Origin of the sequence: Massilia sp. TWR1-2-2, assembly GCF_049897565.1 — a bacterium.
Classification (GTDB): Bacteria; Pseudomonadota; Gammaproteobacteria; order Burkholderiales; family Burkholderiaceae_D; genus JAFCUW01.
Genome location: NZ_JAFCWM010000017.1, coordinates 1 through 57,671 on the forward strand (window position 1 = coordinate 1; position 57,671 = coordinate 57,671).

Annotated in this window: 45 protein-coding genes, 2 tRNA genes and 4 pseudogenes (1 of these 51 running past the window's edge); 21 read left to right on the plus strand and 30 right to left on the minus strand. The window is 57.9% G+C overall.

From position 1 onward, the window contains the following. The 5 genes and pseudogenes from ACP7DD_RS16865 to ACP7DD_RS16885 form a co-directional block, all read left to right on the plus strand. Positions 1-124: pseudogene (locus tag ACP7DD_RS16865) on the plus strand (IS481 family transposase); the annotation flags it as partial. A 155-nt stretch (positions 125-279) separates the two neighbouring features. Next, positions 280-573: a hypothetical protein gene (locus ACP7DD_RS16870; RefSeq protein ID WP_426175961.1), complete on the plus strand. Its 294-nt coding sequence runs from the start codon at positions 280-282 to the stop codon at positions 571-573. Between the two features lie 427 nt (positions 574-1,000). Further along, entirely contained in the window at positions 1,001-1,432 is a 432-nt protein-coding gene (locus ACP7DD_RS16875) for a very short patch repair endonuclease (protein WP_426175962.1), read from the plus strand. Next, complete coding sequence (locus ACP7DD_RS16880; protein ID WP_426175963.1) at positions 1,419-2,639, plus strand: DNA cytosine methyltransferase; 1,221 nt, start codon at positions 1,419-1,421, stop codon at positions 2,637-2,639. The genes ACP7DD_RS16875 and ACP7DD_RS16880 overlap by 14 nt, the downstream gene beginning before the upstream one ends. Further along, on the plus strand, positions 2,636-3,292 hold the full coding sequence (locus ACP7DD_RS16885; protein WP_426175964.1) for an Eco29kI family restriction endonuclease: 657 nt from the start codon (positions 2,636-2,638) through the stop codon (positions 3,290-3,292). The genes ACP7DD_RS16880 and ACP7DD_RS16885 overlap by 4 nt, the downstream gene beginning before the upstream one ends. A 118-nt stretch (positions 3,293-3,410) precedes the next feature. Here the strand turns inward: ACP7DD_RS16885 and ACP7DD_RS16890 are convergent, their stop codons facing one another. Together ACP7DD_RS16890 and ACP7DD_RS16895 are read right to left on the minus strand one after the other, a co-directional pair. Further along, entirely contained in the window at positions 3,411-7,274 is a 3,864-nt protein-coding gene (locus ACP7DD_RS16890) for a hypothetical protein (RefSeq protein ID WP_426175965.1), read from the minus strand. Then, positions 7,271-10,420 carry a hypothetical protein gene (locus ACP7DD_RS16895; protein ID WP_426175966.1) on the minus strand — a complete coding sequence of 1,050 codons (3,150 nt, stop codon included), beginning with the start codon at positions 10,418-10,420 and terminating at the stop codon, positions 7,271-7,273. Before ACP7DD_RS16895 ends, ACP7DD_RS16890 begins: the two co-directional genes overlap by 4 nt. A 366-nt stretch (positions 10,421-10,786) precedes the next feature. Between ACP7DD_RS16895 and ACP7DD_RS16900 the strand changes: the two genes are divergently transcribed. After that, entirely contained in the window at positions 10,787-12,523 is a 1,737-nt protein-coding gene (locus ACP7DD_RS16900) for an ATP-binding protein (protein ID WP_426175967.1), read from the plus strand. 34 nt (positions 12,524-12,557) lie between these two features. Here ACP7DD_RS16900 and ACP7DD_RS16905 read toward each other — a convergent pair whose 3' ends face one another. Then, positions 12,558-13,649: a hypothetical protein gene (locus ACP7DD_RS16905; protein ID WP_426175968.1), complete on the minus strand. Its 1,092-nt coding sequence runs from the start codon at positions 13,647-13,649 to the stop codon at positions 12,558-12,560. A gap of 292 nt (positions 13,650-13,941) precedes the next feature. On the opposite strand from ACP7DD_RS16905, the gene ACP7DD_RS16910 reads away from it, so the two are divergent. Further along, the gene (locus ACP7DD_RS16910) at positions 13,942-14,169 is read left to right on the plus strand and encodes a hypothetical protein (RefSeq protein ID WP_426175969.1); all 228 of its coding nucleotides are present in this window, start codon (positions 13,942-13,944) and stop codon (positions 14,167-14,169) included. A gap of 524 nt (positions 14,170-14,693) precedes the next feature. Here the strand turns inward: ACP7DD_RS16910 and ACP7DD_RS16915 are convergent. The 4 genes from ACP7DD_RS16915 to ACP7DD_RS16930 form a co-directional block, all read right to left on the minus strand. Then, on the minus strand, positions 14,694-14,897 hold the full coding sequence (locus ACP7DD_RS16915; RefSeq protein WP_426175970.1) for a cold-shock protein: 204 nt from the start codon (positions 14,895-14,897) through the stop codon (positions 14,694-14,696). A gap of 160 nt (positions 14,898-15,057) precedes the next feature. Next, entirely contained in the window at positions 15,058-15,279 is a 222-nt protein-coding gene (locus ACP7DD_RS16920; protein ID WP_426175971.1) for a hypothetical protein, read from the minus strand. Continuing rightward, positions 15,279-15,734 carry a hypothetical protein gene (locus ACP7DD_RS16925; protein ID WP_426175972.1) on the minus strand — a complete coding sequence of 152 codons (456 nt, stop codon included), beginning with the start codon at positions 15,732-15,734 and terminating at the stop codon, positions 15,279-15,281. Before ACP7DD_RS16925 ends, ACP7DD_RS16920 begins: the two co-directional genes overlap by 1 nt. 54 nt (positions 15,735-15,788) lie before the next feature. Then, positions 15,789-16,253 (minus strand): integration host factor subunit alpha, encoded by a 465-nt coding sequence (locus ACP7DD_RS16930; RefSeq protein ID WP_426176042.1) that lies wholly within the window; start codon positions 16,251-16,253, stop codon positions 15,789-15,791. Positions 16,254-16,631: 378 nt separating this feature from the next. On the opposite strand from ACP7DD_RS16930, the gene ACP7DD_RS16935 reads away from it, so the two are divergent. Further along, a complete protein-coding gene (locus tag ACP7DD_RS16935; protein ID WP_426175973.1) occupies positions 16,632-16,859 on the plus strand; it encodes a hypothetical protein in 228 nt (75 codons plus the stop codon). 599 nt (positions 16,860-17,458) lie between these two features. Here the strand turns inward: ACP7DD_RS16935 and ACP7DD_RS16940 are convergent. From ACP7DD_RS16940 to ACP7DD_RS16950, 3 genes are all read right to left on the minus strand, one after another. Beyond that, positions 17,459-18,556, minus strand: coding sequence for an alpha/beta hydrolase (locus ACP7DD_RS16940; RefSeq protein WP_426175974.1), 1,098 nt, complete (start codon positions 18,554-18,556; stop codon positions 17,459-17,461). A gap of 193 nt (positions 18,557-18,749) precedes the next feature. Further along, positions 18,750-19,727 (minus strand): trypsin-like serine protease, encoded by a 978-nt coding sequence (locus ACP7DD_RS16945; protein WP_426175975.1) that lies wholly within the window; start codon positions 19,725-19,727, stop codon positions 18,750-18,752. Next, the gene (locus tag ACP7DD_RS16950; RefSeq protein ID WP_426175976.1) at positions 19,724-21,103 is read right to left on the minus strand and encodes a hypothetical protein; all 1,380 of its coding nucleotides are present in this window, start codon (positions 21,101-21,103) and stop codon (positions 19,724-19,726) included. Before ACP7DD_RS16950 ends, ACP7DD_RS16945 begins: the two co-directional genes overlap by 4 nt. 839 nt (positions 21,104-21,942) lie before the next feature. Between ACP7DD_RS16950 and ACP7DD_RS16955 the strand changes: the two genes are divergently transcribed. Next, on the plus strand, positions 21,943-22,293 hold the full coding sequence (locus ACP7DD_RS16955; protein WP_426175977.1) for a hypothetical protein: 351 nt from the start codon (positions 21,943-21,945) through the stop codon (positions 22,291-22,293). A gap of 696 nt (positions 22,294-22,989) precedes the next feature. On the opposite strand, the gene ACP7DD_RS16960 is transcribed toward ACP7DD_RS16955, so the two are convergent. After that, on the minus strand, positions 22,990-23,412 hold the full coding sequence (locus ACP7DD_RS16960) for an H-NS family nucleoid-associated regulatory protein (protein WP_426175978.1): 423 nt from the start codon (positions 23,410-23,412) through the stop codon (positions 22,990-22,992). Positions 23,413-23,664: 252 nt separating this feature from the next. On the opposite strand from ACP7DD_RS16960, the gene ACP7DD_RS16965 reads away from it, so the two are divergent. Together ACP7DD_RS16965 and ACP7DD_RS16970 are read left to right on the plus strand one after the other, a co-directional pair. Further along, positions 23,665-25,275, plus strand: a complete 1,611-nt coding sequence (locus tag ACP7DD_RS16965; protein WP_426175979.1) for an ATP-dependent nuclease — start codon at positions 23,665-23,667, stop codon at positions 25,273-25,275. Positions 25,276-25,459: 184 nt separating this feature from the next. Further along, positions 25,460-26,329 carry a hypothetical protein gene (locus ACP7DD_RS16970; RefSeq protein ID WP_426175980.1) on the plus strand — a complete coding sequence of 290 codons (870 nt, stop codon included), beginning with the start codon at positions 25,460-25,462 and terminating at the stop codon, positions 26,327-26,329. 558 nt (positions 26,330-26,887) lie between these two features. Here the strand turns inward: ACP7DD_RS16970 and ACP7DD_RS16975 are convergent. From ACP7DD_RS16975 to ACP7DD_RS16995, 5 genes are all read right to left on the minus strand, one after another. Beyond that, positions 26,888-28,618 (minus strand): DUF6538 domain-containing protein, encoded by a 1,731-nt coding sequence (locus ACP7DD_RS16975; RefSeq protein WP_426175981.1) that lies wholly within the window; start codon positions 28,616-28,618, stop codon positions 26,888-26,890. 105 nt (positions 28,619-28,723) lie between these two features. After that, positions 28,724-28,799: transfer RNA gene (locus ACP7DD_RS16980), tRNA-His, on the minus strand. An 83-nt stretch (positions 28,800-28,882) separates the two neighbouring features. Further along, the gene (gene murI, locus ACP7DD_RS16985) at positions 28,883-29,731 is read right to left on the minus strand and encodes a glutamate racemase (protein WP_426175982.1); all 849 of its coding nucleotides are present in this window, start codon (positions 29,729-29,731) and stop codon (positions 28,883-28,885) included. Positions 29,732-29,734: 3 nt separating this feature from the next. Then, entirely contained in the window at positions 29,735-31,276 is a 1,542-nt protein-coding gene (locus tag ACP7DD_RS16990; protein ID WP_426175983.1) for a fumarate hydratase, read from the minus strand. Positions 31,277-31,295: 19 nt separating this feature from the next. Continuing rightward, positions 31,296-31,907 carry a YqhA family protein gene (locus ACP7DD_RS16995; RefSeq protein WP_426175984.1) on the minus strand — a complete coding sequence of 204 codons (612 nt, stop codon included), beginning with the start codon at positions 31,905-31,907 and terminating at the stop codon, positions 31,296-31,298. A 203-nt stretch (positions 31,908-32,110) separates the two neighbouring features. Here ACP7DD_RS16995 and acs point away from each other — a divergent pair, with 203 nt between their 5' ends. Together acs and ACP7DD_RS17005 are read left to right on the plus strand one after the other, a co-directional pair. Further along, positions 32,111-34,111: an acetate--CoA ligase gene (gene acs, locus ACP7DD_RS17000; RefSeq protein WP_426175985.1), complete on the plus strand. Its 2,001-nt coding sequence runs from the start codon at positions 32,111-32,113 to the stop codon at positions 34,109-34,111. An 87-nt stretch (positions 34,112-34,198) separates the two neighbouring features. Next, positions 34,199-34,289: transfer RNA gene (locus ACP7DD_RS17005), tRNA-Ser, on the plus strand. Between the two features lie 893 nt (positions 34,290-35,182). On the opposite strand, the gene ACP7DD_RS17010 is transcribed toward ACP7DD_RS17005, so the two are convergent. Then, positions 35,183-36,112 (minus strand): Bug family tripartite tricarboxylate transporter substrate binding protein, encoded by a 930-nt coding sequence (locus ACP7DD_RS17010; protein ID WP_426176043.1) that lies wholly within the window; start codon positions 36,110-36,112, stop codon positions 35,183-35,185. Positions 36,113-36,330: 218 nt separating this feature from the next. Here ACP7DD_RS17010 and ACP7DD_RS17015 point away from each other — a divergent pair, with 218 nt between their 5' ends. Then, positions 36,331-38,661, plus strand: coding sequence for a cytochrome P450/oxidoreductase (locus tag ACP7DD_RS17015; RefSeq protein WP_426175986.1), 2,331 nt, complete (start codon positions 36,331-36,333; stop codon positions 38,659-38,661). Positions 38,662-38,945: 284 nt separating this feature from the next. Here the strand turns inward: ACP7DD_RS17015 and ACP7DD_RS17020 are convergent, their stop codons facing one another. The 4 genes from ACP7DD_RS17020 to ACP7DD_RS17035 all read right to left on the minus strand — a co-directional run bounded on the left by ACP7DD_RS17020 (position 38,946) and on the right by ACP7DD_RS17035 (position 44,972). Continuing rightward, entirely contained in the window at positions 38,946-39,737 is a 792-nt protein-coding gene (locus tag ACP7DD_RS17020) for a hypothetical protein (protein WP_426175987.1), read from the minus strand. Further along, positions 39,734-41,041: a hypothetical protein gene (locus ACP7DD_RS17025; RefSeq protein ID WP_426175988.1), complete on the minus strand. Its 1,308-nt coding sequence runs from the start codon at positions 41,039-41,041 to the stop codon at positions 39,734-39,736. The genes ACP7DD_RS17020 and ACP7DD_RS17025 overlap by 4 nt, the downstream gene beginning before the upstream one ends. Before the next feature lie 105 nt (positions 41,042-41,146). After that, positions 41,147-44,038 (minus strand): type VI secretion system Vgr family protein, encoded by a 2,892-nt coding sequence (locus ACP7DD_RS17030; RefSeq protein ID WP_426175989.1) that lies wholly within the window; start codon positions 44,036-44,038, stop codon positions 41,147-41,149. 94 nt (positions 44,039-44,132) lie between these two features. Continuing rightward, a complete protein-coding gene (locus ACP7DD_RS17035) occupies positions 44,133-44,972 on the minus strand; it encodes an alpha/beta hydrolase (protein WP_426175990.1) in 840 nt (279 codons plus the stop codon). 222 nt (positions 44,973-45,194) lie between these two features. Between ACP7DD_RS17035 and ACP7DD_RS17040 the strand changes: the two genes are divergently transcribed. Beyond that, the gene (locus tag ACP7DD_RS17040; protein ID WP_426175991.1) at positions 45,195-45,974 is read left to right on the plus strand and encodes a hypothetical protein; all 780 of its coding nucleotides are present in this window, start codon (positions 45,195-45,197) and stop codon (positions 45,972-45,974) included. A 94-nt stretch (positions 45,975-46,068) separates the two neighbouring features. On the opposite strand, the gene ACP7DD_RS17045 is transcribed toward ACP7DD_RS17040, so the two are convergent. Both ACP7DD_RS17045 and ACP7DD_RS17050 read right to left on the minus strand, forming a co-directional pair. Then, positions 46,069-47,091 carry an asparaginase gene (locus ACP7DD_RS17045; protein WP_426175992.1) on the minus strand — a complete coding sequence of 341 codons (1,023 nt, stop codon included), beginning with the start codon at positions 47,089-47,091 and terminating at the stop codon, positions 46,069-46,071. Positions 47,092-47,182: 91 nt separating this feature from the next. Then, a complete protein-coding gene (locus ACP7DD_RS17050) occupies positions 47,183-47,869 on the minus strand; it encodes a hypothetical protein (RefSeq protein WP_426175993.1) in 687 nt (228 codons plus the stop codon). A gap of 383 nt (positions 47,870-48,252) precedes the next feature. Here ACP7DD_RS17050 and ACP7DD_RS17055 point away from each other — a divergent pair, with 383 nt between their 5' ends. After that, positions 48,253-48,504, plus strand: a complete 252-nt coding sequence (locus ACP7DD_RS17055) for a hypothetical protein (RefSeq protein WP_426175994.1) — start codon at positions 48,253-48,255, stop codon at positions 48,502-48,504. A 74-nt stretch (positions 48,505-48,578) separates the two neighbouring features. On the opposite strand, the gene ACP7DD_RS17060 is transcribed toward ACP7DD_RS17055, so the two are convergent. The 4 genes and pseudogenes from ACP7DD_RS17060 to ACP7DD_RS17075 form a co-directional block, all read right to left on the minus strand. Beyond that, positions 48,579-49,103 carry a hypothetical protein gene (locus ACP7DD_RS17060; RefSeq protein ID WP_426176044.1) on the minus strand — a complete coding sequence of 175 codons (525 nt, stop codon included), beginning with the start codon at positions 49,101-49,103 and terminating at the stop codon, positions 48,579-48,581. Next, positions 49,093-49,772 (minus strand): annotated as a pseudogene (locus tag ACP7DD_RS17065) (C39 family peptidase). The gene ACP7DD_RS17060 and the pseudogene ACP7DD_RS17065 overlap by 11 nt, the downstream one beginning before the upstream one ends. 2 nt (positions 49,773-49,774) lie before the next feature. Next, a complete protein-coding gene (locus ACP7DD_RS17070; protein ID WP_426175995.1) occupies positions 49,775-50,128 on the minus strand; it encodes a hypothetical protein in 354 nt (117 codons plus the stop codon). A gap of 390 nt (positions 50,129-50,518) precedes the next feature. Continuing rightward, positions 50,519-50,833: a hypothetical protein gene (locus ACP7DD_RS17075; protein ID WP_426175996.1), complete on the minus strand. Its 315-nt coding sequence runs from the start codon at positions 50,831-50,833 to the stop codon at positions 50,519-50,521. Between ACP7DD_RS17075 and ACP7DD_RS17080 the strand changes: the two genes are divergently transcribed. Further along, complete coding sequence (locus tag ACP7DD_RS17080; RefSeq protein WP_426175997.1) at positions 50,832-51,131, plus strand: hypothetical protein; 300 nt, start codon at positions 50,832-50,834, stop codon at positions 51,129-51,131. The two genes, ACP7DD_RS17075 and ACP7DD_RS17080, sit on opposite strands and share 2 nt — an antisense overlap. Positions 51,132-51,193: 62 nt before the next feature. Here the strand turns inward: ACP7DD_RS17080 and ACP7DD_RS17085 are convergent, their stop codons facing one another. The 3 genes and pseudogenes from ACP7DD_RS17085 to ACP7DD_RS17095 all read right to left on the minus strand — a co-directional run bounded on the left by ACP7DD_RS17085 (position 51,194) and on the right by ACP7DD_RS17095 (position 53,513). Further along, positions 51,194-51,424, minus strand: coding sequence for a helix-turn-helix domain-containing protein (locus tag ACP7DD_RS17085; protein WP_426176045.1), 231 nt, complete (start codon positions 51,422-51,424; stop codon positions 51,194-51,196). A gap of 92 nt (positions 51,425-51,516) precedes the next feature. Beyond that, positions 51,517-52,524, minus strand: a pseudogene (locus ACP7DD_RS17090) (sigma 54-interacting transcriptional regulator); the annotation flags it as partial. Between the two features lie 131 nt (positions 52,525-52,655). Continuing rightward, positions 52,656-53,513: a pirin family protein gene (locus ACP7DD_RS17095; protein WP_426175998.1), complete on the minus strand. Its 858-nt coding sequence runs from the start codon at positions 53,511-53,513 to the stop codon at positions 52,656-52,658. Between the two features lie 454 nt (positions 53,514-53,967). On the opposite strand from ACP7DD_RS17095, the gene ACP7DD_RS17100 reads away from it, so the two are divergent. The 4 genes and pseudogenes from ACP7DD_RS17100 to ACP7DD_RS17115 form a co-directional block, all read left to right on the plus strand. After that, positions 53,968-54,384: a hypothetical protein gene (locus ACP7DD_RS17100; protein ID WP_426175999.1), complete on the plus strand. Its 417-nt coding sequence runs from the start codon at positions 53,968-53,970 to the stop codon at positions 54,382-54,384. Positions 54,385-54,423: 39 nt separating this feature from the next. After that, positions 54,424-55,065, plus strand: a pseudogene (locus tag ACP7DD_RS17105) (M24 family metallopeptidase); the annotation flags it as partial. Then, complete coding sequence (gene galK / locus ACP7DD_RS17110; protein ID WP_426176000.1) at positions 55,059-56,147, plus strand: galactokinase; 1,089 nt, start codon at positions 55,059-55,061, stop codon at positions 56,145-56,147. The pseudogene ACP7DD_RS17105 and the gene galK, both read left to right, overlap by 7 nt. Further along, positions 56,144-57,671, plus strand: partial view of a glycoside hydrolase family 2 protein gene (locus ACP7DD_RS17115; protein WP_426176001.1) — the 5' portion only. Its footprint extends 269 nt past the window's final position; only the first 1,528 of its 1,797 coding nucleotides appear in the window; it begins with the start codon at positions 56,144-56,146; its stop codon lies off the right edge, out of view. The genes galK and ACP7DD_RS17115 overlap by 4 nt, the downstream gene beginning before the upstream one ends.

Sequence of the window (57,671 nt, forward strand, 5' to 3'; positions counted from 1 at the left end):
TAACTGCATTCCGCAACGCGCCTTGAAGCATTTAACGCCGATTCAAGCTCTCAAGGATTGGCAGCAAAAAAAGCCGGAACTATTTCTAAAACGCGTCTATAACCAAGCGGGTCTTGACACCTAAGAAACCTAACGCTAGCCGAGTTTGTCGAGCAATTTACGGTAGTTCAGAATGAATTGCCCCTAAAGTAGGGCACTGCCACAGCCGACTTTCTTCCTGAAAATGTCGTTTTGCAGTGTTACTCGACAGGTCTACGATGGAATGGATGGGGCCTACCTTTGTTCGACCGTGAAACCGTGAACCGTATCATGGCTCTGTTAAACCCACCGAACTCCGGTGACCAAGACTTATTGTTGCATTGGACTGGCGATTTAATTTTGTGCCAAAACGATGACTTCGATGCTGAGGAGCCCGTGTCTGACGACAACATCCGGTTCTTCACTGCTTCGCCAGGGGCCTATGTTTTTAACGGCATAAAATTAGACCTCTGGAGTATTGGGGATGGATGGACGTGGAATGCTGTGAAATTTGATTTACTTGGAGAAGACTCACATTTAGGCGCGAACGGCTGAGAAATACCAACATTGTATTGATTTTCCCAGAGCCCTTTGGCTGACAAGCTTGAAGGGCTTTGCAATACTATCCTCTCATGTTCGTTGCGAAATTTCGACCTACTTGGCAATTTTACAAAGTAGCCGGTCTGAGGGCAGTGTGGGTGTTGTCCCCCGCCGCTACTGTGGTTGCCGAACAATATTCCGCTTCGCGTCGTGCCCATCCGTTGAGCTACAAAGCGGAAATCGGATGGTAAATTCCGGTACAAGACTCGCTCTACTTGCTACCACCGCCTTCCCTCGTTCTGTCGCCGGAAAATGGCGGCCTGCGGAGGCCTCGTAGGGGCTGCTGAGCATCGAATGGATGCCATGAAATGCGACGCCGCATGGTACAATTTTCGGTCTTTTGCCCTTGATGAATGGTCCCACGGGGTGTGGTGAGCAGCGAATGGATACATTGACACCGTCGGAGCGCAGCGCGCGAATGCGACTTGTAAAGAACAAGGATACGCGCCCAGAGCTAGTGGTTAGGCAGCTTACTTATGCACTAGGCTTCCGCTACCGGCTGCACGTCAAGACTGTCCCTGGCAGGCCAGATTTGGTTTTCTCCGGTCGTCGCAAGGTAATTTTCGTTCACGGGTGTTTTTGGCACCGTCATCCGGGTTGCTCGTTAGCGCGTCTCCCAAAGTCTCGTCTTGAGTTTTGGTTACCGAAGCTTGAAAGGAACCGAGAGAGGGATTGCGAGACCTTAAAGGGCTTGGCTGAACAAGGCTGGAAAGTTTTGGTGATATGGGAATGCGAGTTAGGCCATCGAGAAGTATTGAGAACCCGTATTAAGAAATTTTTAGAGGAATCGGAGAAATGGAATGAAGGCGGTTGAGCTTTTTGCTGGGGCGGGCGGTCTGGCCATGGGTGTTAGCCTCGCGGGGTTTGAGCCGCTTGCGATTGTAGAGTGGGACAAGTGGGCATGTGACACGGTCCGGGACAACCAAACGGGTGGCTACCCCTTGGTTGCGGACTGGCCTCTGCACGAGGGCGACGTTCGGCACTTCGATTGGACAAGCATTGATGAGTCGGTGGACCTGGTTGCTGGCGGTCCGCCGTGCCAGCCTTTTTCAATGGGCGGTAAGCACAAGGCGCACGACGATAGTCGGGATATGTTCCCTGCAACCGTGGATATCATTCGTAGACTTCGCCCTAAAGCGTTCATCGTTGAGAACGTCAAAGGGCTGACTCGCTCGACTTTCGCCAATTACTACCAATACATTCTCCTTCAGTTAGAGTTCCCTGAGCTACCATCACGCAAAAACGAAGAGTGGTTTGACCATTTTCTTCGCCTTCAGGCTGAACGGACGAGTGGTCGCCAAAAAGGTAAGAAGCTGACATACAACGTCACGGCTACGTTGGTTAATGCAGCCAATTTTGGTATTCCTCAGAAGCGCGAGCGGGTTTTTATCGTCGGATTTAGGTCGGACCTCAAAATCGATTGGAGTTTTCCGCGCTCTACGCATAGTCATGAGCGGCTTCTGCATGACCAATGGGTTTCGGGCGAATACTGGAAGCGTCTCAAGGTCCCGGCAGGGAAGCGTCCAACAATGCCGGCTAGTGTCGCCGCTAAAGTACGAAAATTGGCGTTAGCGCCACTGCCCCCTGATAGTCTTCCTTGGCGAACGGTTAGAGATGCGATTGAAGGTCTGCCGGACCCACAATCGGCAGCTGCGAAGAAAATCGCCAATCATCGATTTCAGCCCGGCGCAAAAGTTTATCCGGGACACACCGGTAGTCCGTTGGACCTACCTGCCAAGACGCTTAAAGCCGGCGACCATGGTGTACCAGGCGGCGAAAACATGTTGGTCAATCCTGACGGAAGCGTTCGTTATTTTACTATCCGTGAGTCTGCGCGAATTCAGACTTTTCCCGACGGCTTCCTTTTCCACGGTTCTTGGACAGAGACTATGCGCCAGCTAGGAAATGCAGTACCTGTAGCTCTGGGACACGTTGTAGCGCGGAGCGTCGCCGAGAAACTTATTCGTAAAGAGATGCAACTCGTTGCGGAAACCCTGCATCACGTTAGGGGTGTCGCATGAGTGAAAAGAATGTCCTCCCGTTCAATCCTCTCGACAAGAAGAATCTTGGCGCGAGTGTGGCTGAGGCCATGTTAGAACAAACGGCTCAGCCGCTGGGTGACCTCCAACCCTTCACGGGTGTCGGCATTTATGCGATTTATTACAGAGGTGATTTCGAAGCATATCGAGCACTTGCAGAACGAAACAAGAACGGCGCCTTCACTGCGCCAATCTACGTTGGGAAGGCGGTGCCAGCGGGCGCGCGAAAGGGCGGTGGCGTCGGCGCAGGGAGCAGTCGCGCCCTTTACCTGCGGTTACGCGAACACACTGAGAGTATCGCGGCCGCCACGAATCTTCAACTAGAAGACTTTTTCTGCCGTTTTCTAGTTGTCGATGACATTTGGATTCCGCTTGGAGAATCGCTACTGATTGCAAAGTTCGCTCCCGTTTGGAATGCACTTATTGATGGCTTTGGAAATCACGACCCTGGAAGTGGGCGATACAAGGGGCTGTGTCCCAAGTGGGATGTTCTGCACCCCGGACGTGGCTGGGCAGAGAAGTGTGCAATTCGAAAGGAGACTCCGGAACGGATTGCGGGCGAAATTGTGGATTATTTCCGTTCGATTGCGTTCCCGGCTTCGTATCACATACTTGCGCCGTCTCAACAACCATAGCTGAGCATTCGACGAAGCTTATTTGCGTCGGCTGGTCGTGGGGGAGGCACTGTTGCATCATCCTGCCGTGCTCACCCGCGCTGCAAGTATGACGCTATACCGCGTCAGGCGGCTCGTGTCACGAGAGCAAAAGCGTGTTCAAGAGATTCAATTCGTTAGACGCCATGAAGTACCTGTCATCGAACACGAGGTCCAGACGCAATGGATTGGCTTGCCCTACCGAGGCCGCCCAGGGAAAAGACAGGTACTTCGGAATCGGCGGCATCACCGCGCTTGTTGCCATTAATGACCTCGCTAGCGCGCCGCACCAAATTTCCTGCTCATATAGCTGGAACGGTTGACCTTGCCGGGCATCGTCGGTGTGAACAAACTGCAGATAGCCGGCGGGAACGCTCACCCATGTGTTTGGCGACTTCAAATACTTAAGAGTCGTGAACTCGTTTGCCGCAGCCTCCGCTTCACGTTGGAGCAATCGGTACAGGTTGGCGGCCGGCACTCGCAACGAAGACGAGATTGCATCGTTCTTTTCGATGGCATAAAGCTGGTTGAGCAGCTCCTTGCTGGAACGCGCAATCTGGGTCTGATGGCCCTCGAATGTGAACGCTTCTTGCTTCGCAAATGCTTCCCAATTTTCAAGGACGCATGGTCCCGCGAAATAGGCGTGGTCCGCCAAGCTGGTTCCTTCCAAGGCGAATACCAATAGCGGTGCCATTGATGTGCTGGCCAAGTTCGATACCGCGCGTAGGTCATCGTACTTGACCATGGTGCGCCCATCCGTGCCTTTTTGCGCATCACCTTGTAGCTTGGTGTGCGAAAACAGTTCCATGACATTGACCTGGGCGTTCTTAACCACGCCAATTAGGGTCCGGTCACTCGCTCGACGACAAAATATTTCCGCCTCGAGGACGAATTTTGTTACGTTTCCAGACATGAGGCTTACCAGTTCCTCCAAGCCCACACGGCCAACTGGCACTAAGGCTAGCGGTTGGCGTAGCGCCGCATCACCGGTAATCCGGGTATGAATTGTCGCGCGTAGCATTACCAGCAGCGTCATCAAATCGAGCGATTGACGCAACCATTGTCGTTTGTCTCGTGTCTCATCGGTGTCGATGACAAAATCATCGACCAGCATGACGAGCCGACGCGGGACATTGTCGCCGGAGATAGCTCTACCGGCCTCGTCCTTGTACTGGCCACGGCCCCTGTAAATCAGCTGTGCGATTTCCATCAAAGCGGCTTCAATGCTGAATCGAGGAACCGCTGCGATAATCCAGTCAGTTTTGGGGAATGACACGCCGCGTGCACCCGATGATGTCATTAGGAATACGCGTACCTGGTCCCGGGTCTCTGGCTCGATAAGCTTCTTGCGCCGCCAACCGGGGACCGAAGAATCAAGTATTTGGACATTGGCTTGGTTGAGGCCGACATCTGAGCGCGACGCCAGCGTTTTTTCCAAGTCGCTCAGGAATCCCTTGTCTTGGGCAAAGTAGATAACTTGGGCGCCGCCCTTGGCCAACGCGTTGAGTACTTCGGTCTCCGCGGAAGCGAGAAGGGATTCTCCAGACACCCTCCGCACTGCTTGCCGAGGTGTTTCCTGGTCACCCTTATCGGTTATTTCAGGTTTAACGCTGGTTAGATTGACCTGATATCGGATTTTTAGCTCGCTGGCCGGAAAGCTATTGGTCATCACATGCAACGTGTTGCAGGGCCGACCGCCCACCCTGACGCTAGTGACGGCGATGCGGAAAGGCTGAATGCCTGCAGAGCGGGAGACGAGCACCTTGTCCGGTGTCCGGTCCCCCGCGTTGAGATACCTCTCCAACACAATTTCGTTGCCTAGCGATGCGTCGGAAACAACCAGGGTCACGGTGAACAGGCTTGTCTCGCCGGCATCGTCGAAGCACCCGATGAACTCGTTGTGCAACCAACGGGCGACACCATGCACGAACGGCGCACCGGCGCCGTCGCCGGCCAACTCATCAACCATGACCACGATATTCGGCATGCGCTTGGCAAATTCCCGGCGCTCGCGAACGCCCGCAAGGACCGAAGCCTTGTTTCGGAAGAGCGTGGAGAGGGCGTCCATCGTGGTTTTTCCGTTGCCTTTTTCTCGAAAGCCCTGCAACGCCGCAGTCAGCACCACCCGATTCACCTCCGGATTGAGCGCGAGAAGTTCCTGTGTTGTCTTAGCCATGCCTGAGAGGACGCCGACGACTGAACGCTCCTGCACCATGTCTTCGCTCTCGGAAAGTGCAACTTTCGCCATCCGCGAACCAGTGTGTGCACGCTCAATTTCTTGTTCCTGGTCCGGGTCAATCACAAGAATGCTCCCGATGGGTTTCACCAGATTGAGCACCCCATCGGCAATGACGGCGCCGTCAATATGCCTTCGCGTATCGCGCCCGGCCTTGACCTCTTCCAAATGCCAGCGTTCCGCCGAAGCAATCAGCTGGGCGTTGGTTGTTACGGTCAGGATGCCGGAAGGCTCCCCGTTTTTGCGCGCCAAGCTTTCGGTTACGTCGCGATTGATGATGACCCGCGGGCTGACATAGAGGAAGAGGTACCCCTCAGTCTTTTTCTCCAAATGACGTCGTACCGCAGTCGTCTTTCCGATGCCAGGATTCCCCTCGAGTGCGATGACATTCAAAGTTGCGGGCGCTGCCTTTTGCATGCCGGCGACAATAGCCGCGGCATGGATGTCCCGCAGCGTGACGGTGCCGTCAGCTCGAACCAGTCCGTTCATGACGCGCCCGATAGCGTCCTTGGACGATTCGCCAAAGAAGTTCTTGATATGGGCACTGTCGTCGACCAAGGCCAGTGCCGCGTCCACGGTGAATCCCTGCATCGGGTTGGCGAATTCAGGCAGGGCTTCTTCAAACTCAAAACGGTAGTCCTCGCCTGGCGCTGGCATTGACCGCAACGCTTTCATCCCGTCCTTAAGAGGTTTTGGAAGCTTGTTTAGCACACTGTTGAATACGGCTTCTACCTGCGCGGACAAGGCCGCCTCATCGCCATCTGCAATCTTGGTGACCGACCTGTAGGCCGCGCCCATTTGCTCCATCAGGATGCGGCGGGGCTCCTTCTTGCCGCTTAACGTGAAGTTGGCCGCCAGGCTTTCGAGTCCGTTTGGCGTGATAGCCAACGCGCGTGCCGAACAATCTTTGACCATTGAACCGTCCCGCTGCAGCCAGGTGACTGTACTTTCCGCATAGGCAGCACCTTGGCACAGCTTATAGAATGGTTTGTTCTCGCTGGTAAGCGCTCCGAGGTGGTTGCGAATGTCTTCGGAAAGCGAAAACGATTCGCCGTCGACTTCGGCGGCAACACGGGCAAATACACCTCTTGAGTCTACTAGCCGACGATGTCTCATCAGCTCGTCGAGGTGCGCGCTTTGTTCCCTGAAGTCCAGGGAGCCTGGGGGCATATCGTACGAGTACTCCTGCACCAAGAGATAGTCCTCTTTATGCTCGCCCGACAGCCATAGGATGAAGTCGGCGTTCGCGGGCATGCCCTTGTTTATTAGGGCCGGGTCAAGCTGCCCATTGAGTTGGAATTGCTCGTGGAATTCCTTGCAAGTATTGGACCTGAGCTCGGTTGTCCCGGTCTCATCACCAGGCAATGTCAATGGGCACCACAGCGCACGCAGCTTGAGGCGGCCGAGTTCAAGTTGCCAGGACAATGGCTTTAAATACTCGCGCATGGCTGTGTAACCAACACCGAAGGCGGTGAGTGCCAAGTGCTCGATTGCCGCATCCAGTACATCGATTGCATTGTCGTCTAACAGGCCCAGCTTCCGCGATAGGCGCTTGTGAATATCGAGCAGCCTAAAGCTCTTCCACGAACTCAACTGCGGATGGGTGGGCGATAAAATTTTGTGTTCAATAAGGCAGGCGACTACCCCACGTTTGACGAGAATTTCGTAGGCATGGCCCCAAAGCACAGCCTGTTCCTGAAAGGGCAATTCGCTTAACGATTGCTTCACGAAGCTTCCTTGTGCAGTACCTTCGTTACATGTGCGAGGACGGCCGGCAAGCTGAGCAAAACATTGCCGTTGCGCCGGCGCGACATGATTTCAACTTCGCCGGCTGCCGCCGTTGTCGATGGGCTTGCCCAGTCGAACGGGTCCAAGACCGGCAAAAGGTGCTGTTTTACTGCAGGTTTCTCGCTCTCCATGAAATGAATGGCGCGCAGAACACTAATAAGCGAGTCCCGAACCGGTTTCCCAGCACCGGTTCCCAAAATGTTCTGACGAATGAGCTCGTTCTGCTGCAGGTTTTCGACACGTGTTTCTAGGTCAAAGAAATAGGTGCAGAAGCCGGACTGCGGCCGGTTCTCGTCACCTACAACGTTGAGCGTGGCAAATGTGTAGATTGGCATCAGGCTGCGCAGCACATCTGCGGAGTGCTCGCGATACATTTTTTGGTGGTCTTCAAATGAAAGGACCTCAAACGCGCTCTCGAGCGCAGTGCGCTTGCGCAGCCTTGTCGCCGGGAACACATCGCGCCGAAGCGGGTAAAGATGCACATTTGGGAAACGGTTTGCCGCGTCGTCAAGAAATTCGCGTGTGCCATGCGGGGCATGTCGCTCGGAAGCACGGCCAAGATGGCGATTTCCAAAGTGATGTGACAGCAAGAGGATATGCACGAATCCGGCTTTTTCTAACCTGGACACTTCTTCAAGGATGAGCTGTGGCGTTTTAAACGCCTTGCTGCTTTCGACCAGACGCGATTGCATGCGGTCCATTCTTAAATTCGCTTCGTTGTCGCTTCGGTTCGCGACGTAAGTCCGGCTGATAAACAGATGGCCCTCGGCATCGCCGAACTGTGGGTGCACATCGCAGGGGCGCGTTACGTAGGTTACAAGCGCCACCTTGTCCAGCGACCCATCCAGCCCGAACTTCAACGGCTGGCCTCCCAAGAGGGCATGCAGCGCACCGCGCTTGGTCCAACGAAGCATTTCGACGCTCTTTCCCGGAGCCGCAGACAATCCCTGCAGCTTTACGGGCAGTTCCCGGCTTAGGGCCTTCTCTATTGCTTGACTCACGCAGTAGACGGCCGTGTTTCCCTCCTGGGTATCGTCCTCGCGCGCGGCCTGCTTGCCGTCATGTTGAAGACGGAGAATGCTCATCGAAAGGGCTGCGGCCGGATTGGACTGAACAAGCTCACCTTGCGCCGGTTGCTTTAGGCGCCGCACCAGTTCCCAAAGGACGATGTAGGTGACAAGCATGAATCCGACTAAGACAGCAGTGCGAAGTTGCTCGGCTTTTGGGCGCACGTCGTCTTTGACATGGCGCAGCCGCAGGACGTCCATGGAATACTCAATGTCGACCCCGACCCCAGCATCGAACAAGCCAGCATCGGCGACGTCAGGACGCCATGTAAGTTCCTTTTTATCCCAATGGAAGGGGACGAAGCGAGCCGGGATAGTCCGGTCAGATAGTTCCCGAGCCATACAGATGTCGTATGGTTCTCCGAGGGGGGAGAGCGTGCGCTCCTGAAGTTCCGTTTCTACAGATAGCGAGGCGATACTGCCGGGCAGATTAGCGCGTTCAGAGACCTGTAGATGCCGGAACCATGCAATCTTGTCGGCCCCTTTGTCAGACTTGACGAAGATGTCCGTCGACGGCGAGGCCATGGTTTGCAATGCTTCCCAATTAACGAGGTCTTTGTGGACGTACACCATGAACTTATCCACGCGGCGTTTTGCAGCGTCAACTAACGATGTAGACTTCGAACGCAAGACATTAATTAGCTCCTCCCCGAGCTGGTCCATCACTTTTGACCGCGCCGCGACCTTGCGCCAGAGGACGTCAAGTGCCGGGAATGCTGATGTTTTCAAGTCGTCCGAGATTGCTTTGGCCTTCGCAAATACGTCGAGAACACCGTCATCTTCCAGTGAATCTGGAATGACCAAATCTAAAAATATGAGTTCGGCCAATGAGCGCTGAATGCGCGCGTCCGGACCTGGCTGCGCGAGCATGCGGTCGTGTATGCGGTCGAGCCTGGTGTCGAACGCGGATTTGCCGCTCTGAGGATTGTCGCCGTTGATTCGAAAGCGATATGACACTTCTCGAACCGTCGCGATTTCCCGGTTCGGGTTGGTGCGCCGCTCAAAGAGCTGGACCGACCATTCTGCCCAGACGGGCAGGCAGTTGTAAAACAATGCTTTGCGCAGCTCGTCGGCTAGGTCGACGTTGTTTTGGACACCATAGGCATTGCTGACATCCAGAAGAAGCGACTCGCCCTCGGCGCCGGCGAACCTCTCGAAACAGTCGTGCACCCGTTTGACATAAGCTTTTAGACCCGGCCTATTGCTTTGCGCGGCGACGGCGTCCATCAAGCGCATGCTTATTTGCATTCTCACTCGAGACAAGGCCTCGTCTTCCAAAAAATCCAGTAGTTCTGCAATCTGACTTCGGGGCTGATTGCGCTGCTTTCTTATGTTCGAGAGGATTCCGTCAACCTCATCCTGGTCGAGCCCATCATTGTGGAGTTTTCGCGATATCCCGGCGAGAAGCACCTCGAGCCAGTCCCGACCGTCGATGGTCTCCATGGCAGACAACACGCGACCGATATCATGTTCACGTTCCGCGGCTTTTCGACCGGGAGGCGCAAAATGGACCGGCACCATTTTTGCCACGCGGGGCAGCTCCGGTATGCGCTCCCCGATAGACTGGGTCATTAACTGCAGCGTTTTCTCAAGCGAGGCCACTGTAAAAATATTCGGGTCTAGTTGGCCAAGTACCTGGTCGAATTCTAAACTCACAGCCGTGTGCAGGCTTTCGAGCTGCTTGGCGGTAGCGGCTTCGGACTCTGACACCAGGCGCCCACCCACTTTCGCAGCCGTACCGAAGGGTGGCATCACCATATCGCGAACGAAGCCTGAATCGTCCCCCGGTTCAAACGACGGTTTGAAGGACTCATGGGTTATCAACCGCTGAATCACCGAACGAGTGTTGACTCGCAGCTTCTTACCCTCAACACTGAGCAAAGGAATAGCTTGTAAGGCATCGCTGCCCAACGGCGGAATTGATTTAGAAACCAATTCAGCAAGCTTAGCCAAATTGAGTGATGGAGTACGGTTGCGAGCGGAAACGCTCGAACCGCCCCTTACAGGGGAAGTTGTCATTGGTCAGCTCCTTCTGGCAGCTACGCCACTTCACATTCGCGACGACCAGTCGCGAGCATGGATTTGAGGTTAGGTGGGTCTAGTGTATGACTATTTCACTAAAGACAGGCGCATTAAATCAAAAAATCAGTCAACTTGATGCATCCAGGGTGGCCATTTCAGGAGGCGGCGCCCTAACATGGTAGTCTTGTCACTTATACGTTCGCACAAAGCAGGGTTTTGCTATGACCTCGAGCGGGTAAATGAAGCTATCATTTGAATCTATAAATGCCGCTGCACCCGCAGTAAATTGGAAAAGCACAAAATCTAGGCGGAGGGCGCATGGCATGAGACCCCTTCCTCGATGTAAAAGATAAGAAAAGTGCTATGTCCAAACAAGCTAGGTTCCAGGTTGACTCCAGGCTTGCCAGTCTTCTGAGTCAAGAGTACTCATCTACCGAGAAGGCACTCAAGGAGTTGGTCGATAACGCTTGGGACGCGGACGCGGAGCACGTTTTTATTTCCCTCCCAGCCCCAATGTCCTCTGCCTCGATAATCATCAGGGACGATGGCTCTGGAATGACTTCAGAGGAAGTAGAGCGTCACTACCTGAAAATTGCCGCAGACAGGCGAGTGCTTCGGGGTGTGCGAACCGCCGTTCGTAACCGAATCAAAGGGGTTGGCAAATTCGCGGGGCTCATGGCGGCTTCGACGATGAAACTGGAGACCACCGCAGGTGGCTTTGTTACGTCCTTTGAGTTGGAGCTCGGCCATCTCAGCACTGTAGTTGACATCGAACATCTACCGATTTCTTTAAAGGTGGAGACTTGTGATGCCCGATTGCATGGGACCACTATCACGTTGTCGAGCCTCCATAGCGGATTTGCGTATCTCGACGCGACGAAGTTCAAGCAAATTCTTCTGCAGGAATATGGGCGCGAACGTGATATCAGAATCCTAATCGATGGCAAGACCTTGGGGATTGACGACGTTGCGGGCTTGTTTAGGTCAACGGAAGGCGTCGTGGAAGGTGTGGGCACAGTCAAATTAAGCTTTGCCATCGCAGATGGAGCGTCGTTATCTCGGCAGCCTGGTATCGTTATTAGCGTTGATGGGAAGACCGTCGGCAAGCCTTTTTTGTTCGGACTAGACCAGCAGGAAGATTTCCCGGTGAAACTACTTCGTCGCCTATATGGAGAGGTCCAAGCTGATGGCCTAAGTGCGCACGTCACGAATGGTTGGGACAGCTTAGTTGAAAACAGTGAGCTGCTGGCCCGCGTCGTTGATTTTGTTAGACCTATCCTACAAAACGCTTTCAAGGAAAAGCACGGGCGCGAACTGCAGTTGGCACACGCCAGGCTCAAAAAGGAGATACAGCTCAGACTTTCCCAACTGCCAGAAAACAGTCGTCAATTCGCTGATGACGCGGTTAAGAAGGTGTTGAACCGTTTCTATGGTGAGCCGCCCGAGAAGGTCGAGGCATACGTCTACGTACTTCTTGAGGCGCTTGAGCGGTCTGAATATGGCGATGTGCTACGGCACCTTGCAGAGGCATCGCGCAGCGACGTCGCGTCCATTGCTGAAGGTCTTGACGACTTTGGTCTAGCGGAAATGGCCCATCTTGTCGAACAAGCGAAAGCACGCATGTTTGTCTTGGATAGCCTTGAAGCAATGGTGACGAATCCAAAGACTCTTGAGTCGCAAGTCCATAAGGCATTGGAGCGCAACCTATGGGTCTTGGGCACTACAAATTCCCTATTCAGCTCAAACAAGACTTTGCAGAGAATAGTGGAGTCACAGATTGGCGACAAGTACACCGACGAACGAGCAATGCTGCGCCCCGACCTTCTGCTCAATGAAGGATTTGCAGGCGAGTACCTCCTAATAGAATTCAAACGACCGGCGCACGCGTTGAAGTGGGAGGACTATACTCAAGCCACGACGTACCGACACGCCCTGAGAAATCACATCACGAAAAAGATGCGTATATTCATTATAGGTGGTTCGCTCTCAACCGATTTCCCTACTGGGAATATGGAGGCGGACCTGACTGCGCTTACTTTCTCAGATATCATTTCAAGCGCTAGAACTGAACTCGCATGGAAGCTTCGAGTGAATAATTGATAAAGGATAGTCCGCGGGCGGAGTTAGTTCTTTATTAAACTAACTGCCGTGCCAACACCCGTCCAACAAATTCGCCCCCACCTCTGCTCGCCGCAATCAGCGCCCGTACATCCGCTTTGACCACAGTCTCATCCACGCCAGCGGCGCTCGCCGCCATCACGGCCGCGTACGCGTCCAACACATCCACACCAGTGATGTCGTGGCCCCATCCGTTAGCAATGCCTCGCAGTGCCGTCATGCCGGCGGACAGCGCAAATTCCGGTCGCTCGGCCGCGAAGTCCCGCGCTGCGCGTATCAGCGTCCGCGGGTCTGCCGGACTCCGATTTGCGAGCTCGATGGCCAAGTCGAAAAAGCCTGCGTCCTTTGCCGTGGCAAACCACTTGCCTTCCTGGCCCGGCTGGCTCGCAATGAGGTCGCGCAAAATGGTCTCCCGCGGCATGTGCGGGTACTTCTTCACGATGGCTTTGAATGTCGCCAAATTGGTCGTTGCGTACGTCGCTTCTACGGCATAGCGCGCATATGCCTCATCCGCAAACCCTGAGTCCAACAATACGCCCTCACAGAACGCCGCGATGGCCGCCAAAGGAGCGTTCAGTCCTTTCGAGTCCTCAGCGTAGCGGATGGCCTCTGCGTGCTTGCCGGCCGCAGCCAGGGCCTTGGCACCCCACACTCGGTTGTGCCACGATTTGTGCCGGTACTCTGACTTTGCTATCAAGGCGAGAAGCTCGTCGTATCTGCCAGCCGCATACAACGCGCTCAGACAAGCGGTCGTCCCTTTCAAGTATCCATATTCCCCACTGCTCGCGCAGTGGTTCCACATCGTCGTCAGCGTTGGCGCCAAATCATCGGCCCATTTTGCGGCAATCTCAGGCGTCGCGCATAGGTCGCCCCAAAACTCACCCAAGTACTCGAGGTAAGGCATGTCGTCTTCCTGGAGAGCGTCCCACAATCGGTCCAGCCATTTCTCGCGAACCGCTCGGCTGACGTCGGCCTTCGCAATGATTGGGACGAGGGTCTCGATGGCGCGGTTGACGGCGGAGCCAATGCCACCAGAGCTGCTGTCAACCTGCTCGATGGCCGGCGCCAGCTTTTCGAGGAACAGGATGGCGCCTTCGGCGGCAAGCACTGGCTCCCTCTTGGCCAACGCTTTAATTCAATAAGCGCCTCTTTGATGCGCTGCATTGGCGCATCTGATTTCCAGCCGAGGCATTGCGGCGAAAGCGTGGGGCGAACTGCCATTTGTATGTTGTAGCCATGAGTTCAAATGCTGGGGTAAATTGATGACGCTGACAATGTTTTTGTGGCACGCTGGTCATCCGCAAGATGGATGAACATCGGTTTTTCCGGCGGCAAGAATAGCAGATGGGGCGCAGTAAGCGCATAATAAAAAAAACGTTAATAGTCGATGAGGAAATATGATGAGCACAGTCAATCTTGCGTACACAGTCGTTACAAATCCCGATTCGCTCGTTGGGTTCAAATACTACGTCAAAGCTGGAGATTTATTTGATGCTGAAGACTATTCAGCGGTATACAAATTGAATCGAGCTGACCTCGACGCCGATGACGTGCTGGCCGTCCAGATTGCGGTCGGAATACTAACGCCCGGTGAGTGGTTGGCGGTTTCACATTCCGTTGCAGCGTAACGGGGAAAATCGGCCGACCGTTTTGGTTTTTTTTTGAACCGAGTCAATTGTGGGGCCAGGTATCAGGGCAAGTATCTTGGTCTTCAGCGGATAACTCTGAGAAGTACAAGTCTCACATAATTATGCAATTGCGAAATCCCAACCACTACGTAGTCCGGGTGGACTTTCCTCGAACTGGCGACGACCCCATCGCACACTATATGCGCTGGCAAGAATGCATCTTCGCTGGCCAACATGTTGCGAACATGTGCTTCGACGCGAAGGCCGACGCCACGCCAGGTAGTAAAGACGAACTGCTGGCGCTCGCTGTTTGGCTTGTTTGCGGTCAAAATTTTACGGACGAGGAGACCCGCTGGGTAGTGAGATACAGTGAGGGTCAGCTTGGCTGGTAGGTACCTGAAGTTTGTGGCGCTGTCCACCGGCCTCGGTCACCGAACCGTAGGAAGCACCTCACCACCGCCAAGGACATGCCGACCGACGGGATAGACTATCGGACGGCCAAAATCCACTAATGGATGATGCGTTTAAGCTTCTTTGATGTTCGAAGCCTGCGCACCTTTTGGGCCTTGCGTAACGTCGAACTGGACTTTTTGATTTTCTTTCAGCGTCTTGAATCCGTCCATCGAAATTGCTGAAAAGTGTGCGAACAAATCATCGCCACCGCCGTCAGGCGTGATAAAACCGAAACCCTTGGAGTCGTTGAACCATTTCACTGTACCGGTTGTCATTATGCACTTTCAAAATTGACTCACAGGACGCCGACTTGTGGTGGCTTGATGCCACCGGTCGGGTGCTTCGAGCACTCCGTTGTCGGATTGCCGAAGTTGTATTGTAGCTAACTTTTCAGCGCTGCGCGAGAAGTTTAGGTGAAATCCTAGCATCGCACAATCAACTAAGAAGCGCTTCGAAATCGGTGAGAAATGGCACCATTAATTGGAAATCAACTTCCTCGAGGTCGAGCCTCAATATCCGAAGTAGCAGAGCCTGGGCCTCGCCGACAGTGACCGTGCCGGGCACGTCCTCGCCCAGCATCGACGACAGAAAATCCTGGTGAAAATCGCCAAGGAAAATGATATCGCCCATGCGAATTAGCGTGTCAGCAGTTGCCATCAACTTTCTTCGCGGTGGTGCGCCAACGCTGCCGGTGTCGCTACGTTCGGATGCGAAGGCGAAGCCGGTCTCAATACTGATGCCGCAGCCGGTCCCTGCTTTGCCATGAGCAGCTCGACGATTTCCACGACAACTTTTTCGAGGCTCTTGTTGCCAAGAGATGTAGTGGGATACTCTGGTCGCCCGGGGCCCTTCTGGCTGTTGTAGAGCTCGATAATAGCCGCCTTGGTCCAACGTTTCTTGGACGTGAGCGGTGAGAATGCCATGTGTTCAGGGTGGAGGGTGAACCCTTCAGCGGTGGAGTCGATGACGTCTCGCGGCGTCAGGTCTGGGAACGTGATTGTTGCCAAACGCTTCTCGCAGACGGCCCAGCTTTTTGCTCCAAGCAGCCCGTCGCCGGTGTCAATGATTATTGGGAAACGGGGCTTGCGGAAGAGGAAATTCAGTGAGGTCATGATTATTTCGGGAGGCTGCAGCTGGGTGTCGGGTGATGGGGGCGGACGGTCGAGTTAGTCCTTGGAGTTATCGTCGACGTGTTTTGACGCGGACGATATCGAAGAACCGTCGGCCAAGGTTTTGAGCTTTTGGCTTGCCCGAAATGTGGCGACGCGGCGGGCAGGGATGGCGGCCTCTTCGCCGGTCTTCGGATTGCGGCCCAGGCGTGACACCTTATCGCGGAGCTGGAAGTTGCCGAATCCGGCTAGCTTGACGAATTCTCCGCGCTCAAGCGCATCTCCGATTTCGTCGAAGAAGCTGTCGACCATGTCTTTAGCTTCGCGCTTGTTGAGGCCCACCTGTTCGAACAGGAGTTCGGCGAGTTCTGCCTTGGTTAGCGTTGGCCCGCAATCGTCTGCTACTTGGGCAGCCTTAGCTGGCGCCAATGCTCGCTTGAGGCCGCTTGCGGGCGTTGACGGCAACTTGCCGGAAAAATCAACAGCAGTCGTAAAGTCGGACGCTAAATCAAGTGTTCCCATTATTTCCAGTGGTGCCAAATGTCGCTCCGGTAGATTTTTAGGAAAGGAACGCCTTTTATCTCGCAGCAGCGCTCACCTTGTCATCGCGTCGTTAGCTAGTCTTTTTGGGACGATTTCAAGGCCAGCAAGTATCGGATACTGCTCCACAGAAAGCAAGACCTTGCGCTGCGCGGAGTCTGGCTTTACCAGCGAAGAACTGTTGACACAGGTCACGTCCTTTTCGAAGGTGACGCAAACCGCCATCACCGAGCTGACCGTGATTGGAGCGTGGTGTTGTGCCACGGATGAGGACGAACGTTTCTCCGTGCAAGAACAGTCAGTATGGCCGTGGTTGACGCATAATATACGCACGTTTGTAATTAAGATATGAGGCCTGCCATGAGCACTGTCAATCTTACGTATACGGTCGTTACAGACCCCGATTCCTTCGTTGGGTTCAAGTACTATGTGAAAGCTGGGGATATGTTTGATGCTGATGATTTTGCAGCATCATATAAACTGAATAGAGCTGAACTTGATGCCGATGACCTGCGGGCCACACAGGATGCAGCCGCAACACTCGCGGCCGGTGAGTGGCTGGCGGTTTCCCACTCTATTGCGGCGTAGCAGCCAAAGTCGACTGTCGGGCTCGGTTTTCTGAAAAATGTCACTTCTGTACGGGGCACCGGATGCCAACGCCCGTATCTTCGCCATCAACGGCTGAGAGATGCATCGCAACGCTTAACTAAATATGCAATCACGAATTCCAAACGACCACGAAGTTCCGGTCGATTTTCCTCGAGTTGGCGACGACGCTATCGCAAACTATCTGCGTTGGCAGGAATGCGTCCACATTGCTGGACACGTCTCGAGCATGTGCTTCGACGCAAGGGTCAACTTCGCGCCAGGTAATAACGACGAACTTCTTGCGCGAGCTGTGTCGCTAGTTTGCGGCTACAATTTTACGGACGAGGAGACCCAAGGTAGTGACACGCAGTATGGCTCAGCTTGGGTGGTAGTTGCTAAAACCGCGGCGTCTGACTTGCCACAATTCCCGCGAAATAGTCAGCAGAGCCACAGTCCGAAGTGCACACCGTTGTGCAAAGAGGTCGCCTGCCTGGTGGGGCTGGCGGTCGCTCAAATGGATGCAAATTTAATCTAGGTCCCCAGCTGAGAGGAAATCGACAACCGCGGATGGGCGTAAGTATTCACAGAGCCGCTTTTGTCTAGGGGAATGCATAGTACTGCGGCGATTTCTCCGGCACGCCCTTCAACCCGCTCCGTTTGCTTGCTCTAGTGCCGTCACGAATCAATGTCTGAACATCGGTTAAAAGGGCGCGGTTGCTGAGGGTATAGTCGTGTCCCATAAAGTTGGTTTCGATTTTGGACGCATCTACTAAATCTATCCCTTCAATCCCTATCGCTTCTCCACCCATGTCACCAAGCCTTGGCCATTTATGGAAGTCGCGGGAAAGTTGTAAGGCTTTATCATTCTTGGATGCGTATACAGTCACCGAAGTCCCTAGTTGGACGAACCTAGGTGCAATATCCGTGCGAAAGATAGAAGCATTTATATCGGGTGCGGCGAGAATTAATTGCGTAAATCGCTGTTTAAGTTCGGGCCTTTTTTCGAGAAGGTTCGCTAATGCGTTGACCGTGGGCCGGTTCCCCATGCTGTGAGCAATGACGTATATGCTGTCAGCCGAAGATTTATCCGCAAAGTCCGCCAAGAATTCTTGAAGATGACTTTGCGTCCACGCGGCTGATTCCTCATCAGTCGGATACCCCTGCGGGGTTGCGCGTGAGGGCCAACTATAAAATACGGGCAAACACGGTAGATTTATGTCTGCGGCAATTTGCGCTGTGCGTTTAGCTGCATCTTCAAACGAATTGTTGTATCCATGGATGTAGATAAATGCGGGTCGTTTACTGTTACTCTGCATCGCCTGTCTAATGTTTCCGAAAAAATCATCTCGACCAAGCCTGGAAACTTTATTTATTAAGGTAAATTTACTTGCGTCGTCTCTATAGAAAAATTCATACCACTTGGGTTCCGGAATTTCCCCGATTTTCCGGTCAGTTGGCAAGCTCACTGATACGGTACCGTACGAAATATTCGGTGTTACCTCATTGGGCTGACCGTCAAAGTATGTGGAACTTCCGACATATTTTCTGTCAGTCGCATAATAAATCAGAACTTGAATCGCGCCATTCAACGAATTGGAAGGCGGGGTTACTACGACAGGCGTAGGAGCCGGAGCCGGAGCCGGAGCCGGAGCCGGAGCCGGAGCCGGCGGCACTTCCACAACCACCGGTGCCGGCATGGGCTCCGGTATTGCAGCAGGGGTCTGCAACATCACTGAGGAACACGCCGAAAGCGCACTAATCGACCCTGCCAACGCTATTTTGCCGAGAATGCGTCTTGACGTAGACGAGACCGACTTATTAAAAAATAACATCATTAACCCCCGGGTTAGAGTCTAATTTAGCAACGAAAAACGGTGATTTTTGGATGTATTACTGTACCAATTCGAAGTCAATCGAGAATCTGCCCGGACGGAATAACATAAACGCGGGGATAGCAAAGGCCATTCGCTGAGTCTCGTCGCCCCAAAAATGCATTCCATGGAGAGTACCGTTTTGCTCCATAACTGGGGAGCCACTATCGCCAGGCGCAGTATCGGCAAGAAACTGGTACGCAGCTTCAATTACAACGTCGCCACACCCCGGGTAGCGAAGAGGGACATTTGCCCATTCTTTTACGAACTGTGCAGCGCGGGGACCGTTTGGGGTAAAAATTGCGCAGGCGAGCGGACGATTAGTTCCAGGCTCAACATAGCGCGGCATCACGCCATTTGCGTTCCAAAATATCTCTGATGCTGGATTTGCCAACGCAATTGCGGCATCTAGGCAGGGCTTGCCGAATGCCGACATCGTGAGGTACTCATACAGCCGACCAACGACGTTCGGAGAGGAGCGCGGGCGAATATATGTATCAGTAGCTTTAAGTTGCGGATTAAGCAGCGAGAGCGCTAGCACATGATGACAACCTAGTAAGAATCGATTGGTTGGTTGTTTTTTTTGGACCACTATGCAGCATGCCGCGCCGCGTAGCGATAGTGCTTGATTGGCTGTTGCAGATGAGCTTATGCCATTAGCCAAGTTTTGCATGGCGTGAGGGACTCCATTCCCGAGCTCCTCCACATCCGTCGGAATTTTGTAACGGGTCCGATTCATTCCATTGTGGACGTAGGCAGTAATATAAGGCGGCACCGGTTTAGCAATGCCGGCTTTCTTTTTATCTACTAAAAATCCGATGCATACCTCGGCTAAAACTTCGCCCCCCGTTTTCTTGTATCCTGCGCCGATAGCGCATACGTCGAATTTCTTAATCAAGAATTTTCCTCGATTCGCGCAAACATGTCGAACAATTGCAAGTTTTTCATCCGGTGTCAATGCACTGAATTTATTTGCAACTCGACGGGCTTGGTTCATTTTTTTGCCTCGGTAATCTCGATGTCCTTTGGCTGGAACCGCGATTGCGATTCCGTCGAAAGAAATATCTTGAGTTGTTCCACCGTATTAAGTTCAGGAGGTTTGTTGGCGCCGCCTATTAAAGTCGTCGTTCCCTTAAGCTTTACGCCGTCTACTTTGAATCCGCTGAGCTTCCAATATTCCAGCGTGGGGCTCTTGCGGTTTGCAAGGAGTGCATTGGCGTTTTTTTCAAAATCCTGCACGTCAAAGTTTGCTGATTCTGTCTGATATGGTGAGGGTGGTGGCGCGTAACCCGTCGCCTCGCCTGTTGCTGGGTCGAAGTATCGCTGTAGATTCATTGGGCTGTCCCCGGAAGGCTTGGTTGCTTCCACGACAACAACCTCATATGTATTGAATGCTACATTCGTGTAAGGGCGTAAGGGCAAGAACCTTCTTTGTCCTTCTGCTAAAGGGGTGGCGTCGCTAGCCCCTGTCACTTCTTTCGGCTTTAGAATTGGATAAAGCCCAGGCGCTGCCACCGTAACTTTCGTAATTTTTATCGACACCCTTGTCCCTGCAGTCATGGCTGCAGTATCCAAGGCCCCTTGCGGAGCACCGGAAACAGCACTCAATGGCATGATTTTGCTCGTCGCCAATTTCCCAAGAGCTGCGAAACTGGTTGAATAAAAATCCAGCAGAGGTTTTACAACAGCACTGTTATCGATTTTGGCATCCAAGCCGTAAAGGCCCCATCCTTGTGTCATGGTAACCGCGATATTGGCGTTGCCTAGCCCTGGCTTACCCTGTACAACGTATTTTTCGTCAAAATCGGGCATCCACACGATATCGAAGAATCGCCTTCCCAGCGTCGGGGTAAATATCGCGGTCGTATTAGTAACTGATATTCCATACTTACCACTACTCGGCGTGTCAGTGGTGCTTGTAGTGGAGGGCTTTGCCGGTTCATCCTTTTCATCCACTTTTTTAGGTTCTCCGGGCGCGGCTGGGGTTGGCGTTGTCACCGGTGTTGTTTCGGTAGCTCCTTGCGGCGCGCCAGAAACCGTGTAAGCGTCCCTTGGATTTCGAACCGCGCTAATAGGAATTCGAGTTGCAATGTCCTTTCCTAAATCACTTTTAAATAAGCTCGACATTTCATTTTTGTCTTTGACATTGTCTATCAGTAAATATTTTCCGTCGGGTGAGAGTACTCCTGAAACCAGATAGGCCGTTGAGCCAATTACAAACGGTTCGAAAACCTGCACATAAGGACGGGGTAAATAGAATGGAATACCCTCAGGCTCCGGCTGAGTTGAAACCTTTAAGACCCTGACGCCAGCGCAGCCCCCTAAGACAAGTAATGATGCAGAAATCAAAAGGACATTGCTCGTGACGCGCATATGTTTCTCCTTGTTATTTTCTAGAAAAAGACCTGAAGCGAGACGCTGCTTATCGATGAGTGTAATGAGGGATGAGACCAACGGTCGACGTCCGGGTGCTGTGCAGATATCAATGCAGCCTACATCTCGTCCAATTATTGCAATTAAATCTACGCTATTTCATTTGGAAATGATACAAATTTGAAAACTATTGCGTTGGATTGTGGAGTATTTGCAACGTTGGAACTTAGTGTTAATTGCAACGCCAATGTTGATAGCCGTTAGGCAGTACGTAAAACGTTGCGCAGGTGGAACGTTGAAGAGCCAAACAGAGTGGTTTCCACCATTCCTATCCCCGCCCTCAAGGGCGGGTCAGTCCTTGCCGCCGGCGGGCCGGATGCCAAATCCGCATCCAACCAAAGCCTTTGAGCGTAAAGGCATTTTCGATGCCGTCAAGGGTTCCCTTCGCCGGGCGCCTACCTCCATTGACCGCACCGAAGATGCCGGTGCGCTGGAGTGTTGCCAACCGCCAGTTAGCTGTAACCGTGCGTGCCATCCAGCCCTTTCCGCGGATTAATACCAGGGGCTTGTTAGGGCCGACAAAACGTTGGCGGCGCGTGTTGACGGAGGTGCCATCGCTACGAGACCCGCCATACTACTTTGGTGCCCAGGCCGCCACCAGTTGGCCAAGCAGAACTTCATAGCAGTGGCGCGATGAGCGCTGAGGATTGAGCGCTGTGGGTTGGCTTGGGGGAAACCAGACCCTCTTCCGGACGTTGGTGTTGAGCATCCGATATACCAGGTGCAACGGGGTATGATGTGTACCCTCTACTGACCAGCAATTTCATCAGGCATGCAGCATGGCACAATATGGCGAATGGACTCAAAAAGGCGCTACGCTAGGCGAGGTAACTGCTCAAGAAGAGTACGGCATGAGCCGGGAGTTGATTATCGCGGGCATCGAAATCGGTACGCTTGAATACCGGGACGGTGCGGTATGGGGCAATCCATATCTGCGGCTACTGCGGAGCCAACTCGAAGCCCATATTGCAGCGGAACTTGGTGCCGGCTATCTGGCCAACGTGAAGAACCAGGCTGAGCTGCGCGTGGTGCAAAAGGAAATCGCCGCGACCGCCAAGAAGCTGATGCAGCTTCAAACGCGGAGGACCGAGCTTGAGGCATCGTTGGTCAATGCGAGGAAAACAGACTGACTGTCGGAGGTTAGTCTGTTACAGGCGGCGAGACGAGAAGGAGTATCCAGATAATCACGATGAGGGGTATGTCTGCTTGAAAGCGTTGCATGACGACCTTCAACAGGGATACGATGAAACCTACCCGAAACGACCACCTCCTAGGAGGCGCGCTGTTGGCTCATAGGCTAGAAAAACCCGTCGGCCAATTGCAGTTGATTTGCTCGCGGCAGCATCGCCCCGTTGCTGTACATGCCGAGTCCTGCGGAGCTGGTCGTGACAAGCGCTATCGGCCTCATTTGCCGCCGACAGCAGCTATTTTAACCTCGACACGAATTCGATTTGAATGACCAAAGTTCCGCCAAAACTTCAACCCTGGTTTGACGCGCGGCGTCGGTTCAAATTGAGCCACGCGGAAATCCAGATGGCCCGTGAGCTGGGATTAAATCCAAAGAAATTCAGTTCCTTGGCCACCGAGACGCAACAGCCATGGAAGCTCCCGCTCCGCGAATTCATTGCCGAATGCTATTTCAAGTGCTTCAAGCGTGCGCTGCCGGAACACGTGCGAACCCTCGAGCGGGTAGTCGACGCCGATGTTGTTCGGCGAGAACTATCGAATTGTACGCCGGGTACCCAGACCTAATTTAACTTGACCCAGGTCTGAATCGCGGCTAGGGCATGCAGGGTATGTGCGGCTGGGCCGGCCTCTGAATCGAATTAGTTCGCAATCCGAAACTGCTCCTTGTCCTTACCAACAAGCCAGCGTGGCGCACGACCACGGCCCGTCCAGGTCTCGCCAGTTTCAGGGTTCTTGAATTGCGCTGCGACCGAGCCCTTGGCTTTCGTAGCCTTCGTACTGCGCGCGGAAGAGAGGTCGGCAACGGTAACTCCATGCAGTTGCATCAAGTCCTTAATTGTCTTGATTGCGCCATTGATTTCATCTTTGCGGGCAGCTTCTGCGAGGGATTGCAATTTTGCGATTTGTTCAACATACTCTGCGTACGATGGCATCATTTTTCCAATATGGTCGGTAGGGGTTTGAAGCGGCGATTGAATATACACGCAATGTAACACGTCGACAAGGGGGCCGGCAAATCTGAAGTAATTTTCACTGATTGGCGACGAGAGTGACCTGTTCAATTGGCGCTCGCGCTTATTTACTGATGAAAGCTACTTTCACTCGTTCGCATGAATGGACGCTGTGCGATGGATTTGGGGCGATTAAGCGATGAGATGGATGAGCTGTTCGAGGAGTTTCAGGTTAAGGACTGACGAGTCGTTGCCGTGCCGCTAAAAGGGCCGAATTGTATCACAATGACAATTCGAAGACCCATCGTCGTAGCCATCAACTTGAGCTGACGGTTTCACTTACACTATCCATAGGGATGCCACATGAAGATTTCGAGGCTCGCGATACAGAACTTCCGTTCGCTCAAGGAGGTCGAGTTTTCTCCCGGTGGCTTCAATATCCTCGTTGGTCGCAATAACCATGGAAAGTCAAACATCTTCGAAGCGATTGAGTGGTTTTACTCCGGCAAGGGCGACCCGAATGAGATAAGGTTCTCTGGGGCTGCACTCGACGACGAAACGGTTGTCGAAGTCGAGTTTTCCGGTGCACAGTTGGGCATAAGCCGCATCTCGAATGCGGAAAACCAGCAGAAGCTAAAGAATGTCATCGGCGACCTTGATGTTCTTCGAGTGCGTCGGACCAACAAGGATTTAAAGAACCGTTACGTCTACAACGTTAAGGATGATAAGTGGCAAAAGCAGCCTACAGGCGCAGACAGTGCGTTCAATAATTGCATCCCCCGTTTTGAGTTCGTCCTGACAGACAAAAGTCTCAAGGAGGTATCTGCTTTCAAGACCACCACTCCAATAGGTCAAATGCTTAGCAGTGTGGTGTCCGAAGCTCTTGAGAAGGACACGCGCTACATCGAATTCAAGGAGAAGTTCGAGGAGCTCTTCCAGTCGCCAGATTCAAGCGTGCGAAGACTGTTGCAAGAAACGAGTGAGCGCGTTAGGGCGCATCTCGCACTTCAGTTTCCGGACTGCACTTCCCTTGAGTTCAAGGTGGAGATTCCTCCATTCGAGGAGTTTCTCAAGAGTTACACGACAACCGTCGACGACGGTGTAGAAACAAGCGCGGATGCCAAAGGCGATGGGATGCAACGTGCCCTGATGCTCGCTATCATCAGGGCCCACGCCGACACCCGCCGCGAAGATGCATTAGGGAAGGCGTTCCTGTTCTTCATAGATGAGGCGGAACTGCATCTCCATCCAACGGCGCAGCGGCAGCTTAAGAACGCCTTAAGCAGCTTGGCCGACGGCGTAGACCAGGTATTTATAACAACGCATTCGTCGGTTTTCTTGTCGGACAGGCACGCTCAGCAAGTAGAATTTGTCGTTGAAAAGGAGGAGGGAGCGACGACTGTCCAACGCATGACTAATCGCGAGCGGATGCGTACAGTTTATGACCTTTTAGGTGGTAGCCCGACAGACCTTTTATTGCCTGCCAACTTTCTGGTTGTCGAAGGGCCAAGCGAGGTCAAGTTTCTCGAGTTGGTGTGTTCGCGCCATTATTCGGACAAGCCGCGCATTCATATCGTTGCTGCTGATGGTGATGATGAGCGCCAAGCTCAATACCTTTCGGCCATCATGAAGACGTATGCTCCGCTTGGCGATTCGCCGATATATAAGAGCCGTGCGGTACTGCTGTTCGACAGCCCAACCGGACCAGAGAAAGCACGGCGGTTGGAGGCGTTTTTAAATGAACACCCCGACATCCGTGACAGTGGACGTGCCCATACCCTGCCAGCGTTAGGCCTGGAGGATTACTACCCCATTGGACTTCGCAACCAACATGCCAATGTTCAGCAAAAGGTGAAACTAGCCGGTATCATGGGCAAGAACATTACCCGAGAATCATTCGAGCAAGATATGCTGGTAGCGTATGCCGCTCTTGGGGCATGTTGGGATAAGGCCTATGGCGTAGCATCCTTATGAGCCGCGCCCGCAATGAACGTGGGAGCGCTTGAATTGGCGAATTGACCGCTACCAGCCGAAAGCATTGTTTTATAAATTTGATGACAATTTCACATGCACGCGATTATCCGACCTGGCCACCACCGTAGTCGTGGAAATCTCCAGTCTTGATTAATTTTAGTAGAAATATTCTCTCTTACAAAAAATGACTCCTGCCGAATTTGAAGAAAAAGACTACGAAGGTCCATTATATAATCAGTTGCTTTGTGGAAATCACAGAATTAATACCCCCGGACAGGTATTTGAGAATGCGTTGGGGATTGATTGCTCGTTGGAGGCGCATCACGCTATTTTTTGGGATTACTTTAACTTTAAAAACATCCCTAACGGTATTCTATTAACGGACTATAGGTGGGGGTGGGTCCACCGGAGACATGGTAAGAAATTGAGGATTTCGAAGTTCCCGGTAAATCTGTTGATACAAGCTAAGCGTCCAGACACCTTGGTTGGCCCAAATGGAAAATTTATCACGCTGGGAATTCCGAATGGATACTGGCGTTTCGAAATCAACAAGCACCAGCAATCGCTTTTGAATAAATTGTCGCGTCGACTGAACCATCGTGCGTTGGTAGTATATGCCTCGCCGGCCTTCGATACATGGAATGATTTAGATAATTACATGGAGTCCCAACAAATAGTCGAGAACTCGTCGTTCGTTAATGTAGAGCGGATGAACGGTCATCATACTTGGAATTATAATAAAGCGGGCTGTGTTGGAGTGGGTGCTTCTGAGCCGGAAGAAATAATAGATAAGAGTTTTCAAGAACAATTAATATCAAAGTTGGCCGAAAGCAAAGATGATTTGGACCCGTTCGAGCATTTATTGCTTTTAGATAATGCGATTCAAGAAGTGATTGCTTCCGACCCTTACAATCCAATATGTGTGTCGTTCTACAGGCGTTTGAATTCAATTGTTTTGCCTAAGGAAAACGAAGTAATGTTGCGGTTTTTAAGGGTAAAGATATTTTTTTACCTCAATAATGTTGAATGGTTTGGTGCTCATCGCGAGCGTTAATTTCGAAAATAATAAATATCAATTTGCCTGGGGATGCAAAATTCGGTCTAATCCTACTTTGGATTTTTGGCATGATTTATGAGCTGGAGGAACGCAGAGAATTTTTCCTAGATAGGCGGGTGCGTCGGCCAGAAGCCACGATTTACCAATCCGGCCGACGTCAACCATTCTGCGAAAGGCAATTCACATCGATTAGCCAAGCCTACACAGCTGGTCGCCTACGCGCATCAAAATCTTCCCTTCACTGTTCATAATCCGTTTTATCTTTGCCATTTGTATAGTTGGCGAAGGCGCAACCCGCATTCATATCCTCTGCGACTTTGGGCGATAGTGAAATGTTCCCTGTTCGCTTTCACATACAGGAGTCACCCGCTCTATCATTATTTTCGGTCCACAACACTCTTAGTGTGAGTGTGACCTAACCCACATGGGGGAGTTCAATGTTTCTGTAGCTAAGCTGAAAAACGAAAAGCCCCGAAGTGCGGTTTAACTGATGCATATCACGGTGGTCGACAACTAATCTTACAGCCGGAGACTTCCCGCCATGCAATTCGATGCTCATTTCGTCGCCGAATTGCGTTTCTCTTTTCTCCAATATCCTACGCCGGGCTGCCAAGGAAGAGCTGGAAGCGCTGGAAATTTAATCTTGCTGAACTCTTCATGTATCACGTGGAATGGAACGCCCGAGCCGTAATTATCCGTTATAGTGCCGTCGCCGCTGGCATGACCAAGTATGCGTTTCATGGGTTTGGTATCTATCTTAACGGCTTCCATGAGGTCCTTCATGTTGTGCCTGAGCGAATACAGGACCTTTTTTGGCGAGGTAAAGCCAAGCTCGGTCTTGTAGCGCCCGAACCATTTGGAGAACGCGCCGCCCAATTTTCCGTGAAAGTCTTTGGATAAAGTAGGGAACAGGCGCGTTGAATCTTGACCCCGTACCCATTCGACGTATCGGAGAAAGCCAAGTTCAATCAATTCCTTGGCAATCGGAAGTTGCCGACGGGATGAGTTATTTTTGAGCAAGCGTTTTTCACGCGCATCTTTCTCGCTGTTCGAGTCGTCTTCGAACAGACAGTCATCGCCGTCCAGCAAATCGGTGATGACGAAGCGCCAGCCGAGCTTTTCGTCTCGTTGAATATCAGAAAGCTCTAATCCTGCGATTTCTTCAGGACGAGCTCCCGTATAAAACATCATGAGAGGAATCCAATATGAAGCCTCACCCGCCTGGCCGGATGAGCGCAGGTGTTGAGTAAACACTGATGAGCCGAAAAGGACGTCGATATCCTGCAGTGTGAATGGCAGACGCTTTTTCTCTCCTTTTTCCTTCTTGGACTCCTTGAACCCCAACGTATTTTCAGCAGGATTACTCAAGAGTAAGTTTTTGCCAACGGCGATTCTAAAAATCTCCTTTAGTTTGTTGATGCGGCCGTTAATGGTCGGCACTTCGAGCTCCGCCTTCTTCATGCCGCTTACAAATTCCGAGATGTGCTTTGGAGTCAGTTCCGCAGGGCCTTTCAAGTTTAGGTCGGCAGCAAACATCTTCAGTTGTCCCCACGGCGTCTGGTAGCCTATAACCGTGGATTTGGGACGGTCATTTACGTAATCTTGCCATGACTTGAACACTTCATCCCATCCTGAACCAGTGGAGGTTTCGATTCCGATTTTTGCTGGGTGTGAGACCTCGGGGGCGACAACGTCGGTGTTGACGGCGTTACCCGCTTGCCGTGACAATTGAAGGTCCAAGGTCTTCACGACGGTTTCGAGGAAGATGTAGCCAGCCTTTTGGGCTGCTTCAGCGCTCAGCTCGGCATCGAGACCGCAAAGGTGCATGAAGCCGAGCATTGCCGGCAAAATCGGTTTGACCTGCCCACGCGCAAGCAATTTCCCGAGCTCCGTGCGCTGTTGCGCGAGAACTTCTCCATGTTCATCGAACTCGTCTTCGTCCATTCCATTTTGGCGGACCTCCGCGTCGCGTAGCAGGACTCGGTGAGCCCAGTACTGCGCAAGGCCGCAAATCTGCTCGTCGGTCAACGATTTAACATGGGATAGCTTTAATGCTTCATTGCGCTCTTTCAGCGAAACAGAGTGTGCGGCAAACTCGGCGTCGATGCGAACCTGTTCAAGTCGAAGCCGTTTGGTTGCTTCCCCTTTGTCTGAAGTGCGCAGGCTTCGAACGATTTCGGCCTTGCCGGTAGGGTAAGCTGACAAAATTGCTGTGGGGATGCGGCGGCGAATGTAGAAATTGCCAGTTTTTCCGCGGGAGAAGAGATGCTCTGATGTAGATTTCACGTTTTTGCTCCAGTCTGTTGTTGTGTAACAGGCTGTGTAGCAACTACGCTTATTTATCTTATATTCCGCCTTGCATTTCAATGAAATCAAGGGGTTATGAAGAAATGGGGTGGCTGATGGGGCTCGAACCCACGACAACAGGAATCACAATCCTGGACTCTACCAACTGAGCTACAGCCACCACTGACCTACAAAGTTCCGATGCTCCCGGAACAGAGCGAGATTATACAAAGATCCGGGGAAACAGGCAAATCTAATTGCTGATCACGCCGAATCGGCTGACTTTGTTCCGAGTTCGACTTCCTGCACCGCTACCGCCAGACCCAGCAGGCTGGCAAACGCCACCGTCAGCGCTGTGCCGCTGGCCGTGGTGTAGCCGTCGAGCAATGCAGCAGCACCCCCTTCGGGGCGCTCCTTGCCGCCGGCCAGCAGCAGCCGGCCGAGCTGACGGGCCACCGCTTCGCCAGTGTCGACCAGCACGATGGCGCGCGGCGTGGCGGCCGCGACGATCGTCTCGATCGCCGCCTGCACCAGGGGATAGTGGGTGCAGCCTAGCACCAGCGTATCGACACCCTGGTCGAGCAGCGGCAGGATGTAGCGTTTCACCATGGCCGTGGTGGCGTCGGAATCGAGCTCGCCCAGTTCGATCTGGTCGGCCAGGCCGGTGCAGCCCTGCAGCAGGAACTGGGCGTTGCTCGCCTGGCTGATCTGCTCGCGCAGCAACAGGAACTTTTCGCCGGCAAGCGTGCCATCGGTTGCCAGCACGCCGACCTTGCCGTTGCGGCTGGCGGCCGCGCCAGGCTTGAGGCCGGGCTCGACGCCAACGATCGGCATGTCCGGATAGTGCGCGCGCAGCAGCTTGATGGCGGCGACGGTGGCGGTGTTGCAGGCCACGACCAGCGCCTTGGCCCCTTGCGCGACGAGAAAGCCGGCGATCGCCAGCGAGCGCTCGGCAACGACCTGTTCGGTCTTGTCGCCGTAGGGCGCAAACGCGGAATCGGCAAAATACAGCAGATGCTCGCGCGGCAGCTGCGCGCGGATGTGGCGCAGCACGGACAGCCCGCCCACACCCGAGTCGAACACCCCGATCGGGGCGTGGGCAGCAGCGTCCATCGATTACGCGACGACGACCGGAATCTGGCCGACGCTGGAGAGCGATTCGATCTTCGCCGCCCATTCCTTCGGTCCGGTGGTATGGACCGAGGTGCCGTTCGAATCGACGGCGACCGTCACCGGCATGTCGGTGACATCGAACTCGTAGATCGCTTCCATGCCCATGTCGTGAAAGCCGAGCACCTTGGCGCTCTTGATCGCTTTCGACACCAGGTAGGCGGCGCCGCCGACGGCCATCAGGTAGGCCGACTTGTGGCGCTGGATCGATTCGATTGCCACCGGGCCACGTTCGGCCTTGCCGATCATCGCGATCAGCCCGGTTTTCTCGAGCATCATGTCGGTGAACTTGTCCATCCGCGTGGCGGTGGTCGGGCCGGCCGGGCCGACGGCTTCATCGCGCACCGGGTCGACCGGGCCGACGTAGTAAATGACGCGGTTGGTGAAGTCGACCGGCAACGGCTCGCCCTTGGCCAGCATGTCCTGGATGCGCTTGTGGGCGGCGTCGCGGCCGGTCAACATCTTGCCGTTGAGCAGCAAGGTCTGGCCCGGCTTCCACGCGGCGACTTCTTCGCGGGTGAGGGTGTTGAGGTCGACGCGGCGCGATTTCTCGGTGTCCGGCGTCCAGTGCACCTCGGGCCAGGAGGACAGTGAAGGCGGCTCGATGTAGGCGGCGCCGGAGCCGTCGAGCACGAAGTGAGCGTGGCGCGTGGCGGCGCAGTTCGGGATCATCGCGACCGGCTTGGACGCGGCGTGGGTCGGATACATCATGATCTTGACGTCGAGCACGGTGGTCAGGCCGCCGAGGCCCTGGGCACCGATGCCGAGGGCATTGACCTTGTCGCACAGCTCGATGCGCAGTTCTTCGGTCTTGTTGCGCGGGCCGCGCTGCTTCAGTTCGAACATGTCGATATCGTCCATCAGCACTTCCTTGGCCATCAGCATGGCCTTTTCGGCGGTGCCGCCGATGCCGATGCCGAGCATGCCGGGCGGGCACCAGCCTGCGCCCATCGTCGGCACCGTCTTCATGACCCAGTCGACCAGCGAATCGGACGGGTTGAGCATGACGAATTTCGATTTGTTTTCCGAGCCGCCGCCCTTGGCCGCGACCTTGACGTCGACGGTGTCGCCCTCGACCAGCTCCATGTGGACCACCGCCGGCGTGTTGTCCCTGGTGTTCTTGCGATCGAACTGCGGGTCGGCCACGATTGACGCGCGCAGCTTGTTGTCGTCGAAGTTGTAGGCGCGGCGCACGCCTTCGTTGATGGCGTCGGTGACGGTGCCGGAGAAACCTTCGAAGCGCACGCCCATGCCGATTTTCAGGAAGACGTTGACGATGCCGGTGTCCTGGCAGATCGGGCGCTTGCCTTCGGCGCACATGCGCGAGTTCGTCAGGATCTGCGCGATGGCGTCCTTGGCGGCCGGGCTTTGCTCGGCCTCGTAGGCGCGCGCCAGGTGCGCGATGTAATCGGCCGGGTGGTAGTAGCTGATGTACTGGAGGGCGGCGGCGACCGATTCGATCAGGTCTTCCTGCTTGATGACAGTCATGAAGTATTCTCGCTGAGAGTTAGTGTGGCTTCGATTGATTCTGGGTACCGATCATGATGCGGTCTGTGTAGGCGATGGCCAGGGCCGAAAACAGGAACACGATATGGATCACGGTTTGCGCCATGATCACGTCCATCGAATAGGCGGCGGCGTTGATGAACGTCTTCAGCAGGTGGATTGAAGAGATGCCGATGATCGCCATCGCCAGCTTGGTCTTCAGCACCGATGCGTTGACGTGCGAGAGCCATTCAGGCTGGTCCGGGTGCAGGTCAAGTCCGAGGCGCGAGACGAACGTTTCGTAGCCGCCGATGATGACCATGATCAGCAGGTTCGAGATCATGACGACGTCGATCAGGCCCAGCACGACGAGCATGATGGTCGCTTCGGTCAGCTTGGTCGGGCGCACCTTGCCGTCGATGGCGACGACGTCCAGGATGTGCTGCAACGCCGTCTCGTTGCCCATCACCGCGCCGATCAGGTCTTTCAGCTCGACCCAAAAATGGAACACGTAGACGCATTGGGCCAGGATCAGGCCCAGGTACAGCGGCAGCTGCAGCCAGCGGCTGGCGAAAATGAGGCGCGGCAGAAATGCCAGCTGGGTTGGGGGACGATTCGAATCGGGTACGGACATTTGTGCAACTCCAGATGACGAGCAGGTTCAAGGTAAATTTTTCTACGCGTCATTTTACACGCGCCGCGCGCGGTTGCCGATAAGCGCGAAGGGTCGGCGAAAGGTTGGTAGAATCGACAACGAGATGCCAGCGCCGCTTGCTTCTGTAAGGGCTCAGTAAGCGGCACCGCTTAGAGTTGAAAAAAAATTACGGGGAGACAAGCATGGCCGGGACAGACATCAACCAGCAGGAAAATCAGGGCGCGCAGGAAAGTCGCATTTTCGAGCCGCCGCCGGAGTTCGTCGCAAACGCCACCATTTCGGGCATGCCAGCGTACGGGAAGCTGTGCGACGAAGCGGAGGCCGATTATGAAGGTTTCTGGGCTCGCCTTGCACGTGAGGAACTGGACTGGCACAAGCCGTTCACCAAGGTGCTCGACGAATCGCAGGCGCCGTTCTACAAATGGTTCGAAGACGGCGAGCTGAACGCCTCGTACAACTGCCTGGACCGCCACATCAAGGCCGGCAACGGCGGCAAGACGGCGGTGGTGTTCGAGGCCGACGACGGCACCGTCACGCGCGCGAGCTACCAGGAATTGCACGAACGCGTCTGCAAGTTCGCCAACGGCCTGAAGGCGCGCGGCATCAAGAAGGGCGACCGCGTCATCATCTACATGTCAATGTCGATCGAAGGCGTGGCGGCGATGCAGGCGTGCGCGCGCATCGGCGCGACCCACTCGGTCGTGTTCGGTGGCTTTTCCGCCAAGTCGCTGCAGGAGCGCATCATCGACGCCGGCGCGGTGGCGGTGATCACCGCCGACGAACAGCTGCGCGGCGGCAAGCAGCTGCCGCTGAAAGCGATCGTCGACGAGGCGCTGGCGCTGGGCGGCTGCGGCACGATCCGCGACGTCATCGTCTACAAGCGCACCGGCGGCAACATCGCGTGGACCGAAGGGCGCGACATGTGGCTGAGCGACCTGGTCGACGCGCAGGCGGCCGAGTGCGAGCCGGAGTGGGTCAGCGCCGAGCATCCGCTGTTCATTCTGTACACGTCCGGCTCGACCGGCACGCCGAAAGGGGTGCAGCATTCGACTGGCGGCTTCCTGCTTTGGGCCGCGCTGACGATGAAGTGGACGTTCGACATCAAGCCGGCCGACGTGTTCTGGTGCACCGCCGACATCGGCTGGGTGACCGGGCACAGCTACATCGCCTACGGCCCGCTGGCGGTGGGCGCGACCGAAGTCGTGTTCGAGGGCATTCCGACATACCCGAACGCGGGCCGGTTCTGGGAGACGATCGCCAAGCACAAGGTCAGCATTTTCTACACGGCGCCGACGGCGATCCGGTCGCTGATCAAGGCGGCCGACGTCGACCCGAAAGTGCATCCAAAAAAATACGATTTGTCGAGCCTGCGGCTACTCGGATCCGTCGGTGAGCCGATCAATCCGGAAGCGTGGATGTGGTATTACAAGAACGTTGGCGGCGAGCGCTGTCCGATTGTCGACACGTTCTGGCAGACCGAGACGGGTGGCCACATGATTTCGCCGATGCCTGGCGCGACGCCGATGGTGCCGGGCTCGTGCACGCTGCCGCTGCCGGGCATCATGGCGGCGATCGTCGACGAAGCGGGCGCCGACGTGGCGAACGGTCAGGGCGGCATTTTGGTGGTGAAGCGGCCGTGGCCGTCGATGATCCGCACGATCTGGAACAATCCGGAGCGCTTCAAGACGAGCTACTTCCCGGACGAGCTGGGCGGCAAATATTACCTCGCCGGTGACGGCGCGATCCGCAACAGCGAGACCAGTTACTTCACGATCACCGGGCGCATCGACGACGTGCTGAACGTGTCGGGTCACCGGATGGGGACGATGGAGATCGAGTCCGCCTTGGTGGCGAACCCGATCGTGGCCGAAGCGGCGGTGGTGGGCAAGCCGGACGACACGACGGGCGAATCGATCTGCGCGTTTGTCGTGCTCAAGCAGGCGCGGCCGACTGGCGACGAGGCCAAACGGATCGCGCAGGAGCTGCGCAACTGGGTCGCGAAGGAAATCGGCCCGATTGCCAAGCCAAAAGAGATCCGCTTTGGCGACAACTTGCCGAAGACGCGTTCGGGCAAGATCATGCGGCGCTTGCTGCGGGTGCTGGCCAAGGGCGAGACGATCACCCAAGACATTTCCACTTTGGAGAATCCGGCGATTCTGGAGCAGCTCAAGGACGCGTCCTGAGCGGGGTGGCGGTGAATGTCTTGGTACTCAGCGGAATGTTTGGTATAATCTGCGGCTTCGTGAAAGCGAGGAAGATGTAGGTTAGCCGGAGAGATGGCTGAGCGGCTGAAGGCGCACGCCTGGAAAGCGTGTGTAGGATAATATTCTACCGGGGGTTCGAATCCCCCTCTCTCCGCCAAGAAATAAAGAAAAGCCACCCCTTGCGGGTGGCTTTTTTTATTTCGTGGCGGAGAGAAGTAGGCCGCCTGCGCGGCCTACGCGGGGGATTTCGAAGGCCTCGCGCGTACTCGCGCGTGCCGCTCCGAATCGTCCATCTGCCACCGCATGAGCGGTGGCGCGCCGGAGGCGCCAGCGCGAAGCGCGATTTGCATGCGGCAACATACCTGAACAACAAGGCGACGGCCCCAACGCTGGGCTCGTGTCCGAAAGTCGGCACTGACCCCGGCGCCGGAGGCGCCAGCGCGAAGCGCGATTTGCATGCGGCAACATACCTGAACAACAAGGCGACGGCCCCAACGCTGGGCTCGTGTCCGAAAGTCGGCACTGACCCCTGCGCAGACTGACCCCGGCGCAGACCCAAGGCGACGGCCCCAACGCTGGGCTCGTGTCCGAAAGTCGGCACTGACCCCGGCGCAGACTGACCCCGGCGCAGACCCAAGGCGACGGCCCCAACGCTGGGCTCGTGTCCGAAAGTCGGCACTGACCCCGGCGCAGACCTGTCCGAAAGTCGGCACTGACCCCGGCGCACCCTGCGCAGGTGTGGATCGATGCCATCTTGGCGCATAGGTCGTAGAGATTCCCGCCTTCGCGGGAATGACGGTCTTGAGGGTACGTCCTAGTCTACCTGACGGCGTTACGCAATGAACACGGCCACTGCATGTCGGCGGAGTAACGCGTCCCCCCCCACCGATGATGATGTGTCGAGTGCGAGCATGTCCGGGACGACCCCGGACATGCGAAAGTCCGCGCTGCCCCCGCTCAGGCAAAAAAAAGCCACCCATCGGGTGGCTTTCCATTCAATAGTTCAGAACCTCGCGCCGCGTGCGCAGCGCGCTCTCAACCCACAAACACCTAATCCAAGCTAATCTTCTGATCCTTAATCAGCTGATACCAGCGCACGGTCTCGGTGCGCAGCAGTTCTACATACTGTTGCGGCGTGCTGCCGACCGGTTCGACGCCGAACTCGATGAGCCGCTGTTTAACCGCAGGCAGATTCATCGCATCCACCAGGTTTTTATTCAGCGTGGTGAGGACAGCCGGCGGCAGCCCCGCCGGCGCAACCACGCCAACCAGCGCAGCCGCTTCCACATTCTTCATTCCCAGTTCAGCGAAGGTCGGTACGTCAGGCAGCTGCGGCAAGCGCGTTGCGTTAGCAACTGCCAATGGCCGGATCTTCCCGCTCTTAATAAAGCCACCGCCTGCCGCCATATCGACCATCATCGCTTCGATCTGTCCGCCGACCAAATCGGTCAACGCCGGCGCTGCGCCGCGATAGCCGATATGGTTCATGTGCACGCCCGCGGTCACCTCCAGCAGCTCCATTGCCAGATGGTGCGGACTGCCCGCGCCTGCCGAGCCGTAATTGACGGCGCCTGGCCGGGCCTTCGCCTTTGCCAGAAAGGCCTTGACATCCTTCGCATCGGAGGCCGGGCCGACGACCAGGATCATCGGAAAGCGTCCCAACAAAGCGACCGGCGTCAGATCCTTGACCGGGTTATAGCTCAACTTCGAATACAGCGCCGAGTTGAACACCATGGTGCCGTTATCGGCGTTAAGAATGGTATAGCCATTGGGCGCCGAGCGCGCCGTCTCCGAGGCGGCGATGGCGGTATTGGCGCCTGCCTTGTTCTCGATGATCACCTGCTGCTTGGTCTGTTCGGCCATGGCGTTGCCGATGGTGCGGGCGAGGAAGTCGGAGCCGCCGCCGGGTGGATACGGCACCAGCCAGCGAGTCGGTTGAGACGGGTACGCCTGGGCGTGTGCGGCGACGCTGGCGACCATCGCGGGCAGTGCGAACAAGCAGGCTGCAAATACTTTCTTCACAATTACTCCTAAATCTTCGTTAAACGAGAACACCGATACATGACTAATCATACAACCGATATCGTAAAATAAAGTGTCGTCATCGCGTCAACGTGGCGAAAATAATAAGAATGGCGCATTTGGCAGAGCGGCCCCGAGGGATCCCAGCAGCACTCATCTAAGCGGAACGTCACATCATGCATACTCCCGACTCCAGCGCCGGCCGATCCGGCTGTCTGATCGATCACACTTCCCCGGCGGGTTGTCCCGTCACCGAGCGGGCCGCGGCGTTCGACCCGTTCGAGGACGAATACCAGCAGGACCCGCCCGAGTATTTGCGTTGGTCGCGCGAGCAAGAGCCCGTCTTCTTCAGCCCCAAGCTGGGCTATTGGGTGGTGACGCGGTACGACGATATCAAGGCGATCTTTCGCGACAACATCACGTTCAGCCCATCGATCGCGCTCGAAAAAATTACCCCGACTGGTGAGGAAGCCAATGCGGTACTGAGCTCGTACAACTACGCGATGAACCGCACGCTGGTCAACGAGGACGAGCCGGCGCACATGGCGCGGCGCCGGGTGCTGATGGAGCCGTTCACCCCCGAGGCGCTGAAGCACCATGAGCCGATAGTCAGGCAACTGGCGCGCGAGTACGTCGATCGCTTCATCGACGATGGACAGGCCGACCTGGTCGATCAAATGCTGTGGGAAGTTCCGTTGACGGTGGCGCTGCATTTCCTCGGCGTGCCGGAAGAAGACATGGATTTGCTGCGCAAGTATTCGATCGCGCATACGGTCAATACGTGGGGCCGGCCGAAGCCGGAGGAGCAGGTCGCCGTCGCTCACGCGGTCGGCAACTTCTGGCAGCTGGCCGGCAAGATTCTCGAGAAAATGCGGATCGATCCGAGCGGGCCCGGATGGATGAAATACGGCATCCGCAAGCAGGCCGATTATCCTGACGTCGTCACCGACTCGTATCTGCATTCGATGATGATGGCTGGCATCGTTGCCGCGCACGAGACGACCGCGAATGCGGCGGCGAACGCGTTGAAGATCCTGCTCCAGCACCCGACCGCCTGGCGGGAAATTTGCGAGGACCCGAGCCTGCTGCCGAATGCCGTCGAAGAAAGCCTTCGCCACAATGGTTCGGTAGCAGCGTGGCGCCGGCTGGTGACAAAGGGCGTGCGGATCGGCGGCATCGATATCGCCGCTGGCTCGAAGCTGCTGATCGTCATGTCGTCGGCCAACCACGACGAGCGCCATTTCGAGGATCCGGACCTGGTCGACATCCGGCGCGACAATTCCAGCGAACACCTCACGTTTGGCTATGGCGCCCATCAATGCATGGGGAAAAACCTGGCGCGCATGGAGCTGCAGATTTTTCTCGAAGAGCTCACCAAACGGCTTCCGCACATGCGCCTGTGCGAGCAAAAGTTCACGTATGTGCCGAATACGTCGTTCCGAGGGCCAGAGCATGTGCGGGTGGAGTGGGACCCGGCGCTCAATCCGGAGCGGGCAAATCCACGGTTGCTGGACACGAACTCGCCGGTACGCATCGGCGAGCCGTCGCGGCATGCGATCAGCCGCAGCGTGGTCGTCGCCGGCATGACGCAACTTACCGACGACATCGTCCGGCTGCGGTTGACGTCGCCGGATGGTCGCGCATTGCCGCGCTGGATGCCGGGTGCGCATATCGATGTCGAGTGCGGCAGCCCAGAAATGTCGCGGCAATACTCGCTGTGTGGCGACCCGGATGATACCCAAGGCCTCGAAATTGCCGTGCTGCGAGAATCGGACAGCAGAGGCGGATCGATCTGGATCCACGACAATCTGAAAGTGGGAGACCGGCTCAAGATTCGCGGCCCGCGCAATCATTTCCGCTTCGATGAATCCGTGAAGCGCGCCATTTTTGTGGCCGGTGGCATCGGCATTACACCGATCATCGCCATGGCGCTGCGTGCGAAGCGCCTCGGCATCGACTACGAAATCCACTACAGCGGGCGTGCGCGCAAGACGATGGCTTGTGTGGACGAGCTGTGGGCGATTCACGGCGGGCGCATGCACGTGTATGCCAAGGATGAGGGACGTCGTTGCGACCTGACAGCGCTACTTTCTACGCCGATGGCCGACACGGCGATTTTTGCGTGCGGGCCAACGCGGATGCTCGAGTCGCTGGAGAGCTGCTGCGCCGACTGGCCGGACGACGCGGTGCGGTTTGAACACTTCTACTCGACCATCGGCACGCTCGATCCTGCAAAGGAACACGCCTTCGAAGCCGAGCTGAAAGATTCCGGCATTGTGATTACGGTGGCGGCGGACCAGACATTGCTCGCTGCGCTAAGAGCGGCCAACATCGACGTTCAAAGCGATTGCCTGGAGGGTTTGTGCGGCTCGTGCGAGGTGCGCGTGCTGTCGGGGCAAGTGGACCATCGCGATGTTGTGCTGACGCGCGCGGAACGAGACGAGAGCAGCAAGATGATGTCGTGCTGTTCGCGCGCGGTGGGTGGTAAGTTGGTGCTGGAGTTGTAGCCACAACGAGCTGGCTCTGTACATTTGAAACCGGTTCAGTACGGAAAACGCCATCCCTGATAAGTTCGCGCTACACGGCCTCTTTCACGCGTTCTTCGTGATGGCGATTGCTTCCACATCTGTCGCAGACGAAAGATCTCAGGCTTGGAAATCGCTTTGGCGCTTATACACCTCATGTCTCTTTGGCCATTAATACATAAACATCCTTTCCGGTCGACCGCTTCAAACGCCACGGCGGTTGGGATAGATCTGACGCTTCCCGGGCTGTTCATGTGTCCACATGTTCAGTCGGGCTGCTTGCTTGAAAGTTTACGAATCGCCATTATTACGAATGTGTCTTTGCCCGTTTCATATTTGAGTTTCCAAGGGTAATAGTAATAGATGAGGTAGCCTCGAACCGCTAAGCCGAAGCACATCAAAACGATTGGAACCATAGCTAATGTTAAAAATACATGAATGAAGGCGATGCCAGTGGTCACCCTAATATCTGTTGCGAAAGGTGTCGCTAAGAACGCCGAAGCCATGAAAAAAATAAAAACCGCAATTGGAGGAACTTGGCCCAGTTTAAGTTTCCGATCGATAAGACGCTGATCTTCTGCCTGTAAATAATAAATCGCATCTTCTTCCTCGGTGTAAATGCGTCTCCAAAGACGTTCTTCCGAAAATAAGTGCTTGTAGTAGATTATGAAGCGTCGACACCACCAGATTATCGCTGCTGAGTACGCTGCAAATAAAGCAACTCGCATCGATAAAGGTATGGAGCTGTACAGCACCACTCCGAGCCACGGAACGACGCCCAGGAAACCTACGCTGCCTACATAAAGCAACGACATTCCAAAATATTTCGCGCGCCAGTCCCATCTGAACAGATATGGGATAAAAATGAGGAGGCATGATGTGATACTCAATCCGATCGAAAAAAGGGCAAGGTTATTCTCGCTAAACGCTACTTCAGGCGCCACTCCCAATGCGAGGGGGATGCAGAACACTCCAGTGAGAAACGGGAGCAAAGCACCGAGCGACCCGAAAAGCCGAGGTTCTGCAATCGACAAGTTGATGTTATTAAGATCTTTCAAAATGCGTCCCTTGCACTGTAGTCGGACGGAAATGTTGAGACTAACTTGTCCCACGATGCCGCGATTGAGTTCCCTGCGTCACGCAGCAATGGGGCTAAAGATGCGGCCATTCCGTCACCATTTTTGGGATCATTCGTCGTCAATTTGCCAAGTACTTTGTCAGCTTTGTCCACTCCGTAGTTGACGATGACGCCTAAGCCTACAGTCAATGCCCCGACAACGATTATTGGTATGGCCGTGAGCGCCCCTGCTAAAAGAAATGTGCAGATAAGCGCGACAAATACTCCAACTAATATCGCAGAGAGAACTACTTTTAGAACTGCAACTATCAATGCCGCAGCGAGATCGTATCCGTCCTTCTTAACATCCTCCCGCCACTCCGCGTAAGCTGTATAACTACTAAAGATAAAACTAATGAGCGCATTCCCACGGAAGGAATTCGCAACATTTTTCGACATGGCCAGCGCCGAACTCGAAAGACTTCCGGCTCCCGAAAAAATATTCATTACTCGTGGATTGCTTGGGTTGAATCCGCCGGGGCCAAAAACTTGATTAAATCTGCTATATCCTGAGAAATACAGGACGGCTTTTCCTCTCACTAGGCGAATTTTCGCTTTGACCAGTTTAAAACCGTCATGCGTCTTGTTATCCAGGCTCGCCCGCAGCCACTCCCAATTGTCTAAAGCGTAAGCGCTAGCGCCAGCAACTTGCCCCCAAATCCAATTCCTCGTCGCAATTTCATTTGGGTCGATCTCTACCAGCCCAGATTTGGCACCGCCCTGCGTGAAGTATTTACTGATCTGTTCGGGCATTCCCTTTAGCGTTCTCTCGACAACACAAATGACGGAACAATCTTCGCCGGTCGGCGCGGCATGGGGCGTGGGCGTGGAGATCGCATTAGTGGACAGCTTTGCAGCATGTTGCGGAACGGGGTTAGCCGGGACGGCGGTGGCGGGCAACGCTCTGTCGTTTGGCTTGCTTTGGCCGAGAACAACGATTATGGGGGCCGGTTTCGTTTTTGCGGCGTCATCATACCGATGTTGATCGACCTCATTCGGCGAGAGCTTCATTAGAGTCACGCCACCGCTTTTAAGCTCTAGTGAACCTTTGAAGTTTCGTGTGACCCACAGATGAAGGCGTTCACCATCCTTGAACGTCAGGTTGCCCTTATGCTTTGCGTAGATTAGTTTCTTGTCACGAGCACTATAGAAATCTGACTCTGTTGCCTGAACTGTGTAGGTTTTACTTTCGCCTAGATTCAGCTCAAAGATGACGTCACGGTGCTTGCGCAGAGTCACTTTCACGTTGTCGCTCGACCGCCAGCACTGTACGGTTTCCCCGGGAAGGTCGATGCAAACGTCCTGATGCGTCTTGGTCTTAGCTGCAGTGCTTGCCATTAGTACGCTCTCCTATTTGCGCTTCGGTTGATTAGATCGGAATGGACCCAGCGGTGCTTTCTTAAGAGTTGCTTTGCCGTTACCGTCCAGGGTGACCTTCTTTGCGTCGCCTCCCAAAAAATCGAAATCGATGGGCTCGTTTTTCAGCGAGTTGCCGTCTGCGTCGACGTACTCGATTTCAAGGTCACGTTTAATATTGAGTTCATGGAGCTTCATCGCGAGTTCGGGGTTAGCCACGCTCACGGGCCCCGCCAGTTCCTTCTTGGTCGCCTTGAACTCAATCTTCCCCGGCCCATGCAGCATGATGTTGCCGCCCTCGAGCTTGATGTAGGCGCCTTGCGCGGTGAGGAGTGCGTGCTGCTTAGCGGCGATCGTCACCGTCTTCGTGATGGTCGCCACAGTGATCAATTTGTCGGCCGTAATCTTCGTTTCATCCGATTGACTTTGGCTGCTGACCTTGCCGCTGGCTGCGTGCAATTTGATGCCGGTTTCCTGATTCGGCTTGTCCTTGTTGCTGGCTTTGCCGTAGGTGAAGAAACTGATGCCGGCCTTTACTGAATGGAAACTGCCGCCCTGGCTGGCGAAATTGACGTCTTGGCCAGCCGCGATGCTGGTCGTGTTGCCAACACTGAAAATAGCGTCAGCGGGGGTGGTGGCTGCTATGCCGGCGGGACTGGACAGCTGCAAGTGTGGTTCGCTATACGCGGTTACCTTGCCTTGCCCGCCGTTGTCGGCGCCGCCACCGCTTTCGCTCTTGCCGATCACCTCGGCGCTGTGTGCCTGCTGCATGATCGCGGGGAGCTTGGCAGCTTCCGGCTCTTGCTTATCCTGCTCGTCCTTCAACTTCGCGTTGTGTGCTTGCGCTGTGGTCGCCAACGACATCTGCAGCTGATGGCTGCTTTCGATTTGCGCTTGCGCTTCCTTTGAATCGAGCTGGCTACCGCTGGCGCCGTTGCGTGCGTCCGACGATAGCAACAGGCCTCGCCCCGCACGCAGGGCGGCGCTGAATTCGGTTTTAAGCTCGGCGCCGAAGCCCACCCCGTCGAGTCGCTGGTTGTCGTCCTGATGCCGCAGATGGCCCAGGTTCAATTCGGCCGAGCCCTTGTGGGCACCGGCATGCTGCTGCAACACGGTGCGGCTTTGGCCTGGATTGTCGTCGAATACCAATTGGTTGTAGGCGCCGGTGCCGTTCTGGCTGGTCGCCATTGACTGAGTCTTGATGCCCGACATCGCCGCCGGATGCGCGTGGGCGCCAGCTTTGCCCGGGAACCATGCGGGCGCGTTGCCGGTCGCGGCGCCGGCCCCTTGCGAGAACTGGTTGTATTGCGCGTCGCCCTGGCCCTTGCCGTTGTATAGCGCGCCCACTACGACCGGGCGGTCGATGTCGCCTTCGATGAAATCGACCAGGACTTCCTGGCCGATGCGCGGGACGGCGTGGCTCCCCCAGTTGGCGCCAGCGATCGCGCTCGCCACGCGCACCCAGGTGCCGGTCGTGTCGTCTGCCGGGGCGCCGACGTGGCCGTCGGGGGCAGGGTGGCTAAGCCGGCTGTGGCTGGCGTCGCCGCGCTGCCAGTGGAACTGAATTTTGATGCGGTGGTCGCGGTCGGTGTGAACCATGGCGCCCACGGGACCGACCACGATCGCTGACTGTTGGCCTTGGATCGTTGGCTTCGGATGCAGAAGGTGGCCGCGCCCATCTGTGCCGCTGCTGCGGAAGGGGACGCTACTGCAGATTGCATCGATGCGGTTGCGATACAGGGGACGCTCTGCGCCTTGATCGAGCGTGCTGCGGCCGAGAGACTGTTCGGCACTGGCGCGGATCTCGGCGCGCAGGTTGTTGTGCATGATGTGAACGGCACGCACCACCACAAACTGGCGTTCCGCATCGGTACCAGCGTCGAATTCAGCATGGTCAGTCAGTGTGAATGTCGTGCCGGGCGCCAGCGTGCGGACCGTGCCGGCGCCGGTGTGCACTTGCTGCCGCGCTTCGAACGCCTCTATCTGCCGCTTGGCGATGCGGGCGCCATGCTCGCGCGTCGGGAAACCATACGCGCCGGGGCTGTCGCGGCTGGTCAGCGTCATAAAGCCAGGTTCGGCCGGGGCTACCAGGGCAGGGCGCATGTCGAGCGAGCGATAGTCCCAGCTGGAGATGTCGATGGCATTGGTTTGCAGCACCGCTTCGCTGCGCCAGCGGTCGATGCTGTCTTCTTTCATGACCGCGCCCGGCTGGGTAAACCGGACCGTGCTCTGCGCATTTGGCGCGAAGCTGCCATTGTGGTCGGCGATGACCAGCACGTGCTGTCCAAGGCTGGGGCTGGCGGTATCGCCCTTGTGTTCGTAGTAGTAAAACAAGCCTTCGTCGAGCATCAGGCGTTCGGCGAACGCCAAGTCGCTTTCCTGGTATTGCGTGGTGTAACTGCGGCGCGGATAATCCGCGCGCTCGCGCAGGTCGAAGCGCCACGCCGGCGCGAGCTTGCCCTGGCCCTGGTAGCGGGCGAACACGGCGTCGAGGATGTCGCGCACCGTCATGTCCTGGAACATGCGGCTGTCGCGGGTGTAGCGCAGAAATGCATTCCACGGTTCGGCAATGAGCTCGTAGCGCGCGAAGCCGCCGTTGGCGCCGGTCAGCTCGGCCTGCGTGATGTGCCCATGGAAGGCACGCCAGCCGGTGCCGCCGACAGTGGCCAGCTCAAGCAGTACGGGCTGGCCGATCAGGGCCTTCAGCGGGATTGCCGCATCGGTCGACAGGGCGGCGATGCGCAAGACGAAGCCCTCGCTCAGCCCTTCCTCGGCGCGGACGCACTCGGCCAGCAGACCGGCGCCAAGTGGCGTCGTCAGCTTAAGCAACCGGGTGTCTTGGGTGAAGCGCGAAAGCAGTGCCTGCGCGGCGGAGGCTAGGGACATGAACGCTACTCCGTGATGGGTAGCGCACAGCTTAGAAGCATTCTTCTTGTTAAGATTTAACGTGCGTCATTGTTTTGCGGTTACGCAAGGGTTTTCAAGCGAGCGGCTGCATGAACTGGTTGCTTAGGAATTCGGCGATGCGATCCTGGGTGGCGGCAAGGTAGGGGATGTTCATGTGGTCCGAATCGGGCACGGTTTCATCCTTGTGCAGGCGGCCAAGTTTGGCCACCAGCAAATCGGTGTGCGAGTGCGGAACGACGTCGTCGAACGCGGCGCGCAACACATACGTCGGCGCGGTCAGTGCGGAAGCGTACTTGACCGACTCAAAACGATGGCGCAAGACGTATTCGATCGGCATGGCGCGAAAGCGCCGTTTGGCGATTGCCAGAATCGAATCGTAGGGCGTAATAAGCACCACCGAATTGGCGGGGCGCTCCATCGCCACTTGCACGGCGACGCCGGAGCCGAGGCTGCGGCCGACGACGGCAATCCGTTTCGGATCGACGTGGCCGCGCTCGGCCAGCCAGTCAAACAGCATGCGGCCGTCGTCGACCATATGCTGCTCGGCAGGATCGCCTTGCGAGTCGCCGTAGCCACGGTAGTTGACCGCCAACACCGCCATGCCGGGGAACAGCTTGCCGGCGTCGCGCGCGACCCACGACACTTCCTCGGAACGGCCGCCGAAATAGACGACGCCTGGGTGCGGGCCGACCACGGACGGTGTCATCAGCCAGCCGGAAAGCTTGGTGCCGTCCTTGGCGCGCAATACGATTGGACGAGTGCGGTGTCCGCTGCTGCGCGGCCGCAGCACTTCACGCTTGATATTCGGATTGAACACCAGGCGGCGCTGGTTGGCAGTGATGGCCGCGGCCAAGCCGAGCCACAGCATGCTTGCGATGCCTGCCACTCCCGCGACTTTTTTAGAATTGTTCATAGGCACTAGTTTAACCCCGTTTGTGCTCGTTTGCCGAGCTGCGCGCACCCGTGCGGTGCGCGCTATCAAAGATCGCGGCGTACGTGGCGGGCGTACAACGCTGATGTGCGGGACGTCGCGCGCGGCGCAGCATTGTGTAATATCGGTCTAGGAATGTGCCGAGCATCTTTGGAATCGGCCTAGGTGCACGTCGGCGAACCTGGACATATTGGAAGGCGATCAATGGCAGACGTCGCGCTGATTACGGTGCACGGCATGGGCGAGACGCCGCGCGATTATGCGGCGGACCTCGCGAAGCGCTTGCGCGCCCGCATCGGTGCGAGCTTCGACCGGCAAGTCGACATGCGCAGCGTGTACTACCAGGAAATCCTGAAGCCGAACGAGCAGGAAGTATGGCGCCGGATCACCGGCAACAGCAAGGTCCGCTATGACCAGCTGCGCAAATTCTTGCTGTTCGGTTTCGGCGACGCTGCTGGACTGGAAAACCGCAAAGAGGACAGCGGCTCGGTCTATGAATTGGCGCAGATCGAAATTGCCAAGACGTTGCTCGACGCATACGTCGCCAGCGGACCTGACACGCCAGTGGTGCTGTTGTCGCATTCACTCGGCTGCCAGGTGTTGTCCAGCTATATTTATGATGCGCAGAAGGCGCGTAGCGGCGTGCCGGTCGCGGCCGGCGTGTGGAAGGATATCGATCACTGGTCGCGTACCTTGCAGGGACGCGCGCTGACCGAATCCGAGAAAGCGTTTCTGGCCTGCGACACGGCGCTCGGCTGGATTACCACCGGGTGCAACATTCCCATTTTTGTCGCCGCGCACAAGGAGATGACGATCATTCCAATCGCCGCGCCGCGCCCCAGCTTCAAGTGGCTCAACCTGTACGACCCGGACGACGTGCTGGGCTGGCCGCTGCAGCCGTTATCGGAAGGCTATCGGCTGCTGGTCGAAGACCGTGCGATCAATGCCGGCGGTGGCGTCATCAACTTTATCGTCAAGAGCTAGAACCCGATGTCGCATTCAACCTACTGGCAAGACGACGAAGTGATCGCGCCGCTGGCGAAGATGCTGACCCAGCTGATACGCTGAGCGGCCCGCTTCAGGCACGGCGCAGCGTGAAAACGGCGCGGATCTGGCCCACCGTGGCGCCGCGCACGTTGGTTAATTCCGGCTGTCGGTAGGGATCGAGCAGCGCGCGCCGGCGCGTGTCGAGCAATCCCAGCTGGTCGAGCACGCTGAAGGTTGCCACTTGCAGGCTGCGGGTAGCGCCGTCGGCGATCTTGATGGCGATGCCGAGTCCGGCGGAGCGGATGCCGATCGTTTGCACCGCATCGGCGCCAACCTTGCTGACCCAGTCGCCGCCGCCGGCCTGCATGTAGGCGACGTCGCAGCGCGCCGTCCCCGACACCAGGTCGGGATGGCCGGTCATGGCGTCGAACAAGTCGCCCATTGGTGCACCCATGCGCCGGTCGGACCGGCCTTGCGCCAGGCGCGCATACAAATGCGCCAGGCGGCTCAGCGGCAAGGCGTAGTTTGGGGCCGAACAGCCATCAAGACCGCTCGGCATCGCGGCGGCATCGAGCTGGACCGTCTCGGCCAGGGTTGCCCGGATCGCCTGCTGCAACGGATGGCCAGGATCGACATACTGCGCCGTTGGCTGGTCATGCAAGCGACACCACGCCAGAAAACCACTGTGCTTGCCGGAGCAGTTGTGATGCAGCGATGTCCATTGCTGGCCGCCCGGCACCGGCAGGTTGACGCTGTCGTAGTACAGCGGCGCGTGGCAGCCGCACTCGAGATGACTGTGGTCGAGGCCGATCTTGCCCAGAATTGACGCTACCGTGGCAGTGTGTTTCGGCTCGCCGGAGTGGCTGGCGCACAGCAGCGCCAGTTCGGCGGGCGTCAGCGCGAAGCGGGCAGGGCCGTCGGCGAGCAGGAACGGCAATGCCTGGAACGGCTTTAGCGCGGAGCGGGTAAACGTCATGAAGTCAGGGTCGCCCGCCGACCACAACAGCTTGCCGGTTGTGTCGACCACCGCAACCGAGCCGAGGTGGACGTTTTCGGCGAAGTAACCGGTAGACGGATAGCCGCGGGTGGTTTCGACCAGGGGGACCAGCTGCATGAAGTTCTCGCTTGTAACGATGACGATCCCCCACTGTAATCGAAAACCCGCGCGCGCCCAACAAGGCGATGGCGGGCTGGTCGGAAGCTGTTCAGAAGCTGGTCGGAATGCGCACCGTCAGCGACACGTCCGGCGTATCGCGCGTCAGGCCGGCGCCGACCGCGATGTTGAGGGTATGCTTCTCGCTGCGCCGATACGAGTAGCCCAGCAGCAAGGTGCCGAGCTGGGTGCGCACCGAACCTGGCACCGGCACGCCGCCCTGCCTGGTGCGGGCAATCGAGCTGTGGTCGTAGCCGAGGCTGAACGAGGCCTTGTCGTTGAGCGCGAGACCCATGCCGAAATTAAAACCGATCACGCCGAGGAATTCGCGTTCGCCGCCGAGCACCAGCCGGCTGATGTCCGTGCGCTTGAAGTTGTGCATGTAGCTGATGCTGCCGAAAAACACGGCAGGGTCGGACGGAATTAACCAGGTCAGGCTAGGCTGCACGGAATAGAAACCGGAGCCGGTGGGCAGTTGCAGCGGCAGGCCGCTGCCGGTGACGTTCTCGCTGATGCAGCGCCTGGTGCAGTCCGTGACGACGCTGAACGGATCGCGCCCGGTGCGTGACTTGAAGCGCAGGCCGCCGATGAAATACGCCGCGTCGGCGCCGCCATCGTTGAGCTGATAGCGCAGCGCCAGTTCGGCGTCGCCGGCCTTGCACCCGCTGGTGTCGAAGACGCGCTCGACGGCGGTGCCGGTGAACAGCTCGCGGCTGACCGCGGTGTCGGATCGGTACATACGGCGCTCTGATCTCAGCCTCGAGCCGGTTGCTCAGTCCGAACCGCGCGGCGAGCGCCGCAGTGACCGTGTTGTGCTTGACTTCGCGTACGTCGACCAGGCCGATGAGCAGGGCGGGGATGACGGTGTAGCCGACCAGCGCAACGCGGTTGCTCGACGAATAGCTGAACTGCAACGATGGCTCGAGCACGAGCTTGCCGTGCGGCGTCAGCACACCGGGCTGCTCGAACAGCGGCGCCACCGCCGGCGGGCGGCCGTCGCGGCGTGGGGGGGCGGCCCACGGCGCGGCGCGGCGGAACGGCTGCGCTTGCCTGGCGCGTCGGCAGATCCTGCAGAGCGCGAGCAACGGGCACAACGGGTAAATCAGATGCATCAGGGTCAACGTGCGCATCCGCAGCTTCCTGTGGCTCGACGTTGCCGGCGCCGCGCTGCGCGTCGAGTTGCTCGGCGCTGGTGGCTGCGACGCCATCAGTGACCGCCACTGCCCGCTGCGCTTGGACCTGGCGCGACAGTTGTTCGAGCAGCTGGCGCTGGGACGCCAGTTGCTCCTTCAAGACCTTCAGTTGGGTGGCCAGGTCATCCTGCGCCGGCGGCTCGGTAGCGTGCGCCACCGGTATCAGCAGCATGGCCGATAGCCCGGCAGTGCGCCAACTTGAAACGACAAACTGCTGCATGTTTCCTCCGATCGAATGTCTGCGTCGGCATGACGTCAGCGGGCGCCGGCGGCGCGGCTCAGCGCATCGCTCAGCGTTCCCTGGAAGTTGAGGTTCTTCAACAAGCTGGCGCTGTTGACAGTTGAGCTGATGACTGTCTCGCTGCGGATCAGCTGGTCGTTCAGCGTGTTCTGGATGACGACGCCGCCTGCCACCCGCGCGGCGGCGCCCGCTTCGTAGATGTTGTCATGGCCGTTCTGGATCAGCTTGACGGAGGACAGGGCATCATCGGTTTGTCGGGCCTGCTCCGCACTCAGGTGCTGCAGGTCGGCAATATTGATACGGGTGCGCGCGACTATCTCGTCGTTGATCGACACCAGCCGTTCGATCCCGAGCGCGCCGGTCAGTCCCGCGGCGTTGCCGAAGCCGCCGCGCATGAGCTCGAGCTGCTCTGCGTCGACCGGCGTCCAGTCAGCCGGCGCGGCCAGTGCGGGCGCGGCGAACCCGGCCAGTGCCAGCCAGAAGCTGACGTGAAGTAAATTCGTTGTTGCCTTGCATGAGTTTCTCCTGTTAGTAGTCACCGGGTCCAAGCTTGGGCATGGTGACGCCGCTGACCCCATCACGGCTGATGCCGGTGTTGAGCTGCGCCATCGGCGCGGCGCGCCAGTCGGCCACGCGATTGACGGCGGGCGTGGCGGCAGTGCCGTGGATGACGAACATCAGCTTGCCGGTCCAGATATTTTCGAACGCGCTGCGGGTCAGCGCGCGGGTACCGCTCGCCGGGTCGCCAACCAGCACGCGCCCCTGCGCCGCGCCCTTGATGACGACGAAATGGTGATAGCCCTTTCGGCAACGAGCACGATGGCCGGCAGCTTGGCGTCGATCAGCTTTTGCAGCGGCAGCTTGAAGCCATCGGCCTGAAAGCCCCGTTCTGCGAGGAAGCGCTTGATGTCGAGCATTGAAAAGCCTTCCTTGCGGATCTTGCGCTGGTCGCCGCGCGCATACATCTGTTCGAATACGACGCGCTCGCTGACGGGCTCGCCGTAGTGATGGGTGAGCAAAGTCGCCACCGCGGCCGAGCCGAAGCTGAAATCGTATTGCTGGCGCAAGGTAGTCTGACATTTGATGCTCTTCATGCTGGCGACCGGCACGCTGAACTGGCTGCCGCCGATGGCCGGCACGTCCAGCGCGCGGGCATTCTGGGCGGCGCCCAGCAGCATGGCGATGGCCACTAGTCGGTCGATCGCCATGGCTAGTTCATCCGCAAGTTGATGATCGTGGCGTTTTGAATCAGCACGTTAGCGCCGGTGTTCTGCACCACGATCGGTATGCCGGCCATGTTGGCGAATGAGCCGTTGGTGATGATGTTGGCGCCGGTGTTGACGTTGTTGGCGGTGTTGCCGCTGACACTGCCGCTAAGCCGCATATCGATGTCGGTGTTGTTGCTGCCGCCACGTGTGCGATCGAGCAATTCATCGGCGGCGGCGACGCCGAACGGGCTGGCCGGTTGTGGCGCCGGCTTGGCAGGTTCGGCACTGCGCGCCGGCGCCTGCGCCGCCAGCACGGCGGCCAGCAGCAGGGTGCAACTGGTGGATACGGAATGCATGTTTTCTCCTTTGTCGACTCACTGAAGCCGCCGGCGCCGGCGATATTGGCCGCGCCACTGCCGCCGTAGGCGTTGGCAGCGCCGCCTTCACCGCCGCTGCCAGTGCTGCCGCCGGCGGCGCTGGCACCGCCAGCGGCGTCGCCGTTGCTGGCATAGCCGAGGTTGAGTGCGTCGCCGCTTGCACCGCCGCGGCCGCCGTCGGCGTCTTTGGCCGAGCCGCCGTCGCCGCCTTTGCCGTGCGCCGCGCCGCCCATGCCACGTCCGCCGTACCCGTGGCCACCGTCCCTGCCCCGGCTGCTGCCGGAGTTCGCTGCGACGTTGCCGACATTGCTGGTCTGGTTGCCGCTGACTTCGCCGCTGAGGATGCTGGTAGCCGCCGCTGTCGAGGTGTTAAACGAACTGGTGAAGGTGGCCGTCGCGGTGCCGCCATGGTTGGCCGCGGTTGATGGTCTCGGTGTTGGTGTTCGTCTCGGTGCTGGTGCTGCTGTCGGTGCCGGTCAGCGTCAGCGTTTCGGTGCTGTTGTCCTGTATCGCTTGCGAGTACTCGTTTGCCTTCGGTCCGTCCCCGCTTTGCTCATTGGTTGCCACCGCCACTTGACCGATCAGGCCATCGGCCCTGGCGCCGGTGGCGTTGTTGGTTGGATTTGCGCTGGCAGTTGCGCTGAAAGCGAGCGCGATCGTCGCCGCCAAGATAGTACGTTTCATGAGTAGCCCCTTTGGTGAGAACATCAGTACAAAAGAAGTGAGTCGATTTGCCCGGCGTCTGGTCAGGCATCAGTACTACTGCAAAGAAGGTGCCAGCGCTGAGCCGCGGCGTCAGGCCGTTGAAAACAAAGCGGGAAACCCGGCGCGGCCAGGCGTGGCGGCAATCGCGGCGGTGCTACCGTACCGTTTCTTCGACGGCGGCGATGCAATAGGGCTGCAGCGACGCTCCAACAGCGCGGCCGCCACGCCGCTTTTCCCCGTCAATTCAGCAGCGGCGCAGCATGTCGCAGCGACGTGACAGCGACAAGCACGGCAATGCCAGTCAGGGCAGCGCCCGATCCTTTGCCGATACAGTTGGGTTCAGGGCGGGATGCCGTGCTTGGCCAGCAAGCGATACAGCGTCATGCGCGAGACGCCCAGGTCGCGCGCGGCGTGGGTGATGTTGCGCCTGGCGCGCTCGAGGCTGGCGCCGATGGCGGCACGCTCCGCGGCGATGCGCGACGCGTCGAGGCCGGCGCCGGCGGCCGGCGCGCGGCGCGGCGCCAGCCCGAGGTCGTGGGGACCGATCACGCGGCCCTCAACCAGCACCATCGCGCGCCGGGTGCGGTTGATCGGCTCGCGCTCATTGCCGGGCCAGTGGTGTTCGTCGATGGCGCGCAGCGCGTCGGGACCGAACCCTTTCAGGCGCGGCGCCTTTTCGGTCGCAAAGGTGCGAAAGAAGTGCTGCGCCAGCATGTCGAGATCGGCCTTGCGCTCACGCAGTGGCGGCACGTCGATCGGCAGCACGTTGAGGCGGTAATACAGGTCTTCGCGGAACAGGCCGTCTTCCACCGCCTGCTGCAGGTTGACGTGCGACGCGGCAATGATGCGCACATCGACATCGATCGAGCGGGTTGAGCCGACGCGGTAGATCGTCTTTTCCTGCAGAAAGCGCAGCAGGTTCGACTGCAGGTCTTTCGGCAAGTCGGCGATCTCGTCGAGGAACACCGTGCCGCCGCCTGCCGACTCGATCAGGCCGCCTTGTGCTTGGCCGCGCCAGTGAAGGCGCCGCGTGCGTGGCCGAACAGTTCTGACTGGATCAGCGCGGGCGGGATGGCGCCGCAGTTGATCGGCACGAACGGGCCGGCGGCCCGGGCCGATTGCGTGTGCACCGCCTGCGCCGTCAGTTCCTTGCCGCTGCCGCTTTCGCCCCAGATGAGCACCGCGGCGTCGGACTGGGCCAACTTGACGATCTGGGCGCGCAGGAGCGCGATGGCGGCGCTGTCGCCGGTCAGCGCCGCCAATTCCGGCGCGGCGGCAGTCGACGCCGGCGGCGCGCGCAGCAAGGCAAGACCGTGCAGATGGCCGAGCGAATGGAACAGGCGCAAGGGATCGACGGGGCGGGTGTGGAAGGCGGCCAGGTAGGCCGCCACCAGGGCGCGGCAGGCGGCCGCTTCGAGCGAGCGCGGGGCCAGCACGCCGACCCATTCGATGTGCCAGTAGTCGCGGAAAAAGCGTGCTGCCACTTCCGCGCCTTCCGGACCCGGCAGGTCGAGCACCACGCCGACCAGACGCGCGCGCGCGCGCAGCGCCCGCGCCGCTTCCCGCCCGCTGCTGACGGTGCGCACATCCCACTCTGCCGCGAAGGCGGCGGGCGGCTGCGGCGGGCTCGATCCGCCCAGTTCAATGCAAAGTAGTTTTTTCAGCGACATGAGGGATCCGCGCAATGCTTACCCGTGTCCGATCCCCAAAAGCTGAACATGGTTCATGCCGTACCATTGATGCAGGTGGCGGGCGCTGGCCGGATTTTCCGTATCCCGGGCCCGCGCATGCACGTCGCCAGTTACAGCGTGCCGCCAAATTTTCCGGCCTGATAGTCATTGATCGCTTCGGCGATCTGCTCGCGCGTGTTCATGACGAACGGACCATGCGAGACGACCGGCTCGCGCAGCGGTTCAGCATGGCCGAACAGCACCAGGGCTCCCGCCTCGCTCGACATTTCAAGCGAGTCGCCCTCGTCGTTGATCTCGACGAGGTGGAAGGCGGAGGCGAGGTCGCCGCCGACATGGATGGCGCCGCTCACCACGTACAGCAACACGGTGCGCCCACGCAAGTCCGGCACGCGCAGGCTGCCGCCGGCCTGCAGCTCGATGGTGCTCATGAAAACGCCGGTGAGCGGATTGACCGCGCCGCTGCGGCCCTGCCACTGGCCTGCCACCAGGTTCAGCGTGACGCGGCCGTCGGCCGACCCGATGGCCGGGATGTCGCCGCGCTGCAAGCCGGTGTACGCGGGCGCCGTCATCTTCAAGCTGCCCGGCAGGTTGACCCACAGCTGCAGTATTTCGAGCGGGCCGCCGTCCTGCAGGAATTCGGGCGGCGACACCTCGGCGTGCACGATGCCGCTTCCCGCCGTCATCCATTGCACGCCGCCTTCGCGGATGATGCTTTCGTGACCGGCGCTGTCCTTGTGGGTGAGCATGCCCTCGACGATAAAGGTGACGGTCTCGAAACCGCGGTGCGGGTGCGGGCCGAACGGCAGCCCATGGTTGTCGCGCGCATAGACCTGCGGGCCGTGGTGGTTCAGAAACAGGAAGGGGTCGAGCTGGGCCAGGTGGGGGGTGGGCAACGGACGCTGGGTCAGCAGGTCGCCGATATCGTCGCGCAACGCGGGGTGTAGCCGTTTGATGGTCTTGTCGCTCATGCCGTGATGCTCCATGCCAGTCGTTTGGTTATGAGCACGACAATACAACACTATCCGGCGGCGTGTCGGCGCGCTGGATGGCTGCGCGTCCGCCTCGATCGGACCGTAACAATCCCGTTTTGTTTTGTAGGTGTGGACCTACAACTTGCCAACACGATTTTTGAATGGCGGTTACCGTCATCGCCGCTCTCCGTCGGTGCGCGCAAGGCAGTGCGCAAATCGATGGGGCACCAATGGTTACATGGCTTTGTTCGATGGAAAGGACCGCGCTGACGGCAGGAACAACGGCGAAAAGCCGCATGCTAGGATTGTTCTCCTCGCCACGTCGGATTCGGTCATCACGCTACGACATGCCTATGCACATTCTCGAAACGACGACGCCAGATGGCCGCTTGCTAACACTGTTCGGTTCTCAGCCGATCGCGCCGGAACTGCAGGCGCTGAAGGACGCGGCATGAGTGGCGCTCCCGATCACCGCGCGGCCGAGGTGGCCACCAAGCTGGCGCTGGCGCGAGGCTGGCTCGACGACAGCGGCGCCGCTGCGTTGCGGCTGCGCGGCGTCGACTGGTTCGCCTGGATCACCGCCGGCGGCAGCGGCGCCTTGGCGCTGGCGGGCGCGACGGGCGTAGCCGAAGTGCTGGTGACCGCCGGCGACGCCTGCATCCTGACCGACGAAGTCGAGGCCGAGCGGCTGGGCACCGAAGAGGTGCCGCCCGGCTTTTCATTCCACGTCACGCCGTGGTCGGACACCGACTGGCGCGATCAGTTCGTGGCGGGCGCGGCGGAACGGGCGCCGGTAGTCAGCGACCTTCCGGCCGCTGGAGAACAGCCGCTGCCGCAGTTTGCCCGCCAGCAGCGGCTGCGGCTCTAGCCCGGCGAGCAGCCGCGCTACCGCGCGCTTGGCGCCGACGCCGCGCTGGCGATGAGCGAAGCGATGCGCGCCGCCCGGCCCGGCTGGACCGAGTATGGGCTGGCCGGCGAAGGCGCGCGTGCCCTCTGGCGGCGTGGCATCGATCCGGCGCTGGTGATGGCGGCCGGCGCACGCCGGCTGGCGCGCTACCGGCATCCGACGGCGTCGGCCGAACCGCTCGGCGAACGGGCGATGCTGTCGTTCAGCGCCCGGCGCCACGGTCTGCACGCCAACCTGACCCGCTTCTTCACATTTGGCGCGGCGCCCGTTGCGCAGGCCGAACTGATGACGGTGGAGGCGACGGCGCTAGCCACCTGCGCGCCCGGCAACTCGCTGGCGGCGGTCTATCACGCGCTGCTGCAGGCCTACCGGCATGCCGGCCACGACGAGGCGCTGGGCGCTGCGCCGCAGGGCGGCGTCGCCGGCTACCAGGCGCTCGAAGTCGTCGCCACCGCCAGCAGTGCGCTGCAGCTGGAGGCGGGCATGGCCGTGGCGTTCAACCCCGGCTTGCAATGCATCAGGCTGGAAGACACGTTCCTGATTGGCCAGCACGGGCCGGAAAACCTGACGCTCGATCCGGCCTGGCCGGCGGCGCTGGTGCAGGGGCGCAGCCGCCCGCTGTGGCTGGAAGCGGCGTGCTGACCCTGGCGACGTTTTTCGGCGGCCCGCCCGACGTGCACGCGTCGGCGCCGGGGCGAGTCAACCTGCTCGGCGAGCACACCGACTATAACGACGGCTTCATGCTGCCGGTGGCAACGCCGCAACAGACTGAAGTGGCGATGAGCATCAGCGAGGACCGGCTGTTCCATGTGTATTCGGCCACGCTGGACGAGGGCGTCGCGTACGCCGGCGACGACCATCCGCCGGCCGGCTTCGCCCGCTATATCGACGGCTGCATCCGGTTGGTGGAGGCTAGCGGCGTGGTGGTGCCGCCGCTGCGCGTGTATGTCAGCACCGACCTGCCGGTCGGCGCCGGCCTGTCGAGCAGCGCCGCGCTGGAAGTGGCGACGTTGCGGGCCTTGCGCAGCCTGTTCGCGTTCGAGCTCGACGACGTCGCGCTGGCGCGCATTGCCCAGCGCGCCGAGATCGAGTATGCCGAAGTGAACTGCGGCATCATGGACCAGATGGCGTCCAGCCTGGCCGACCAGCGCCACATGCTGTTCATCGACGCCCGCACCCTGGCGCACCGGCTGCAGCCGCTACCGCCAGGCAGCGCGCTGATCGTCATCGACTCGGGCGTGCCGCGCACGCTGGCGGCGAGCCGGTACAACGAGCGGCGCGCCGAGTGCGAGCAGGCGGCGCACCTGCTCGGCGTGGCGGCCTTGCGCGACGTCGCCGATCCGGCCCGGGTCGACACCTTGCCGGCGCCGTTGCGGCAGCGTGCGCGCCATGTCGTACGCGAAAACCTGCGCGTGCTCGAGGCGGCCGCCGGCGTGTCGGCGCCGCGCTTCGGCCAGCTGATGGACGCCTCGCACGCCAGCTTGCGCGACGACTACGAAGTGTCGATCGACGCGCTCGACGAACTGGCCGCGGCGCTGCGCGCGATGCCGGACGTCTACGGCGCGCGCCTGACCGGCGCCGGCTTTGGCGGCGCCTGCGTCGCGCTCGGGCGCGAAGGCCACGCGGCGGCGGCGGCGCAAGCGGCGCTGGCGCTGTACAACTCCGCAGGCAGGCAGGGCCGCATCCTGATCCCGCTGCCGGCGCAACTGGAGCCTTCACAATGAATCAATTCGAATATCCGCGGCCCCAGCTGGTGCGCGACCATTGGATCAGCCTGAACGGGCCATGGCGCTTCATGTACGACGACGAGCGCCGCTGCCAGATGCCGAACTGCGTCGACGGCTGGACCCACGAGATCGTGGTGCCGTTCGCGCCGGAAACGAAGGCCAGCGGCATCGGCGACACCGGCTTTCATACGGTCTGCTGGTACCAGCGCCAGTTCACGTTGCAGCCCGGCAGCGGACGCACAATCCTGCACTTCGGCGCGATCGACTACAGCGCCCGGGTGTGGGTCAACGATCACCTGGTGGCCGAACATGAAGGCGGCCACACGCCGATCCACGCCGACATCACCGCGGTCATGAACAGCAACGGCGCGCAGGTCGTTACCGTGATGGTCGAGGACGATCCGCACGACCTGGCCAAGCCGCGCGGCAAGCAGGACTGGCTGCTCGAGCCGCACTCGATCTGGTATCCGCGCACCACCGGCATCTGGCAGCCGGTCTGGCTCGAACAGGTAGCCTCGACCTACATCAACGTGCTGCGCTGGACGCCGATTTTTGAAACCTACGAGATTGGCTGCGAAGTGTTTGCCATCGGTGAAATCGAAGAAGACCTGTTTGTCGAAGTGAAGATCTGGCATGGCGGCGAGTTGCTGGCGGACGACCACTACAAGCTGCTCGGCCACGAAGCGAACCGCAAGATTGCGCTGTCGGACCCTGGCATCGACGATTCGCGCAACGAGCTGCTGTGGAGCCCTGAACGGCCGACCTTGCTCGAAGCCGAGGTCACCCTGTACCACGACGATCAAGTGCTCGACCGCGTGACGTCGTACACGGCGATGCGTTCGGTGGCGATCAACCGCGACCGCTTCATGCTCAACGGCCGCGCCTATCCGTTGCGCCTGGTGCTCGACCAGGGTTACTGGCCGGATAGCCTGATGACGGCGCCGTCGGACGCGGCACTGCGCCGCGACGTCGAGCTGGCCAAGGCGATGGGTTTTAACGGCGTGCGCAAGCACCAGAAGATCGAGGATCCGCGCTACCTGTACTGGGCCGACAAGCTGGGCCTGCTGGTATGGGAGGAAATGCCGTCGCCGTACCGCTTCAGCCCGAAGGCGATCAGCCGCATCGTCAAGGAATGGACCGAGGCGCTCGAGCGCGACTTCAGCCACCCCTGCGTCATTGTCTGGGTGCCGTTCAACGAATCGTGGGGCGTGCCAAACCTGACGTTGACGCAGGCCCACCGCAACGCGGTCGAGGCGCTGTACCACCTGACGCGCACGCTCGACGCCACCCGACCGGTGATCGGCAATGACGGCTGGGAGGCGTCGGCGACCGACATTCTCGGCATCCACGACTACGACTGCGATCCGGACCGGCTGGCCGCCCGCTATGCCGTCAGCGACCCGGTGCGCACCTTGTTCGATCAGCGCCGGCCAGGCGGACGCATCCTGACCCTGGATGGCTTTCCGCACCGCGGCCAGCCGATCGTGCTGACCGAATTCGGCGGCATTGCGTTCGATCCGC

What these genes read in the sequence shown, in the direction of transcription:
- ACP7DD_RS17100 (WP_426175999.1), top strand. Translation starts at nt 53,968, where the DNA reads ATGAGTGGCGCTCCCGATCACCGCGCGGCCGAGGTGGCCACCAAGCTG.
- ACP7DD_RS17035 (WP_426175990.1), bottom strand. Translation starts at nt 44,972, where the DNA reads ATGAACAATTCTAAAAAAGTCGCGGGAGTGGCAGGCATCGCAAGCATG.
- ACP7DD_RS16880 (WP_426175963.1), top strand. Translation starts at nt 1,419, where the DNA reads ATGAAGGCGGTTGAGCTTTTTGCTGGGGCGGGCGGTCTGGCCATGGGT.
- ACP7DD_RS16955 (WP_426175977.1), top strand. Translation starts at nt 21,943, where the DNA reads ATGGCACAATATGGCGAATGGACTCAAAAAGGCGCTACGCTAGGCGAG.
- ACP7DD_RS16910 (WP_426175969.1), top strand. Translation starts at nt 13,942, where the DNA reads ATGAGCACAGTCAATCTTGCGTACACAGTCGTTACAAATCCCGATTCG.
- ACP7DD_RS16915 (WP_426175970.1), bottom strand. Translation starts at nt 14,897, where the DNA reads ATGACAACCGGTACAGTGAAATGGTTCAACGACTCCAAGGGTTTCGGT.
- ACP7DD_RS16950 (WP_426175976.1), bottom strand. Translation starts at nt 21,103, where the DNA reads ATGCGCGTCACGAGCAATGTCCTTTTGATTTCTGCATCATTACTTGTC.
- ACP7DD_RS17070 (WP_426175995.1), bottom strand. Translation starts at nt 50,128, where the DNA reads ATGCATTCCGTATCCACCAGTTGCACCCTGCTGCTGGCCGCCGTGCTG.
- ACP7DD_RS16900 (WP_426175967.1), top strand. Translation starts at nt 10,787, where the DNA reads ATGTCCAAACAAGCTAGGTTCCAGGTTGACTCCAGGCTTGCCAGTCTT.
- ACP7DD_RS16940 (WP_426175974.1), bottom strand. Translation starts at nt 18,556, where the DNA reads ATGCCGGCACCGGTGGTTGTGGAAGTGCCGCCGGCTCCGGCTCCGGCT.
- ACP7DD_RS17080 (WP_426175997.1), top strand. Translation starts at nt 50,832, where the DNA reads ATGAGTAGCCCCTTTGGTGAGAACATCAGTACAAAAGAAGTGAGTCGA.
- ACP7DD_RS16930 (WP_426176042.1), bottom strand. Translation starts at nt 16,253, where the DNA reads ATGGGAACACTTGATTTAGCGTCCGACTTTACGACTGCTGTTGATTTT.
- ACP7DD_RS17075 (WP_426175996.1), bottom strand. Translation starts at nt 50,833, where the DNA reads ATGAAACGTACTATCTTGGCGGCGACGATCGCGCTCGCTTTCAGCGCA.
- ACP7DD_RS16965 (WP_426175979.1), top strand. Translation starts at nt 23,665, where the DNA reads ATGAAGATTTCGAGGCTCGCGATACAGAACTTCCGTTCGCTCAAGGAG.
- ACP7DD_RS16885 (WP_426175964.1), top strand. Translation starts at nt 2,636, where the DNA reads ATGAGTGAAAAGAATGTCCTCCCGTTCAATCCTCTCGACAAGAAGAAT.
- ACP7DD_RS17030 (WP_426175989.1), bottom strand. Translation starts at nt 44,038, where the DNA reads ATGTCCCTAGCCTCCGCCGCGCAGGCACTGCTTTCGCGCTTCACCCAA.
- ACP7DD_RS16990 (WP_426175983.1), bottom strand. Translation starts at nt 31,276, where the DNA reads ATGACTGTCATCAAGCAGGAAGACCTGATCGAATCGGTCGCCGCCGCC.
- ACP7DD_RS17050 (WP_426175993.1), bottom strand. Translation starts at nt 47,869, where the DNA reads ATGTACCGATCCGACACCGCGGTCAGCCGCGAGCTGTTCACCGGCACC.
- ACP7DD_RS17085 (WP_426176045.1), bottom strand. Translation starts at nt 51,424, where the DNA reads ATGGTGCTGGTTGAGGGCCGCGTGATCGGTCCCCACGACCTCGGGCTG.
- ACP7DD_RS17045 (WP_426175992.1), bottom strand. Translation starts at nt 47,091, where the DNA reads ATGCAGCTGGTCCCCCTGGTCGAAACCACCCGCGGCTATCCGTCTACC.
- ACP7DD_RS17010 (WP_426176043.1), bottom strand. Translation starts at nt 36,112, where the DNA reads ATGGTCGCCAGCGTCGCCGCACACGCCCAGGCGTACCCGTCTCAACCG.
- ACP7DD_RS17015 (WP_426175986.1), top strand. Translation starts at nt 36,331, where the DNA reads ATGCATACTCCCGACTCCAGCGCCGGCCGATCCGGCTGTCTGATCGAT.
- ACP7DD_RS17040 (WP_426175991.1), top strand. Translation starts at nt 45,195, where the DNA reads ATGGCAGACGTCGCGCTGATTACGGTGCACGGCATGGGCGAGACGCCG.
- ACP7DD_RS16925 (WP_426175972.1), bottom strand. Translation starts at nt 15,734, where the DNA reads ATGACCTCACTGAATTTCCTCTTCCGCAAGCCCCGTTTCCCAATAATC.
- ACP7DD_RS16920 (WP_426175971.1), bottom strand. Translation starts at nt 15,279, where the DNA reads ATGGCAACTGCTGACACGCTAATTCGCATGGGCGATATCATTTTCCTT.
- ACP7DD_RS16995 (WP_426175984.1), bottom strand. Translation starts at nt 31,907, where the DNA reads ATGTCCGTACCCGATTCGAATCGTCCCCCAACCCAGCTGGCATTTCTG.
- ACP7DD_RS16895 (WP_426175966.1), bottom strand. Translation starts at nt 10,420, where the DNA reads ATGACAACTTCCCCTGTAAGGGGCGGTTCGAGCGTTTCCGCTCGCAAC.
- murI (WP_426175982.1), bottom strand. Translation starts at nt 29,731, where the DNA reads ATGGACGCTGCTGCCCACGCCCCGATCGGGGTGTTCGACTCGGGTGTG.
- acs (WP_426175985.1), top strand. Translation starts at nt 32,111, where the DNA reads ATGGCCGGGACAGACATCAACCAGCAGGAAAATCAGGGCGCGCAGGAA.
- ACP7DD_RS16945 (WP_426175975.1), bottom strand. Translation starts at nt 19,727, where the DNA reads ATGAACCAAGCCCGTCGAGTTGCAAATAAATTCAGTGCATTGACACCG.
- ACP7DD_RS16935 (WP_426175973.1), top strand. Translation starts at nt 16,632, where the DNA reads ATGAGCACTGTCAATCTTACGTATACGGTCGTTACAGACCCCGATTCC.
- ACP7DD_RS16970 (WP_426175980.1), top strand. Translation starts at nt 25,460, where the DNA reads ATGACTCCTGCCGAATTTGAAGAAAAAGACTACGAAGGTCCATTATAT.
- ACP7DD_RS17095 (WP_426175998.1), bottom strand. Translation starts at nt 53,513, where the DNA reads ATGAGCGACAAGACCATCAAACGGCTACACCCCGCGTTGCGCGACGAT.
- ACP7DD_RS16875 (WP_426175962.1), top strand. Translation starts at nt 1,001, where the DNA reads ATGGATACATTGACACCGTCGGAGCGCAGCGCGCGAATGCGACTTGTA.